A 57,671-nucleotide genomic window follows, 5' to 3' on the forward strand; every position below is an offset into this window, starting at 1 on the left:
GAACCCACCGCCACACCACCACGCGTGACCACCACAAGCGACGCACCCTCAAACCGCTCCCCCGCCAACCACTCCTGCACCACACCCAGAACCCGCTGCACGGTGGTGCGTACATCGGCGAGTACGTCGTCGGTCCCCGGGCCCGCACAGTCCAGGACAACGGCGGACGGCACCTCGGCAGCGTCCGCCACCCGCTCCCACGGCAGCCAGTCCGCGCCGGCGGCTGCGGTCCGTGGCGCGGGCTGCCAGCGGATGTGGAGCAGGGAGTCCCCGGCCCCGGAGCCCAGCTGTTCCGCCGACACCGGCCGGGAGAGCAACGACTCGACCGCCAGGACCGGGCGGCCCTGCTCGTCGGCCACGGTGAGCGAGAGCCCGTCCTGCTGGGCAACGGGGGTGATGCGCACCCGCAGCGCCTTGGCGCCCGACGAGTGCAGCGTGACCCCGTTCCACGCGAACGGCAGCAGGGTCCGGCCGCCGCCGTCCTCTCGGCCCGGCACCGCAAGCAGTCCGACGTGCATGGCGGCGTCGAGCAGCGCCGGGTGCAGCCCGAACTGCTCTGCCTCAGCGTGGGCCTGCTCGGGCAGGGCGACCTCGGCGAACAGGGCGTCGCCGAGCCGCCAGGCCGCCGTCAGGCCCTGGAATACGGGGCCGTAGTGATATCCGGCGGCCGCGAGGTCCGGGTAGGCGTCGGCGACGGGGATCGCTTCGGCTCCGGCAGGCGGCCAGTCCGTGAGCGCTTCCGCCACGGCGGCCGTGTCCGGCGGGGCGAGTACGCCGTCGGCGTGGCGGGTCCAGGGCAGGTCGGGCTGGTCGTCGGGCCGGGAGTGGATCGCGACCGTCCGGCGCCCGGCGTCGTCAGCCGGGCCGACCGCCACCTGAACGGCGATACCGCCCCGCTTCGGGAGAACGAGCGGCGCCTGGAGGGTGAGTTCCTCCAACAGCCCGCAGCCGAGCCGGTCTCCCGCCTGTACGGCGAGTTCCACGAAGCCCGTGCCCGGCAGCAGGACGCTCCCGAGCACGTCGTGGTCGGTGATCCAGCCGTGCGTACCGGCGGAGAGCCGCCCGGTGAGGACCGCGCCCCCGTCATCGGGCAGCTCGACCACCGCCCGCAGCACCGGGTGGTCGAGAGCGACCTGGCCGGTGTCGGCGGAGCCCCCGGAGGCCGAGGGGGCAGTCATCCAGAAGCGGGTGCGCTGGAAGGCGTACGTGGGCAGCTCCACGTTCCGGGCGCCGGATCCGGCGAAGAAGGCCTCCCAATCCAGGGGTACGCCGGTGGCGTGCAGCTGTCCGAGGGTGGCGATCAGGGTTTCGGGTTCGGGCCGGTTCTTGCGGAGGGCGGGTACCAGGACGGCCTGCTCGGAGTCCACGCCCTGCTGGGCGAGTCCGGTCAGGACGCCGTCCGGGCCGATCTCCAGGAAGCGGGTGACACCCTGCTCCTCCAGGGTCCGCACGGCGTCCGCGAAGCGGACGGCCTCGCGGACCTGGCCGACCCAGTACTCCGGCGACCGCCAGTCCTCTGACAACTCGCCCGTAACGGTGGAGACGACCGGGATGCGCGGCGCGGAGAACGTCAGCCGGGAAGCGACCGCGCGGAAGTCGTCCAGCATCGGATCCATCAGCGCCGAGTGGAAGGCGTGCGAGACCGCCAGCCGGCTGGTCTTACGGCCTTCGGTGGTGAAGTGCTCGCCCACGGCCAGCACGGCGGCCTCGACCCCGGACACGACGACCGAGTCCGGTCCGTTGACCGCAGCAATACTCACACCGTCGGTGAGAAGCGGCAGCACCTCATCCTCAGTGACCTGCACCGCGAGCATCGCACCACCGGTGGGCAGCTCCTGCATCAACCGGCCACGCGCCACCACCAACTCGGCCGCATCAGCCAGCGACAACACCCCCGCCACATGCGCGGCAGCCAGCTCACCGATCGAATGCCCGGCGACCACGTCAGGCGTGACACCCCACGCCTCCACCAACCGATAGAGAGAAACCTCCAACGCGAACAGGGCGGGCTGCGTCACCGCGGTCGCGTTCAACGCCTCCGCATCCTCACCCCACACCACCTCACGCAACGACCGCCCCAGGTGCCGGTCAACCTCCCCACACACCGCATCAAAGGCCTGCGCGAACACCGGGAACGCGTCATACAACTCACGCCCCATCCCCAACCGCTGAGCACCCTGACCCGTGAACAGGAACGCCGTCGACCCCTTGCCTGCCACGCCCCGCGCGACACTCGCATGCGGCTGTCCGGCGGCGAGGGCTGCAAGCCCGGCCTCACGGTCCCCCACGATCACCGCCCGGTGTTCCATCGCGCCGCGCGCGGTGGCCAGGGTGTATCCGACGTCCTCGGGGCGGTGGGCGCCGGCCACCGCGAGCAGGCGTTCCGCCTGGCCCGCCAGAGCAGCGGCGGACTTCGCCGACAGCAGCCACGGCACCACCGGCAGGCCGGCTTCCGGGCCTTCCCCGACCCCGGCCTCCTCCCGGGACGCCTGCTCCACGATCACGTGGGCGTTCGTCCCGCTCAGCCCGAACGAGGAGACCGCGGCCCGGCGGGGCCGCCCCTCGGCCGGCCACTCCCGGGCCTCGGTCAGGAGCTCCACGTCCCCCGCCGACCAGTCGATCTGGTCCGACCGCTCTTCCGCGTGCAGGGTGGGCGGCAGCACACCGTGCCGCATCGCCATCACCATCTTGATGATCCCCGCGACACCCGCAGCGGCCTGCGTGTGCCCCATGTTGGACTTGACGGAGCCCAGCCACAGCGGCTGTCCCTCGGGCCGTTCCTGGCCGTACGTGGCGAGCAGCGCCTGCGCCTCGATCGGGTCACCGAGCCGGGTGCCCGTGCCGTGCGCCTCGACCACGTCGACATCGGCCGCCGACAGGCCCGCATCGGCCAGCGCGTGCCGGATCACCCGCTGCTGCGCCGGCCCGTTCGGAGCCGTCAGACCATTGCTGGCACCGTCCTGGTTCAGCGCAGAGCCCTTCACCACCGCCAGCACCCGGTGCCCATTGCGCCGCGCGTCCGACAACCGCTCCAGCAACAGGACGCCCGCACCCTCACCCCACCCCGTACCGTCCGCCCCCGCACCGAACGACTTGCACCGCCCGTCCGGGGACAGGCCGCGCTGCTCGCTGAAGTACACGAGCATGTCGGGGGTCGACATGACGGTCACGCCGCCCGCGAGCGCGAGCGAGCATTCGCCGGAGCGCAGGGCCTGGGCGGCCATGTGCAAGGCCACCAAGGACGACGAGCACGCCGTGTCCACCGTGACCGCCGGACCCTCCAGGCCCAGCGTGTAGGCGACGCGGCCGGAGACCAGGCTGCCCGCCGTGCCGCCGGCGTAGTCGTGGTACATCACACCGGCGTACACACCCGTCCGGCTGCCCTTGAGCGCGGCCGGGTCCACGCCTGCGCGTTCGAGCGCCTCCCAGGAGATCTCCAGCAGCAGCCGCTGCTGGGGGTCCATGGTCAGCGCCTCGCGCGGGGAGATCCCGAAGAACGCCGGGTCGAACGCGCCCGCTTCGTAGAGGAAGCCGCCGTCGCGGGCGTAGGACTTGCCCGGCACGCCCGGCTCCGGGTCGTAGACGCCGGGGTCCCAGCCCCGGTCGTCGGGCAGTGGGGCGATGGCGTCCACGCCGTCGGCCACCAGCCGCCACAGGCCCTCGGGCGTGTCGACGCCACCCGGGTAGCGGCAGGCCATGCCGACTATGACGACCGGGTCGTCGTCCGTGGCTCGGGCGGTGGCAGCCGCCGGCGCCGGGGCCGCTTGCGCGCCGGCTCCGTCGAAGAGTTCCCCGATGTGCGCGGCGACGGCCGCGGCCGTCGGGTAGTCGAAGATCAGCGTGGCGGGCAGGCGGAGCCCGGTCGCCTTGTCGAGCCGGTTGCGCAGTTCCACGGCGGTCAGCGAGTCGAAGCCCAACTCGTCGAAGGCGCGGTGTGGTTCGACGGCGTCGTGCGAGGCGTGGCCGAGGACCGCGGCGACCTGCGTACGGACGAGGTCCTGGACGGCGGTGGCACGGGCGGCTCCGGTGAGCCCGGCGAGCCGCTCGCGCAGGGCGCCCGACCCCGGACGGGCGCCGGCCCGGCGCCCGGGGGCCCGTACGAGCCGGCGCAGTAGGGCGGGCGGCTCGTCGGTCTGGGCGCGCAGGACGGCGAGGTCCAGGCGGACCGGGACGGTCGCCGCTTCGCCCGAGGCGAGCGCGGCGTCGAAGAGGGCGAGGCCCGTGTCGGCGGGGATGGCGGGCGTTCCGGCCTGCCGCATCCGCTCCAGTTCGGCGTCACCGAGGTGCGTCGCCATGCCCCCGGCGGTGTCCCACAGGCCGAAGGCCAGGGCGCAGGCCGGTAGTCCGCCGGCCCGGCGGTGGGCGGCGAGGGCGTCGAGGAAGACGTTGGCGGCCGCGTAGTTGGCCTGGCCCGTCGAGCCGAGGGTGCCCGCGATGGAGGAGAGGAGCACGAACGCGGTGAGGTCCAGGCCCTCGGTCAGCTCGTGCAGGTGCCAGGAGGCGTCCGCCTTGGGGGCCAGGACGGCGCTGAACCGCTCGGGTGTGAGCGAGGTCAGCATCCCGTCGTCCAGTACGCCCGCCGCGTGCACGATCCCGCGCAGCGGGTGCGCGGGGTCGACGGTGTCCAGTACGGCGGCCAGTGCCGCGCGGTCCGCCACGTCGCAAGCCGCGACGGTGACCGAAGCCCCCGACGCGACGAGGTCCGAGCGGAGTTCGGCGACTCCGGGCGTGTCGGGACCGCGCCGCCCTACGAGGAGCAGGTGGCGCACCCCGTGCTCGGCCACGAGGTGGCGGGCGACCAGGGCGCCCAGCCCGCCGGTGCCGCCGGTGATCAGCACGGTGCCCGTACCGTCCCACACCGGTTCCGCGGCCGTGGCGGGCGCGGTCGAGCGCACCAGGCGCGGGACGGACGTGCGCCCCGCACGGACGGCCAGCTCCGGTTCGTCTTCGACCAGGACGTGGCCCAAGTCCTCGCTGCCGTCGGTGTCGAGCAGCACGAATCGGCCGGGGTTCTCCGCTTGCGCGGCTCGTACGAGACCCCATGCGGGGGCCTGCCTCACGTCGACCGGTTCACCGTCCTCGACGGCCACCGCGCCCCGGGTGACGAGGACGAGGGTGGCCCCGGAGAACCGCGGGTCCTCCAGCCACTGCCGCACCACGTCCAGGACGCGGTGGGAGACGGCGTGGGCGGCGGACACGACATCGGCCTCCGGGACCCGGCAGTCGAAGACCACCGCGCCTTCGACCGGGCCCTCGGCAGGCGCGTCCTCCCAGCGCAGCCACCGCCCGGGGGAACCGGCGCCGGCCGGCTGCCACGCCACGCGGTAGAGCGGGTCGTCGGCCCGCGCCCCGGCCCCGGCCGCGTCCACCGCCCGGCCGACGACCCCGCCGACCGCCGCGACCGGGGCTCCGGAGGCGTCGGCCACCTCCAGGGAGAGGCTGTCCGGTGTGGGCCGGGTGAGGCGCACGCGCACCGCCGAGGAGCCGACGGCGTACAGGCGTACGTCCTTCCACACGAACGGCAGCACCGTCGCGGAGCCGTCGCCGGAGCCGCCGGAGCCGTCACCCGAGTCCACCAGGGCGGGGTGCATCGCCGCGTCGAGCAGCGCCGGGTGCAGGCCGTACGCGTCCGCCGCCACCTCGGGCGGGAGCGAGACCTCCGCGTACAGCGCGTCCCCGAGCCGCCAGGCCGCCGTCAGGCCGCGGAAGGCCGGCCCGTAGGCGAGGCCACGGTCGCGCAGGGTCTCGTAGGCCCCGTCGACGGGCAGGGGTTCAGCCCCGGCCGGGGGCCACACCTCCAGGTCGAACGCGGGGGCCTCCGCCTCGTCGGCCAGCACGCCTTCGGCATGCAGGGTCCACTCCGGCTCGGGCGCGGACCCGGGAATGCCCTCCTCCCGGGCGTAGACGCCGACCGACCGGCGTCCCGACTCGTCGGCCGCCCCGACCACGATCTGTACGGCGACGGCACCGTCCTCGGGGAGGAGGAGCGGGGCGTGCAGAGCGAGCTCTTCCAGCACACCGCATCCGGCGTGGTCGCCGGCGCGGACGGCGAGCTCCACGAACCCGGAGCCGGGGAAGAGGACCGCGTCCCGCACCACGTGGTCGGCGAGCCACGGTTCGGCGGCCACGGCGAGCCTGCCGGTGAGGACCACCCCGCCCGAGTCGGCGAGGGAGACGACGGCGCCGAGCAGAGGGTGCTGGGGCGCGGACAGCCCGGCAGCGGGCGCGTGGCCCGCGGGACGGACGGCATCGACCCAGTAACGGGTGCGCTGGAAGGGATAGGTGGGGAGGTCAACGCGCCGGGCGCCGGTGCCGGCGTAGAAGGCCTCCCAGTCGACGCGCACGCCGTCCACGTGCAGGAGGGAGAGGGCCGAGACCAGGGTTTCGGGTTCGGGGCGGTTCTTGCGGAGGGCGGGTACGAGGACGGCCTGCTCGGAGTCCACGCCCTGCTGGGCCAGACCGGTCAGGACGCCGTCCGGGCCGATCTCCAGGAACCGGGTCACACCCAGCTCGCCCAACGCCTCCACCGCGTCGGTGAACCGGACGGCTTCACGGACCTGGCCGACCCAGTACTCCGGGGACTGCCACTGCGCCCCCGGCCATCCCGTCACGGTGGACACGGCCGAGACTCGCGGCTCGGAATAGGTCAACTGCGAGGCAACTGCACGGAACTCGTCCAGCATCGGGTCCATGAGCGCGGAGTGAAAGGCGTGGGATACAGCGAGCCGACTGGTCTTACGGCCTTCGGTGGTGAAGTGCTCACCGACAGCCAGTACAGCGGCCTCGACACCCGAAACCACCACCGACTGCGGCCCGTTCACCGCAGCAATACCCACACCCTCGGTCAGGAGCGGGAGCACCTCATCTTCCGCGGCCTGTACCGCGAGCATCGCACCGCCGGTGGGCAGCTCCTGCATCAACCGGCCACGCGCCACCACCAACTCGGCCGCATCAGCCAGCGAAAACACCCCCGCCACATGCGCGGCGGCCAGCTCACCGATCGAATGCCCGGCGACCACGTCAGGCGTGACACCCCACGCCTCCACCAACCGATAGAGAGAAACCTCCAACGCGAACAGGGCGGGCTGCGTCACCGCGGTCGCGTTCAACGCCTCCGCATCCTCACCCCACACCACCTCACGCAACGACCGCCCCAGGTGCCGGTCAACCTCCCCACACACCGCATCGAAAGCAGCCGCGAACACCGGGAACGCCTCGTACAGCTCACGCCCCATCCCCAACCGCTGGGCACCCTGGCCGGTGAAGAGGAACGCCGTCCGCCCCCCGGGCTGGACCCGGCCCGTCACCAGAGCAGGGTGCTCCTCCCCCGCCGCCAGCGCGGCGAGCGCCGCCAGCCGGCTCGCCCCGTCGCCCGTCACCACCGCACGGTGGTCGAACAGCGAGCGTGTCGTCGCCAGGGAGTGGCCGACGTCCCCGGCCCGGTGGTCGGAGCCTGCGACCGACTCCAGCAGCCCCCGGGCCCGGTCCGCCAGCGCCTGCGGGGTCTTCGCGGACACCGGCCACGGCATCACCGGCGGCAGCGCCCGCAGCGGCTCCGCCCCGGCCGCGGTCTCCGCCGTCGCCTGCGGCGCCTGTTCCACGATGACGTGCGCGTTCGTCCCGCTGAGGCCGAACGAGGAGATGCCCGCTCGGCGCGGCCGCTCCCCGGCCCGCCATTCCCGGGCCTCGGTCAGCAGTTCCACGTTCCCCGCCGACCAGTCCACCTGGTTCGAGGGTGCGTCGACGTGCAGGGTCCGGGGCAGTACCCCGTGCCGCATCGCCATCACCATCTTGATGACGCCCGCGACACCGGCGGCGGCCTGCGTGTGCCCGAAGTTGGACTTCACCGACCCCAGCCACAGCGGCCGGTCCTGGGGCCGCTTCCTCCCGTACGTGGCCAGCAGCGCCTGTGCCTCGATGGGGTCGCCCAGCCGGGTGCCCGTGCCGTGCGCCTCGACCGCGTCCACGTCCGCCGGCGTCAGGCCCGCGTCGGCGAGCGCCTGGCGTATCACCCGCTGCTGCGCCGGGCCGTTGGGGACGGTCATGGCACTGGACGCGCCGTCCTGGTTGACGGCGGAGCCGCTGACGAGGGCGAGGACCGGGTGGCCGTTGCGGCGGGCGTCGGAGAGCCGCTCCAGCAGCAGTACGCCCGCGCCCTCCCCCCACCCGGTGCCGTCGGCGGCCGCGGCGAACGGCTTGCACCGTCCGTCCGGGGCGAGTCCGCGCTGGCCGGAGAAGTACACGAGCATGTCGGGGGTGGACATGACGGTCACGCCACCCGCCAGGGCCAGGTCGCATTCGCCGGAGCGCAGGGCCTGGGCGGCCATGTGCAGGGCCACCAGGGACGAGGAGCACGCCGTGTCCACGGTGACGGCGGGGCCTTCGAGGCCCAGCGTGTAGGCCGTGCGGCCGGAGACGAAGCTGCCCGCGCTGCCGTCGGCGTAGTCGTGGTACATCACACCGGCGTACACACCCGTCCGGCTGCCCTTGAGCCGGGTCGGGTCGACGCCCGCGCGTTCGATCGCCTCCCAGGAGATCTCCAGCAGCAGCCGCTGCTGGGGGTCCATGGTCAGCGCCTCGCGCGGGGAGATCCCGAAGAACGCCGGGTCGAACGCGGCCGCGTCGTAGAGGAACGCGCCGTCCCGGGCGTAGGACTTGCCCGGCACGCCCGGCTCCGGGTCGTAGACGTCGGGGTCCCAGCCGCGATCGGCGGGGAAGCCGGACACGGCGTCGGTGCCGTCGGCCACCAGCCGCCACAGGCCCTCGGGCGTGCCGGCGCCGCCGGGGTAGCGGCAGGCCATGGCCACGATCGCGATGGGGTCGTTGCCCGCCGCGGTCAGCCGTGCGTTCTCTTCGCGCAGTCGCTCGTTGTCCGTGAGTGACTTGCGCAGTGCCGCTACGACCTGTTCCACCGATGTGCTCACGTCATCCTCGAATTCCGGTTCGGTCCGGTCGGTTTCAGCTGGGTTCGCCGCCGGCCATGGCGGCACGAATGAGGTCGTCCACGCCCATGTCCTCGATGGCGGCGCCCTGGTCGGGTGTCTCGGGATCCGTGAACGGGGCCGCCCCGGAGGCCGCTGCCGAGGCTCCGCCGGCGCCCGCCGCGTCGCCTTCCGCCAGTCCGAGCAGGGCGTCGAGCAACCCGGACTCGCGCAGTCGCGCGGCGGGGATGGACAGCAGGGCCCGCCTGATGCCTTCCTCGTCCAAGTGCGGTCCGGCGGCGGGGCCCTCGGGCTCCGTTTCGGGTTCCAGTTCCTCCAGCAGGAACCCGGCCAGGGCGCCCGAGTTGGGGTAGTCGAACATCAAGGTGGCGGGCAGGCGTAGCCCGGTCGCCTTCTGGAGCCGGTTGCGCAGCTCGATCGCGCCGAGCGAGTCCAGTCCGAGCTCGGTGAAGCCGCGGTCCGCCCCGACCCCAGCCGGGTCGCCGTGTCCGAGTACGGCCGCCGCGTGGCCCCGTACGAGTTCCTCCGCGTAGCGGACCCGCTCGGGCCCGGTCGGCAGCCCGGCGAGCTTGGCCCGGACGAGGGAGCCGGCGGTGTCGGCGGCGCCCGTCGCGGGCAGCGCCGTGGGCCGGGCGGTCTGGCGGGCGGCCGGCCCTGCGAGGGCGCGCAGCAGGGCCGGGATCTCGTCGGCGCGTCGTGCCAGCGCCGCGCGGTCGAGCCGGACGGGTGCCAGCAGGCCCTCGTCCAGGGCGAGCGCCGCGTCGAACAGGGCGACGCCGTCGGTGAAGGACAGCTCCAGCACGCCCGAGCGGCTCATGCGCCGCAGGTCGGCCTCGGTGAGTTCGGGGCCCTCGCCCACCGTGCCTTCCCACAGGCCCCAGGCGAGCGAAGTGGCCGCGAGTCCGGCGGCGCGGCGCTCGGCGGCCAGTGCGTCGAGGAAGACGTTCGCCGCGGCGTAGGTGGCCTGCCCGGCGGACAGGATCTGGCCGCCGGCCGAGGAGTACAGCACGAAGGCGGACAGGCCGAGGTCCTTCGTCAGTTCGTGCAGGTGCCAGGCGGCGTCGACCTTGGGCCGCAGCACCTTGCTGACCTGTTCCTTGGTGACGGCTCCGACCAGGGCGTTGTCCATGACTCCGGCGGCGTGCACGACGCCCGTGAGCGGGTGCCCGGCCGGGATCTCGTCCAGCAGCGCGGCCAAGGCGTAGCGGTCGGCCGCGTCGACGGCGACGATCCGTACGTCGGCTCCCGCCGCAGCCAGTTCCGCGCGCAGTTCGGCGGCCCCGGGGGCGTCCGCGCCGCGCCGGCTGGTCAGCACGAGGTGGCGTACGCCCTGCGCGGTGACCAGGTGCCTGGCCAGGACGGCGCCCAGCAGACCGGTGCCGCCGGTGATCAGGACGGTGCCGTCCGGGTCCCACGCCGAGGGTTCGGCGGCCCGGGCGGGCGCTGCGACGTAGCGCGGCACGAGGATCTCCCCGCGCCGGACGGCGACTTCCGGTTCGGCGGAGGCGACGGCGGCGGCCAGCGCGGCCACCGACTCGGGCGCCCCGTCGAGGTCGACGACGGTGAAGCGGCCCGGGTTCTCCGCCTGCGCGGCGCGCATGACACCCCACAGGGGTGCCTGTACGCAGTCCACGGGTTCCGCTTCCGGCCGGGCGGTGGGGACGGCGTCGCGGGTGACGAGGACCAGGCGGGAGTCGGCGAAGCGGGGGTCCGCGAGCCACTGCCCGAGTCCGTCGAGGAGCCGGCCGACGGAGGTGCGGACCTGCTCGGGCACCCCGGCGTTGGTGCCGAAGACGTCGGAGACGTCGGGTGCGGTCAGGACGACCACGTCGGGGACGCGCTGCTCGGAGGCGAGGTCGGCCAGGGCGGCGAGCGAGGCGACCGGGCGCAGACCCGGCAGTCCCGCCCCGACCACCACCCAGTCGTCGGTGGTCGCCGCCGGCCCGGCGGCCGGCTGGTGCGCCTGCCAGTCGACGCGGAACAGGGCACCTTCGCCGCCCGGCCCGTCGCCCGCCAGCTGCTGCGCGGACACCTCGCGCACGACGAGCGCGTCGACGGTGGCGACGGGCTCACCGGTGGGCGCGGTGATCCGCAGTGCGACGGCGTCGGGGCCCGGCTTGGTGAGGCGGACCCGCAGCGCGGATGCTCCGGTGGTGTGCAGGGTGACGCCGGTCCACACGAAGGGCAGGGCGGCCCGGACGGGGCCGTCGGCGTCCTCGTCGAAGATGCGCTCGGCGTGCAGGGCGGCGTCGAGGAGTGCCGGGTGGAGACCGAAGAGGGCGGCGTCGGTGCGGGCGTGCGCGGGGAGCGAGATCTCGGCGTACAGCTCGTCTCCGCGCCGCCAGGCCGCCGTGAGGCCCTGGAAGTGGGGGCCGTACCCGTAGCCGAGTCCGGCGAGGTCCTCGTACATCCCGCTGACGTCGACGGGCCTCGCCCCAGCCGGCGGCCAGGCCTCCAGGTCGGGGGCGGCCGCCGCCGGATCGGGGGCGAGGACGCCGCGGGCGTTGCGGGTCCAGGGCGCGTCGGCCGGAAGGTTCTCGGCCCGCGAGTACAGGGTCACGTCGCGACGGCCGGAGGCGTCCGCCTCGCCCACGACCACCTGCACCGCGATCCCCGTCTTGCCGGGCAGCAACAGCGGCGTCTCCTGCGTGAGTTCCTCCAGCTGGGCGCAGCCCACCTCGTGCCCGGCGCGGAGCGCCAGTTCCACGTACGCCGTGCCCGGGAGCAGCACGCTGCCGTGGACGGCGTGGTCGGCCAGCCAGGGGTGGGTGGCGGTGGAGATCCGGCCGGTGAGGACCGGGGCTCCGGTCTCCGGGGAGACGAGTACGGCGCTGAGCAGCGGGTGCCCGGCGGAGGCCTGCCCCATCCCGGCCGCGTCGCCGACCGCGGCGGGAGCGTCGAGCCAGTAGCGGGTCCTGAGGAAGGGGTAGGTGGGCAGGTCGACGCGCCGGGCGCCGGATCCGGCGAAGAACGCCTCCCAGTCGACGGGTACGCCGGTGGCATGCAGCTGCCCGAGGGCGGCGATCAGGGTTTCGGGTTCGGGCTGGTTCTTGCGGAGGGCGGGTACGAGGACGGCCTGCTCGGAGTCCACGCCCTGCTGGGCCAGACCGGTCAGGACGCCGTCCGGGCCGATCTCCAGGAAGCGGGTGACGCCCTGCGCCTCCAGCGCCGCTACGGCGTCGGCGAAGCGGACGGCCTCGCGGACCTGGCCGACCCAGTACTCAGGCGACCGCCAGCCCTCTGACAACTCGCCCGAGACGGTAGAGACGACCGGAATGCGCGGCGCCGAGAACGTCAGCCGCGAAGCGACCGCACGGAAGTCCTCCAGCATCGGATCCATCAACGCCGAGTGGAAAGCGTGCGAGACCGCAAGCCGACTCATCTTACGGCCTTCGGTGGTGAAGTGCTCACCGACAGCCAGCACAGCGCCTTCGACACCCGAAACCACCACCGACTGCGGCCCGTTCACCGCAGCAATACCCACACCCTCGATGAGAAGCGGGAGCACCTCATCCTCAGTGGCCTGCACCGCAAGCATCGCACCACCGGCGGGCAACGCCTGCATCAACCGGCCACGCGCCACCACCAACTCCGCCGCATCAGCCAGCGACAACACCCCCGCCACATGCGCGGCAGCCAACTCACCGATCGAATGCCCGGCCACCACGTCCGGCGTGACACCCCACGCCTCCACCAACCGATAGAGAGAAACCTCCAACGCGAACAGCGCGGGCTGCGTCACCGCGGTCGCGTTCAACGCCTCCGCATCCTCACCCCACACCACCTCACGCAACGACCGCCCCAGGTGCCGGTCAACCTCCCCACACACCGCATCAAAGGCCTCAGCGAACACCGGGAACGCCTCGTATAGCTCACGCCCCATCCCCAACCGCTGGGCACCCTGGCCGGTGAAGAGGAACGCCGTCCGCCCCCCGGCTCGTGCGGAGCCCCGGATGCCGTCCCCGGCGGCGACGTCGGCCAGGCCCCGCAGTGCGCTCTCGCGGTCCTGGCCGCCGGCCACGACCACCGCCCGGTGTTCCAGCGCCGCCCGGCCCGTCGCGAGGGTACGGGCGACGTCGGTGAGGTCCAGCTCCGGTTCGGCGAGGAGCCGCGCGTGCAGTTCCCCGGCCTGGCGGCCCGGTGCCTGCGGGTCGGCTCCGGACAGCAGCAGCGGCAGGGCCGGCAGGTCGGCCGATCCCGTCTCGGTCGGGACGGCTTCCGGTGCCTCCTCCACGACGAGGTGGGCATTGGTGCCGCTGAGACCGAAGGAGGAGACGGTGGCCCTGCGCGGCCGGTCCGCGCGGCGGGGCCACGGCCGCGCCTCCGTGAGCAGCCGGACGTTGCCGGCTTCCCAGTCGACCTCGGGCGAGGGCTGGTCCACGTGCAGGGTCTTGGGCATCAGGCCGTTGCGCAGGGCCATCACGGACTTGATGACGCCGCTGACACCGGCCGCGGCCTGGGCGTGTCCGATGTTGGACTTGATGGAGCCGAGCCATACCGGGTCGTCGGCGGGCCGCCCCTGCCCGTAGGTGGCGAGGAGGGCCTGTGCCTCGATGGGGTCGCCCAGCCGGGTGCCCGTGCCATGGCCTTCGACGAGGTCCACGTCGGCGGTGGTGAGGCCGCCGGCGGCGAGGGCGCGCTGGATGACGCGCTGCTGCGAGGGTCCGTTGGGGGCGGTCAGGCCGTTGCTGGCGCCGTCCTGGTTGATGGCGGAGCCGCGGATCACGGCGAGTACGTCGTGGCCGAGCCGCTGGGCGTCGGAGAGCCGCTCGACCAGGAGCAGGCCCACGCCCTCCGCCCAGCCGGTGCCGTCGGCGCCGCCCGCGAAGGCCTTGCAGCGGCCGTCGGCGGACAGGCCGCGCTGCTGGGCGAACTCGACGTAGATCTCGGGCGTCGACATGACGGTGACGCCTCCGGCCAGTGCCATGTCGACCTCGCCGCGACGCAGTGCCTGGCAGGCCATGTGCAGGGCGACGAGCGAGGAGGAGCACGCGGTGTCGACGCTGACGGCGGGGCCTTCGAGGCCGAGGGCGTAGGCGACGCGGCCGGTCAGGATGGAGGCCGCGGTGCCGTTGCCGAGGTAGCCGGCGACGTCGTCGGGGATGTGCTGGAGGCGGGATCCGTAGTCGTGGTACATCACGCCGGCGTAGACGCCGGTCTGGCTGCCGCGCATGGCGGACGGGTCGATGCCGGCGCGTTCGAACGCCTCCCAGGCGGCTTGCAGGAGCAGCCGCTGCTGGGGGTCCATCGCGATGGCCTCGCGGGGGCTGATGCCGAAGAACGCCGGGTCGAACTCGGCTGCGTCGTAGAGGAATCCGCCTTCGCGGGCGTACGTCTTGCCGTGCAGACCGGGTTCCGGATCGTAGATGGCGTCGGTGTCCCAGCCCCGGTCGGCGGGGAAGTCGGCGATCGCGTCGCGGCCCTCGGCGACGAGGTCCCACAGGTCCTCGGCGGAGCGTACGCCGCCGGGGAAGCGGCAGCTGATGCCGACGATCGCGATCGGTTCGTCGTCGGCGTACCCGGAGGGAGCGGCAGTCGGTACGGGGGTCCGCTCCGGGTCCGCCGTGCCGAATTCGCCGGCGAGGTGGTCGGCGACGGCGCGGGTGGTCGGGTAGTCGAAGACGAGGGTCACGGGCAGGCGGAGCCCGGTGGCGGCGTTCAGCGCGTTGCGCAGTTCGACGGCGGCCAGGGAGTCGAAGCCCAGTTCCTTGAACGCGCGGTCCGCTCCGACGGTGTCGGTGCTTTCGTGGCCGAGGACGGCCGCGACCTGGGTGGCGACCAGATCGAGCAGGGTCCGTTCGCGTTCCGCCGCGGTGAGGGCGGCCAGCTTTCGGGCCAGGCCGTCGCCGGCGGGGGCGGCCTGGGCGGCGGCGCGCCGGGTCGCGGGCCGGGTCGTGCCGCGCAGCAGCGGCGGGACGTCGGCGCCGCGGGCGTGCAGGGCCGCGGGGTCGACGGGCAGGGGGGCGAGCAGGGCGTGCCGGGTGCGCAGGGCTTCGTCGAACAGTGCCAGGCCGCGGTCGGCGGGCAGGGCGGGCAGGCCGAGCCGCTTCATCTTCTCGATGTCGGCGTCGGTGAGTTCTCCACCGAGGCCGGTGTTGACCGCCCACAGGCCGTACGCGAGTGCGGTGCCTGCTTGCCCTCGTGCTCGCCGGTGCGCGGCGAGCGCGTCCAGGAAGACGTTGGCGGCGGCGTAGTTGCCCTGTCCGGCGGGCAGGACGAGTCCGCCGGCGGAGGAGAACAGTACGAACGCCGTCAGGTCCATGCCCTGGGTCAGTTCGTGCAGGTGCCAAGCGGCATCGGCCTTGGGCCGCATGACGCTGTCCAGGCGCTCCGGGGTGAGCGTGGCGGTCAGGCCGGGGTCCACTACGCCCGCCGCGTGGACGACGCCGGTGAGCGGGTGCGCGTCGGGGACGGCGGCGAGGACGTCGGCGAGTGCGGCCCGGTCGGCGGCGTCGCAGCCCGCGATGCGGACGTCGTGGGCGCCGGCTTCGAGCAGCCGTTCCCGCAGTGCCCCGGCGCCGGGGGCTTCGGCGCCGCGGCGGCTGGTGAGGACCAGGTGCCGGACGCCGTGCCGGGTGACGAGGTGCTCGGCGACGCGGGCGCCGAGGCCTCCGGTGCCGCCGGTGACGAGGACGGTGCCTTCGCCGGTCCAGGGCGCCGGCGCTTCGGGGACGGCCGTCTTGACGAGCCGGGGGGTGAGGAAACGGCCTGCCCGCAGGGCGAGTTCGGGTTCGCCCTGTTCCAGGGCCTGTGCGATGAGGCCGGGGTCGGTGTCGGCCGGTGCGGTGGCGTCCTCGGGGTCGGTGTCGAGCAGCACGATCCGGCCCGGGTTCTCCGCCTGTGCGGCCCGGACCAGACCCCACACGGGTGCCTGGGTGAGGTCGGGGGCGGTTTCCGGATCGGTGGTGACCGCGCCGCGGGTGACGACGACGAGGGTGGAGGCCGCGAACCGGTCGTCTGCCAGCCACGACTGCAGCTGGCCCAGTACGTAGGCGGTGGCCGTACGGGCCGCGTCCGGCAGGGGCTGCCCGGCGGGGGCGGCGGGGCACGCGAGGACGACGGCGGGGGCGTCGGCGAGGATGGCCAGCCCGTATTCGTCCAGGACGACGGCGGAGGGGTCGCCGGGCACGGCGGGCGCCGGCAGGGTGCTCCACTCGATGTGGTGCAGGTCGTCGGAGACGGTGCCGTCGACGGGCTCCAGCTGGTCGGCGGACACGGGCCGGCAGATCAGGGAGGCGACGGTCATGACCGGGCTGCCGGTCTCGTCGGCGACGGTCATCGCCGACTCCTCGGCGCCGCGGATGCGGCGTACGTGGACGCGCAGTGCGGCGGCTCCGGTGGCGTGCAGGCCGACTCCGCTCCATGCGAAGGGCAGCAGCGCCTCGGTTCCGCCCTCGCCCTGGTCGACGAGGACGTCGACGTGCATGGCGGTGTCCAGGAGCGCCGGGTGCAGGCCGTACCGGCCGGCTTCGGCGCGGACCGTCTCGGGCAGTTCGACTTCGGCGAACAGCTCGTCGCCGCGCCGCCAGGCCGCCTTGAGGCCCTGGAAGGCGGGGCCGTAGCCGTAGCCGCGCTCGCGCAGCCGTTCGTACGCGCCCGCCACCTCGACGGGAGTGGCTCCGCGCGGCGGCCACTGGGTCAGGTCGGCCTCGGGCTGCGGGGGCGTCCCGGTGGTCAGGAAGCCGGTGGCGTGCCGGGTCCAGGCGTCCTGGGGAGCGCCGTCGAGGCGGGAGTGGATGTGCAGCGGCCGGCGGCCCGTCCCGTCGGGGGCGCCCGCGGCCACGCGCAGGGCGGCGCCGCCGGTCGCGGGCAGGACGAGGGGCGCCTCCAGCGTCAGTTCCTCCAGGAGGTCGCAGCCGACCTGGTCGCCGAGGCGTACGGCGAGTTCCACGAACCCGGTCCCGGGGAGCAGGACGGCTCCGTGTACGCCGTGGTCGGCGACCCAGGGCTGTCCGGCCGTCGACAGGCGGCCCGTGAGGACGACGGAGCCCGACTCGGGCGACACGACGGCGGCGCTGAGGAGCGGGTGGTCGAGGGGATCGAGGCCGGCGGATCCGACATCGCCCGTCGGGGCCGGTACGTCGAGCCAGTAGCGCTTGCGCTGGAAGGCGTACGTGGGCAGGTCCACGAGGGGGCCGGAGCGGCCCGGCCGGCCGAGGAGGGCGGCCCAGTCGACGGCGGTGCCGCGCGCCCAGGCCGCTCCGGTGCCGGTCAGGGTCTCCCGGGGCTCGTCGCGGTCGCGGCGCAGCAGGGGGATGAAGGCGGTGTCGTCACCGCTGACGCAGCCGGCGCCGAGCGCGGTCAGGACGGCGTCGGGGCCGATCTCCACGAAGGTGCGGACGCCGAGCTCTTCGGCGCGGCGTACGGCGTCCAGGAAGCGGACGGGCTCGCGGACCTGGCGGACCCAGTACTCGGGGTCCTGCCACTGGGCGGAGGCCTCACCGGTGACGGTGGAGACGACCAGCGGGATGCGCGGTGCGTGGAAGGCCAACTCGGAGGCCAGGGAGCGGTACTCATCCAGCATCGGGTCCATGAGGGCCGAGTGGAAGGCGTGGGAGACGGCCAGTCGGCTGGTCTTGCGTCCGGCGGCGGTGAAGTGCTCGCCGACGGCCAGCACTTCGGCCTCCATGCCGGACACGACGACCGACCGCGGCCCGTTGACCGCGGCGATGCCGACTCCTTCGCTCAGGATCGGCAGGACCTCGTCCTCGGTGGCCTGGACCGCGAGCATCGCACCGCCGGCGGGCAGCGCTTGCATCAACCGGCCGCGGACGACGACGAGTCGGGCCGCGTCGGCGAGCGACAGCACGCCCGCGACGTGCGCGGCGGCGAGCTCACCGATGGAGTGGCCGGCGACGGCGTCGGGCTTCATGCCCCACGCCTCCACCAGCCGGTACAGGGCCACTTCGAGGGCGAACAGGGCGGGCTGGGTCAGCGCGGTCGCGTTGAGGGCGTCCGCGTCCTCACCCCACACCACGTCCCGCAGCGACTGCCCTAGGTGCCGGTCGGCTTCGGTGCACACGGCGTCGAAGGCGGCGGCGAACACGGGGAAGGCCTCGTACAGTTCGCGGCCCATGCCGAGGCGCTGCGCGCCCTGGCCCGTGAAGAGGAAGGCGGTCTTGCCGTCCTGGGCCGCCCCGGCTCCGACGCCGGTGCCTGCTGCGACGCCTGCTCCGGCGTCGGCGAGGAGTTCCAGCGAGCGGGCGAGTTCGGCGCGGTCGGCGCCGAGTGCGACGGCCCGGTGCTCCAGTGCGGCGCGGCCGGTGGCCAGGGTCGCGGCGGCGGGGGCGAGTGCCTCGTCCGGGAGGTCGGCGAGGCGCTCGCGCAGCCGCTCGGCCTGGGCCCGCAGGGCCTCGGGGGTGGCCCCGGAGACGGGCCAGGGGATGGCGGGCAGGGACGGGGCGGGCTCGGCGGCGGTGACGGTGGCTTCCTGCCGCGGAGCCTGCTCGATGATGACGTGGGCGTTGGTTCCGCTGATCCCGAAGGAGGACACACCGGCCCGCCGTACTCCGCCGGGTGCGGTCCATTCGCGGGCCTCGGTGAGCAGTGCGACGTCTCCGGCCGACCAGTCGACCTGGTCGGAGGGCGTCTGCGCGTGGAGGGTGCGCGGTAGGACGCCGTGGTCCATGGCCATGACCATCTTGATGATGCCGGCGACACCCGCCGCGGCCTGGGTGTGGCCCATGTTGGACTTGATGGAGCCCAGCCACAGCGGCTGTCCCTCGGGCCGTTCCTGCCCGTAGGTCTCCAGCAGCGCCTGTGCCTCGATCGGGTCACCGAGCCGGGTGCCCGTGCCGTGCGCCTCGACCACGTCGACATCGGCCGCCGACAGGCCTGCATCGGCCAGCGCCTGACGGATCACCCGCTGCTGCGCCGGCCCGTTCGGAGCCGTCAGACCGTTGCTGGCACCGTCCTGGTTCAGCGCAGAGCCCTTCACCACCGCCAGCACCCGGTGCCCGTTGCGCCGCGCGTCCGACAACCGCTCCAGCAACAGGACGCCCGCACCCTCACCCCACCCCGTACCGTCCGCCCCCGCACCGAACGACTTGCACCGCCCGTCCGGGGACAGGCCGCGCTGGCGGCTCATGTCGAGGAAGGTGTCGGGGGTGGACATGATGGTGACACCGCCGGCCAGGGCCAGCGAGCACTCACCGGAGCGCAGGGAACGCGCGGCCATGTGCAGGGCCACCAGGGACGAGGAGCAGGCCGTGTCGACGCTCACCGCGGGCCCTTCCAGGCCCAGCGCGTAGGCGACGCGTCCGGAGACGACGCTGGCGAGGCTGCCGTTGCCGTGGTAGCCGGCCACGTCCTCGGGCAGCGGACCCAGCCGCAGGCCCCAGTCGTGGTACATCACGCCGGCGAAGACACCGGTGCTGCTGCCCTTGACGGAGCGGGGGTCGATGCCGGCGCGCTCGAAGGTCTCCCAGGCGACTTCGAGGAGGAGCCGCTGCTGCGGGTCCATGGCCTGGGCCTCGCGCGGGCTGATCCCGAAGAAGGCGGGGTCGAAACGGGCGGCGTCGTAGAGGAATCCGCCGTCGGTGGAGTACGTCCTGCCGGGCTTGCCGATCTCCGGGTCGTAGAGGTCGGCCGCCCAGCCGCGGTCGGTCGGGAAGGGCCCGATGGCGTCGGCTCCTTCGGCGACGAGCTGCCACAGCTCCTCGGGCGAGGTGACGCCGCCCGGGTAGCGGCAGGCCATGCCGACGATGACGACCGGATCGTCGTCGCCGGAGGCAGCGCGGCGGGGCTCGGGCGCCGCGGTGACGGCGGGGGCGGCGGCCGCGCCGAGGAGCTTGGTGACGAGGTGCTCGGCCAGGGCGGTGGCGGTCGGGTAGTCGAAGGTCAGGGTGGCGCTGAGCCGCAACCCGGTCGCGGTCGAGAGGCGGTTGCGCAGTTCCACGGCCGCCAGGGAGTCGAACCCGGTCTCGGTGAAGGCGCGGGTGGCGGTGACCTCTTCGGCGCTCTGGTAGCCGAGGACGGCCGCGGCTTCGGTGCGGACCAGCAGCAGGACGGTGGCGAGGCGGTCGGCGGCGCCGAGTCCGGCGAGCTGGGCGGCGAGGGGTGCCGGTCCGGTCGCCGGGCCGGTGGCGGCCGGTCCGGCCGCGACGGCCGGGCGGCGCACGGCGGTGCGCACGAGGGCCCGCAGCAGGGTCGGGACGCCGTCGCCGCGCGCGCGCACGGCGCGGTGGTCGACCCGTACGGGGACCACGGCCGGCTCGTTCCCGGCGAGCGCCTCGTCGAGCCGGGCGAGGTTCTCCTCGAAGGTCAGGGAGTCCAGGCCGAGGCGTTCGATACGGGTGAGGGCTGCCGCGTCGAGGGTGGCGCCCATGCCGGCGTCGCCGGCCCACAGGCCCCAGGCGAGGGAGGTGACGACCTGCCCGGCGGCGGCGCGGCGGGCGGCGAGCGCGTCGAGGAAGAGGTTCGCGGCGGCGTAGTTGCCCTGGCCGGCGCCGTCGAGGACGGTGGAGGCGGAGGAGAACAGGACGAACGCGGTGAGGTCGAGGCCCGCGGTCAGCTCGTGCAGGTTCAAGGCTGCATCGGCCTTGGGGCGCAGCACGGTGTCGAGCCTGGCGGGGGTGAGGGAGCCGACGAGGCCGTCGTCGATGACTCCGGCCGCGTGCACGACGGCGGTGAGCGGGTGCCGCTCGGGGATGCGGGCGAGCAGCGCCGCGAGGGCGTCCCGGTCCGCGGCGTCGGTGGCGCTGATGTCGGCGTCGGCGCCCAGGTCGGTGAGCTCGGCCAGCAGTTCGCGGGCGCCGGGGGCGTCGGGGCCGCGCCGGCTGGTGAGCAGCAGGTGGCGTACGCCGTGGTGGCGGACGAGGTGGCGGGCGAGTGCGGCGCCGATGCCCCCGGTGCCACCGGTGATCAGTACGGTGCCGTCGCCGTCCCACGGGGAGGGCCGGTCCTCACCGGAGGAGCCGGAGCCGGGGGCGGGGACGGGGGCGGGGACGGGAGCCAGTCGGGGAACGTACGACCGGGCTCCGCGCAGGGCGAGTTCGGGTTCCCGTGCGGCGGCGGCCAGGGCCCGCCCGAGGTGCTCTTCGCCCGCCGGGTCGGTGTCCACGAGGACGAAGCGGCCGGGGTTCTCCGCCTCGGCGGAGCGTACGAGTCCCCAGACGGGCGCCTGCGCGAGGTCGACGTCGGTGCCGGGTACGGCGGCGCCCCGGCGGGTGACGACGACGAGCCGGGAGTCGGCGTACCGGTCGTCGGCGAGCCAGTCCTGTACGGCGGCCAGCGCGTCGGCGGTGACGGCCCGGACGGCGGCGGGCAGGTCCCCGGCGGGGGTCGGGAGGGCGCGGTGGACGACGTACGGCGCCGGGATGCCTTCGTCGAGGGTCGTGAACGCCACTGCGTCGCCGGGGATTTCGAGCGGGTTCCACTGCACGCGCAGCAGCGGGTCGGGGCGGTCGCCCGCGAGCTGGTCCGCCGTGACGGCGCGCAGCAGCAGGGATTCGACCCGGGCGACGGGCGCGCCGTCGGGACCGGTGACGTCCACCGCGAGTTCCTCGCGGCCGCGCGCGGTGATCCGTACGCGTACGGAGGCCGCGCCGGAGGCGTGGAGGGTGACGCCGTTCCAGGAGAACGGGATCCAGGTCCCCTCGGGCCGGTTCCCCTGGGCGGCCAGGGCGTGGTCGGCGGGGTGCAGGGCGGCGTCCAGCAGGGCCGGGTGCAGGCCGAAGGCGGCGGCTTCGGCGCGGGCGGGCTGCGGGAGTTCGACGTCCGCGAACACTTCGCCGTCGAGGATCCAGGCGGCGCGCACTCCGTGGAACGACGGCCCGTAGCCGTATCCTTCGGCGGCCATGTCGGCGTACAGGCCGGAGACGTCCAGCGGCTCGGCGCCCGCCGGGGGCCACGCTCCCGCCGGGGATGCGGCGGCGGGGGCCGCGGGGGCCAGGACGCCGGTCGCGTGGCGGACCCAGCCGTCCTCGGCGGCGTCGGCGCTGTCGGTGCGGGAATGGCATGCGATGGTCCGGCGGCCCGCCGCGTCGGGGGCGGCGATCAGCACCTGGAGGGCGACTGCGCCCGTCTCCGGCAGGACCAGCGGCGCGTGCAGGGTCAGTTCCTCGACCAGCGCGCAGCCGGTCTCCGCGCCGGCGCGCAGGGCGAGTTCCACGAAGGCGGTACCCGGCAGCAGGGTGGTGCCGGCGATGGTGTGGTCCGCGATCCACGGGTGGGTGCGCAGCGAGAGCCGGCCGGTGAGTACGGTGCTGCCGGCGCCGGCGAGGTCGACCACCGAGCCGAGCAGCGGGTGCCGCACGGCGAGCTGCCCCAGTCCCGAGGGGTCCCCCGTGCTCTTGTCCGGGGTCAGCCAGTACCGCTTGGGGCGGAAGGCGTAGGTGGGCAGGCCTTCCACGCGGCGGGTGGGGCGGCCCGCGTACAGGGCGTCCCAGTCCAGCCGGGCGCCCCGCGCGTGGGCGAGGGCGGCGGCGCCGAGGGCCTCGCGGACCTCGTCCCTGCCCGCGCGCAGCAGCGGCGCGAAGACGGTGTCCGCCTCCCGCTCCTCGGGCAGGCAGTCGCGGCCGAGGGCGCTGAGGACGGCGTCGGGACCCAGCTCCAGGAAGGTGCGGGCGCCGCCGTCGGCGGCCAGCCAGGTGAGGGCGTCGGCGAAGCGGACGGCCTCGCGGACGTGGCCGGTCCAGTAGTCGGGGGAGCAGAGTTCCTCGGAGGTGGCGAGCCGGCCGGTGACGGTGGAGACGAGGGGGATGGCGGGCGGGGCGTAGGCGAGGATTCCCGCGATGCGCCGGAATTCGGCGAGCATCGGTTCCATGAGCGGCGAGTGGAAGGCGTGGCTCACGCGCAGCCGCTTGGTCTTGCGTCCCAGGGCGGCGAAGCGGTCGGCGAGGGCGACGGCGGCGTTCTCCTCGCCGGAGATCACCAGGGCGTCGGGGCCGTTGACGGCGGCGATCGCGACGTGGGGGTGTTCGCCGAGGAGGGGCAGGAGTTCCGCCTCGGTGGCCTGGACGGCGATCATGGCCCCGCCCGGGGGCAGTTCCTGCATCAGCCGGCCGCGGGCGGCGACGAGGGTGGCGGCGTCCTCCAGGTTGAGGACGCCCGCGACGTGCGCGGCGGCGATCTCGCCGATCGAGTGGCCGGCCACGAAGTCGGGGCGCACGCCCCAGGACTCGACGAGCCGGAACAGGGCGACCTCGACGGCGAACAGGGCGGTCTGCGCGTAGCGGGTCTCGTCCAGCAGCGCGGCGGCGTCGGAGCCGGGGGCGGCGAACAGGACGTCCCACAGGGAGGTGTCGAGCTGGAGGTCGAGCCAGCCGATGGCGTCGGCCAGGGTGTCCGCGAACACCGGGTGGGTGTCGTACAACTGCCGGCCCATGGCGAGGCGCTGGCTGCCCTGGCCGGTGAAGAGGAACGCGAGGCGTCCGGCGGGCAGGGTGCCGGTGCGGGTGGCGGGGGTGGTCCCGCCGGCGGCGAGGGTGCGCAGCCCGTCGAGGAGTTCGGCGCGGTCGGCGGCGACGAGGGCGGCGCGGTGTTCGAGGGCGGCGCGACCGGTACCGAGGGCGTGGCCGAGGTCGTCCGGGGTGAGGTCGGGGCGGTCGGCGAAGAAGGCGGCCAGGCGTTCGGCCTGGGCGCGCAGGCCTTCGTCGGAGCGGGCGCTGACGGGTACGAGGGCGGGCCGTGCGGGGGCCTGCGGGGCCGCTCCGGCGTCGGGGTCCGGGCCGGCGGCCCGCTCGGACGAGGCTGCTGCGGCGGCGCCGCGGTCCGGTCCTGCGGCGGCGCGGTCCGCGTCGGCCGCCTCGGCGCCCCGCTCGGCTCCGCGCGGCGCTTCCTCCACGATCACGTGCGCGTTCGTCCCGCTGATGCCGAAGCCGGAGACGCCTGCCCGGCGGGGTCTGCCGCCGTCCTCGGGCCACGGCACCGGCTCGGTGAGCAGGCGAACGGTGCCCGCGGACCAGTCGACGTTCCCGGTGGGCTCGTCGACGTTCAGCGTCTTCGGCAGTACGCCGTGCCGCATCGCCATGATCATCTTCATCAGTCCGGCCACACCGGCCGCGGCCTGCGTGTGCCCCAGGTTGGACTTGACCGAGCCCAGCCACAGCGGCCGGTCCTCCGGCCGCTCCCGCCCGTACGTCTCGATCAGCGCCCGGGCCTCGATGGGGTCGCCGAGCGTGGTGCCGGTGCCGTGCGCCTCCACCGCGTCCACCTCGGCGGCGGACAGCCCGGCGTCCGCGAGGGCCTGCACGATCACGCGCTGCTGCGCGGCGCCGCTGGGGGCGGTGAGGCCGTTGCTGGCGCCGTCCTGGTTGACGGCCGTGCCCCGGATGACGGCGAGGACCTGGTGGCCGTTGCGCCGGGCGTCGCTGAGGCGTTCCACGACGAGCAGGCCGACCCCCTCCGCGAAGGAGGTCCCGTCGGCGCCCGCCGCGAAGGCCTTGATCTGCCCGTCGGGGGCGAGGCCGCGCTGCCGGCTGAACTCGGTGAACAGGCCGGGGGTGCTCAGTACGGTGACGCCGCCGGCCAGGGCCAGGGAGCATTCGCCGCGGCGCAGCGACTGCACGGCCAGGTGCAGGGAGACCAGCGATCCGGAGCAGGCGGTGTCGACGGTCAGCGCCGGGCCCTCCAGGCCGAGCGCGTACGCGACCCGGCCGGAGGTGACGCTGAGGGCGCCGCCGGTGACGAGGTAGCCGGTCAGGGAGTCGGGGGCGTCCTGCACGCGGGGCCCGTACTCGGAGGGGCCGGCGCCGATGAAGACGCCGGTGGGGGTGCCGCGCAGGGAGGTGGGGTCGAGCCCGGTCCGCTCCAGCGCCTCCCAGGCCGTCTCCAGCAGCAGCCGCTGCTGCGGGTCCATGGCGAGCGCCTCGCGCGGGCCTATCCCGAAGAACTCGGCGTCGAAGTCGGGGGCGTCGTGGAGGAACCCGCCGGTGCGGGTGTAGCAGGTGCCGGGGGTCGCGGGGTCGTCGTCGAAGAGGGCGTCGAGGTCCCAGCCGCGGTTGTCGGGGAAGGGGCCTACGGCGCTCTCGCCCCGGGAGACGAGCTCCCACAGTTCCTCGGCGGAGCGCACACCGCCGGGGAAGCGGCCGCTGATGCCGACGACGGCGATGGGTTCGCCGTCGTGGCGCGACGCGCCCTGGGCTTCGGCGGCGCGCGGCGCGGGTGGCCCGGCGGGTGCGCCGAGCAGTTCCGTGCGTACGTACCCGGCCAGCAGTTCGGGGCTCGGGTGGTCGAACGCGGCGGTCACGGGCAGGGCCAGGCCCGTCGCGGCGTTGATCCGGGCGTGCAGGTCGACCATGCCGATGGAGTCCAGGCCCAGTTCCTTGAAGGAGGTCCCGGTCGTGACCACGGGCTCGGTGTCGGGCCTGGCCTTGCGGAGGATCTCGGCGGTCTGCGCGCAGACGAGGTCGAGCAGCAGCCTGGTCTGCTCGCTCTGCGGGAGTCCGGCCAGCCGGCCGGCCGGCTCGGCCCCCGGGCGGACGTCCGCGCCGGACGGTTCATCAGCGACAGGATCGAAGCCCGCGGACATCTGCACGCTCCCAGCTCGGTATCGATTGCCCCGGGCGCGGTTCCGGCCACGGGGTGATCGCACGCTAGGTGGGCCCCGAACGGGCGCGACACCCCTATCCCCCCAGGTGTTGACCCTGCCCGCGGCCGCCCCTCGCCGCGCCCGGCGCCCGCGCCCGCAGGCCGGCCGGGACGACGTGCCTGCTGGGCGGGGGTGCGGGGCGCTACGGGCGTGGTCAGGGGGGTGGTCGGTGTTCTCGGCGCGCTCCCCGGGCGCCTTCAATGGCACGCACTGCCCAGGGCGCCGCCTCCCGCGGGCCCCCGAGGCGAGAAGAGACGGGTGGAGCATGACAGTTGCCGATGTGAACGTCCGAGTGGCCGAACTGGGAGCGATCAAGGAGTCGGCCGAGCTGGGCCCGTCGCCGAGCGCGTCGCAGGCGCAGCACGCCCGGGGCAAGCTGACGGTGCGCGAGCGGCTGGACCTGCTGTTCGATCCGGGCACGTTCCGGGAGATCGAGCAGCTGCGCCGCCACCGGGCTTCCGGTTTCGGCCTGGAGGACCGCCGGCCGCACACCGACGGCGTGGTGACGGGCTGGGGCAAGGTCGACGGCCGCCGGGTGTTCGTGTACGCGCACGACTTCCGGATCTTCGGCGGCTCGCTCGGCGAGGCCCACGCGCAGAAGATCCACAAGGTGATGGACCTCGCGGTCGCGGCGGGCGCCCCGCTCGTCTCGCTGAGCGACGGCGCGGGGGCCCGTATCCAGGAGGGTGTGACCGCGCTCGCCGGTTACGGCGGCATCTTCCGCCGTAATGTCGCCGCTTCCGGTGTGATCCCGCAGATCAGCGTGATGCTCGGGCCGTGCGCGGGCGGAGCGACGTACTCCCCCGCCCTGACGGACTACGTGTTCATGGTCCGTGACATCTCCCAGATGTACATCACCGGCCCCGACGTGGTGCAGGCCGTGACGGGCGAGCGGATCAGTCACAACGACCTCGGCGGCGCGCACGTGCACTCCTCGGTCTCCGGTGCCAGCGCATTCCTGTACGACACGGAGGAGGAGTGCCTGGAGGAGGTGCGCCACCTGGTGTCCCTGCTGCCCTCGAACAACCGGGAGCTGCCGCCGTCGGTGGTGGCGGACGATCCGGCCGACCGGCGGTGCGGATCGCTGGCGGAGCTGGTCCCGGCCGACCCGGGCCGCTCGTACGACATGCGCGCCGTGATCGAGGAGATCGTCGACGACGGGGACCTGTTCGAGGTCCACGCCAACTGGGCGACCAACATCATCTGCGGGCTGGCCCGGCTGGACGGGCACGTGGTCGGCATCGTCGCCAACCAGCCCGCCTCCCTCGCCGGCGTGCTGGACATCCACGCCTCGGAGAAGGCCGCGCGGTTCGTGCAGACCTGCGACGCGTTCAGCATCCCGCTGGTGACCCTGGTGGACGTGCCGGGCTTCCTGCCGGGCAGCGACCAGGAGCACAACGGGGTCATCCGGCACGGGGCGAAGCTGCTGTACGCGTACTGCGCGGCCACGGTGCCGCGGGTGCAGGTGATCCTGCGCAAGGCGTACGGCGGCGCGTACATCGTCATGGACTCGCGTTCGATCGGCGCGGACCTGTCGTTCGCGTGGCCGACCAACGAGATCGCCGTGATGGGCGCGGAGGGCGCCGCCAACGTCGTCTTCCGCCGGGAGATCGCCGCCGCGGACGACCCGGAGACGGCCCGCGCGCAGCGCGTCAAGCAGTACCGCCAGGAGCTGATGCACCCCTACTACGCGGCCGAACGCGGCCTCGTCGACGACGTCATCGACCCGGCCACGACCCGGCAGGTGCTGGTGGACGCCCTGGAGGCGCTGCGGGCCAAGCACGTGCCGCTGCCCGAACGCAAGCACGGCAACCCGCCGTTCTGACCGCCGTGCGCGAGAGCGAGGAGTACGCCCCATGACCGAGCGGGCCGAACCACTGATGAGGATCGAGCGCGGGGCCCCGGACAGCACCGAACTCGCCGCGCTCCTCCTGGTGTTGCTCGCCGCCGGGCGAGAACGGGAACACCCCGGCGCGCACGCCGCGCACGAATCCCGCGCCGCCGCCTGGGGGCCGGCGCGCGGCTGGCGCCCGCCCGGCACCTGGACCGCCCGGTGAGCCGGGCGGCCCCTTCCCACCGCCACCTTCACCGCACCACACCTCACGAAACGGGACGTAGAACGACATGACCGCGACCACGACCGCCGGCGCCTGGCTGCGCCGCTTCCACCCCGCCGAGGACGCACCCGTACGGCTGGTCTGCCTGCCGCACGCGGGCGGCTCGGCCAGCTACTACTTCCCGGTCTCCCGGGCCCTGTCCCCCCAGGCCGACGTAGTGGCCGTGCAGTACCCGGGCCGCCAGGACCGCCGCCACGAGCCGTGCCTGGACGACGTACGGGAGCTCGCCGACCGGGTGGTGGCGCAGCTGCTGCCGTGGTGCGACCGGCCGGTGGCACTGTTCGGGCACAGCCTGGGCGCGACCCTCGGCTTCGAGGTGGCGCTGCGGCTGGAGGAGGCCGGGCACGGGCCGGTGGCGCTGTTCGCCTCGGGCCGCCGGGCGCCGTCCCGGCACCGGGAGAACGAACGCATCCACCTGGCACCGGACGAGCGGCTGCTGGCCACCATCAAGGCGATGAGCGGTACGGACCCGGCGGTGCTGGCCGACGACGAACTGCTGCGGGCGGTGCTGCCGGCGATCCGCGGCGACTACAAGGCTGCGGAAACCTACCGGTACCGGCCGGGACCGGTGCTGGAGTGCCCGGTGGTGGTACTGAACGGGGACGCCGACCCGGAGGTGACCGCCCTGGAGGCCGAGGGCTGGACCGACCACACGAGGGGTCCGGTGTCCTTCCACTGGTTCACCGGCGGGCACTTCTACCTGAACGAGCACGCCGCGGAGGTGATCGGCCTGGTCCGGCGGCGCCTCGCGGGGTCCTGAACGAGCGGGGTCCTGAACGAGCGGGGTCCTGAACGAGCAGGGTCCTGAACGAGCGGGGTCCGGCTGCCGTCGGGGCAGCCGGACCCTCTCGCCCGCGGGTGCTCAGAGTTCGAGGCGCGTCCCGTCCGCAGGGATCTCCGCTCCGGCCCCGCAGACCTCCAGGTGCTCCTTGGAGCCGGGATCGGCCATCGGGTTGGTGTTGTTGAGGTGTGTGTACGCCCACCGGGTGCCCGGCCGCGTGGCGCGCAGCCGCCGGACGTGCTCCAGGCTGCCGCCCTCCCCCGCCACCGGCAGGTGACCCATCGCCGCCTGCGGGGCCGTCGTCCCGGCGGCGCCCGTCGCACCGCCGAATTCCCGCGCCGTGTGGAACGTACCGTCGAGCAGGACGTAGCCGGCGCCCGCGGTGAAGGCGTCGAAGCCGTCGGGCCAGCGGGCCAGGCAGGGCGCGTACACGAAGGCGCCGCCCGTGGCCGGGTCCTCGAAGCGGTAGGCGACCACCCACGGGCCGGCCCCGGCCGAGCCGCGCGCGTATTTGGGGCGCTTGTCGCCGACCGCGAAGGCGATGACCCGCAGGCCCCCGATGTCCCGCGCCCCGCCCGCCGTCAGCTCGGACCACTCCCAGCCGCTGTAGCCGCCGAGGATCCCCCGCACCGGGAAGCCCTCGTCCAGCGCCCCGAGCACGGCCCTGCCCGCCCACACGCGCAGCCCGCCGCCCTCGCGGAGCATCATCAGGCCCAGCGTGTGGTCGAGCTCGGCGTCCGTCAGCAGCACCCCGCGCACCGGGGTCTGGCGGGGGCCGGGGCCGGCCGCGAGCTCCGGGGTCGCGAGGATCTGCGCACGGATGTCGGGCGAGGCGTTGACGAGGTACCAGTCGCGGCCGTCCGCGCTGACGGCGACGCCGTCCTGGCTGCGGGCGGGCGCGCCCGAAGTGCACACCGGGCAGGCGCAGTTCCACTGCGGGCAGCCGCCGCCGGCCGCCGTGCCGAGCAGGACGACCTTCATCGGCGCACCGCCGCGACCGGTCGGGGTCCGCGCATGACCATCTCCGGCGGCGCCGCGCCGGGCGTCGCCAGCAGCAGGTCGACGACGCCGCGCCGGTCCGACTTGGAGCAGACGGGGTCGGTCGCGGCGGCGTCCCCGGTGAACAGGAACGCCTGGCAGCGGCAGCCGCCGTGGTCGACGGAGCGCCGGTCGCAGCTGCGGCACAGGTCCGGCATCCATTCCTCGCCGCGGTAGGCGTTGAAGGAACCGGACTTGTACCAGATGTCGCCGAGGGGGGTGTCCTTGACGTTGTCGAGGCTGAGGGTGGTGATCGCACTCGCCGCCGGGCAGGGCAGCACGGTCCCGTCGGGGGCGACCGTGAGCTGGAGGGCGCCCCAGCCGTGCATGCACGGTTTGGGGTAGGGCTCGTAGTAGTCCGCGAGGACGTACACGATCTCCATGGTGCCTTTGAGTCGCTCGATGGCGGCCCGCACGACCGGCTCGGCCGCTGCCAGCTGCTCGGGGGTGGGCATCAGGGCCGCCCGGTTGCGCAGCGCCCAGCCGTAGTACTGGGTGTTGGCGAGCTCCAGGCGGTCGGCGCCCATGGCCTCGGCGAGTTCGATGAGGCCGGCGAGCTGGTCGTGGTTCCCGCGGTGCAGGACGGCGTTGACGGTGAGCGGCAGTCCGCGTGCGCGGACCAGCGCCGCGGCGGTGATCTTGTGGTGGTGGGCCCTGGCGCCGGCGAGCAGGTCGGCCCGTTCGGCGGTCGCGCCCTGCACCGACAGCTGGACGTGGTCCAGTCCGCGGTCGGCCAGGTCCGCGAGGCGCGCTTCGGTCAGTCCGAGGCCGCTCGTCACGAGGTTGACGTACGCGCCGAGGCCGCTCACGTGCGAGACGAGCTCCGGCAGGTCGGGGCGGGCCAGCGGCTCTCCGCCGGACAGGTGCACCTGGAGGACGCCGATGTCGCGGGCCTGGGTGAACACCTCCGTCCACTGCCCGGTGCTCAGCTCCTTCTCGCGCTCGATCAGTTCCAGCGGGTTGGAGCAGTAGCCGCAGTGCAGGGGGCAGCGGTGGGTGAGTTCGGCGAGCAGCCCCAGCGGCGGGGCGGCCGCCGGTGTCGCCGGTGCGGGGGTCAGGTCCATCGGACGACTCCGTTCTCGGCGAGCCGCGTCAGCACCGCGCCCACCTCTTCCTCGCGCACCCCGGCGTAGGTGGCCCCCAGCGCCTCGGCGATCCCCGGGACGGTCGTCGCCCCGTCGCACAGTTCGAGTACGGAGACGGCCGTGCGGTTGGGCACGAGCACGCCCTCGGGGTGGAGGACGACGTGGGTCTGCCGGGTCTTGTCGTAGATGAGCCGCACACCGCGGCCGAGTACGGGCCGGTCCACGGCCACTCCTTCTCGCAGGTCTCGCAGGTTCGGTTCCCCGTCACCCGTGCACGGGGACGGCGGCGCGTTCGATGGCGTCGAGCATCAGCCACAGCACCTCGCACTTGAAGCGGAGCGCGGCGACGGCCGCGTCCTGCTGCTCGCGGGTGGTGGCGTACCGGACGACGATGTCGAGGGTGCCCTTGCCCTCGCCGGAGACCGCTTCGATCCGGTCGGTGAAGTAGGCGAGGTCCTCGGCGCGGATCCAGTCGTAGTGGGCGAGCATGTCGGTGACCCTGCGGGTCATCAGGTGCCCGGCGAACATCTCCGTCAGACCCGAGGCGACCGCCTCGGTCCACGGCCGGGTGCGGGCGAAGGTGACGTACGCGTCGACCGCGAACCGCACCCCGGGCAGCAGGTGGCGTTCGTCCAGCACCTCTTCGCGGGTCAGGCCCACGGCCTCGCACAAGCGCATCCACCGCTCGATGCCGCCCTCGTCGCCGGGGGTGCCGTCGTGGTAGGCGAGGCGGTCGACCCAGGCGCGCCTGACCTCCGGCAGCGGGCAGTTGCTGATGATCGCCGCGTCCTTCTGCGGCAGCATGCGCTGGTAGTACCAGCGGTTCGCGGCCCACAGCCGCAGCTCGCGCCGGTCCAGGCCGCCGCTGTGCAGGCGCTGGTGGAAGGGGTGGGCGCCCCAGTACGAGGAGGACAGCCCGCGCAGGGCGCCGACGAACTCGGACTCCCCCAGAAGTGTGGTCATATCAGTTTCCCGCCCGTGGTCCATTGTCCTGTGCCCGTGGCGGGAGCCGTGTCCGCCGGCTCCCGCCGTCCCGAGGACCGGTTCACTTCTCCAGGCGCGCGGCGTACGCGGTGACCTCGAAAGCCGTCTCGAAGGCGACGAAGTCGGGGGTCGTCCACACCTCGGTGGTCCACGCCTCGGGGGTCTCGGTAATCTCAGCCATGGTGTGCTCCTTCGCTCGGTGCCGTGCCGATTCCGGCAGAAACCTACGGCCGCCGGCGGGCGCCGCCGATCCCCTAAACACCCCTGACCGCTGTCCGGCACCCCTGCCACGGGCGTCACCCGGCCGGCTGACCCCGTTGGCCGTCGGGCGCCGGGCCCGGCTTGCTGGACGGATGAGACAGCGATCACCGGGCGCGTCCCGGACACAGAACCTGGAGACGCCCCGGGCGGCGGGGGTGGCGGGCATCGTCTTCGCGGTCCTGCTGGCCGCGGCGATCGTGCTCGCCCGTCTCGGGCTGCCCGAAGGGACCGCCGACTCCGCGGTGCGGCCCGACGCCGGGCAGCGCAACGAGCTGAGCACGGCCGTGGAGCTCGTCCCCTTCGCCGGCATCGCCTTCCTGTGGTTCATGGGCGCCGTGCGCGCGCACACCGGGGAGGCCGAGGACCGGTTCGTCGCCACCGTCTTCCTGGGCAGCGGACTGGTCTTCGTCGCCTCCCTCTTCGGCGCCGCCGCGGCCGCCGGGACCGTGCTCTCCGCCCACCAGCCCCAGGACTTCGGCCGGCATTTCGCGTACGAGCTGCTCACGACGTACGGCATGCGGATGGCCGCCGTCTTCGTCTTCGCGACGTCCACCATCGGACGCAAGCTCGGCGTCTTCCCGCGCGCCCTGAGCGCGGCCGGGCTCGTGGCCGGCCTGGTGCTCCTGGTGGTGGGCTCCTCCGTGCCGTGGTCCGAGCTGGTGTTCCCCGCGTGGGCGCTCCTGATCAGCCTGTACATCCTGCGGGCCGCCACGCCCACACCGTGACGGCGCGGGAGCGGACGACCGTCACCTGGATGGTCCGGCCGGACGGGCCGGAACGGCCCGCGCACGGCACGCTGGTCCGGGGAGCCGAGGGGGTCACCGAAAGGACCGCACGTTGCTGAGGCTTGTCGTCGATCTCAACCGGTGCCAGGGATACGCGCAGTGCGCGTTCCTCGCGCCCGACGTCTTCGCGATGCACGGGGACGAGGGGCTCCTCTACGATCCGCAGGCCGAGGAGGCCCAGCGCGAGCGGCTGGCGCAGGCGGCCGCCGCCTGCCCCGTACAGGCCATCCTCGTGGACGACCTGGACCGCGACCGCGACCTGGCGGGCGCCGCGGAGGCCCGCGATGCATGAAGTGACCCTGGACCACCTCAAGCGCGAGGGCCGGATCGTCGTGGTGGGAGCCTCGCTGGCCGGGCTGCGCGCCGCCGAGACGATCCGCGACAAGGGCTTCACCGGATCCCTGACCATGATCGGTGACGAGCCGTACGAACCGTACGACCGCCCGCCGCTCTCCAAGGGCGTCCTGCTCGGCAAGTCCACCGCCGAACGCACCGCACTGCCCCGCCGCCGCGCCATCGACGCCGAGTGGCGCCTCGGCACCGCGGCCACCGGCCTCGACATGGCGGCCCGGCGCGTCAAGCTCGCCGACGGCGACGAGGTCCCGTACGACCGGCTGCTGATCGCCACCGGCGTACGGGCGCGACCCTGGCCGAACCCGGCCGAGGCCGAGCTCGACGGGGTGTTCGTGCTGCGCACCCGCGACGACGGCGCGGCGCTGGCGCGGCGGCTGGACGCCGGACCCCGCCGGGTCCTGGTGATCGGCGCCGGATTCACCGGCTCGGAGATCGCCTCGGCGTGCCGGGAGCGCGGGCTGCAGGTCACCGTCGCCGAACGCGGCGACGCGCCCCTCGTCGGCGCGCTGGGCGGGGTGATCGGGGCGGTGGCCGCCGAACTCCAGCGGGAGCACGGCGTCGACCTGCGCACCGGCGTCATGGTCACCGCACTGGAGGGCGACTCCACCGGCCGGGTGCGGGCCGCGCACCTGTCCGACGGCACCACGCTGGAGTGCGACGTGGTCGTCGTCTCGCTGGGCGCCCAGCGCAACACCGAGTGGCTCGCCGGGTCCGGGCTCGGCGCGGGCCCGCGCGGCATCGCCTGCGACGCGGGCTGCCGGGCCTTCGATATCCGGGGCATCGTCACCGACGACATCTACGTGGCGGGCGACGTGGCCCGCTCCCCGCACCCCCTGTTCGGATACCAGTTCCTGTCGCTGGAGCACTGGGGCAACGCGGTCTCCCAGGCGGAGACCGCCGCGCACAACATGCTGAGCGTGAGCACCGACCGGCGGCCGCACATCTGGGTGCCGGCCTTCTGGTCCTCGCAGTTCGGGGTGAACATCAAGTCCGTCGGCGTACCGTCGATGGGCACCGAGATCATGATCACCCAGGGCTCGCGGGCGGAACGCCGCTTCACCGGCGTGTACGGGTACCAGGGCCGCGTCATCGGGGCCGTCACCTTCGACAACTCCCGGTGGCTGCAGTTCTACCAGCAGCAGATCGAGACGACGGCGCCGTTCCCGGTGCCGTTCCCCACGGTCGACCGGCGTCCCGACGGCCACCGGCCCGTCCCGGCCGACTTCCCCGACCCGTCCGTGCCCACGCACGGGCCGACCATCACCCTCAGCGGATATTCGCCGGCCGACCGGCGGATGACGTTCACCCCCGCCGGGCACTGACCCGCAGGCCCCCGGAGGACCCGCAATGACCCACGGCATCCTGAGCGACATCCTGGACTACGCCAACCGCGCGAACCCGTACCCGCTGTACGAGGAACTGCGCAAGACTCCCGTGTTCCACGACGGGAGCGGGCCGTACGTCATCAGCACCTACTACGAGATCCAGAGCCTGCTGCACGACCCGAGGCTCAGCTCCGACGCCCGCAACCTGGCCGCGACGGCCGGGGACCCGCTCGCCGGGGAGTCCGAGGAGGAGGCGGCGGCCCTGCCGCCCAGCTTCCTCAAGCTGGACCCGCCCGAACACGACCGGCTCCGCCGGATGACCAACCGGCCCTTCGGGCCGCCCCACTCCCCGCACCGCGTGGACGGGATGCGCGGCGACCTGCGCGCCATCGTCACGGGGCTCATCGACGACCTCGGCGACCCCGGACAGATCGACCTGGTCGACCAGTTCGCCTACCCCTTCCCCGTCACCATGATCTGCCGGCTGCTCGGGGTGCCGCGTGAGGACGAGCCCCGCTTCCACGTCTGGGCGGACACCCTCGCCGCGAGCCTGGACCCCGATCCGGACGCGGACCCCGCCGAGCGGCAGCGCAAGACCCACGACTCCCGCATGGAACTGGGCATGTACCTGGCCGGGCTGATCGAGGAGCGGCGCAAGCAGCCCGGTGACGACATGCTGTCCCAACTGGCCGCCGGGCACGGGCAGGACGAGTCCATGTCCACCATGGAGCTGCTCAGCACCGCCGCCCTGCTGCTGATCGCGGGGCACGAGACGACGGTCAACCTGATCACGAACGGGATGCTCACGCTGCTGCGCAACCCCGACGTACTGGAGCGGCTGCGCCGGGAGCCGGAGCTGGCGGCGCCGCTGGTGGAGGAGCTGCTGCGGTTCGAACCGCCGGTACAGCTGCTGCCGCAGCGCACCCCGCTCGTCGACATCGAGGTGCGCGGGGTCACCATCCCCAAGGGCTCCTCGATGTGGCTGATCCTCGCCTCGGGCAACCGGGACCCCCAGCGCTTCGAGAACCCCGACCGCTTCGATCCGGACCGCCGGGACGTCCAGCACCTGGGCCTCGGCAGCGGCATCCACAGCTGCTTCGGCGCGCCCCTGGCCCGCCTGGAGGCGCAGCTCGCCCTCACCGAACTGGCCCGCCGCCTCCACAACCCCCGGCTCTTGGAGGACCCGCCCCCGTACCGTCAGAACGCCGTCCTGCGCGGCCCCCGCCACCTCCGCATCGCCTGCGACGAGGTCCGCTCCTAGGAACGGGCTCCACGACGGCCGGCCGCCTGCGCCTTCGCTCAGGCGGTCAGCAGTCGTTCCCGGAGGCGCTGGACGGTGGCCGGGGTGACGCCGACGCGGTCGATGAGGTAGGCGGAGGGGGAGCCGTAGCGGGCGGTCAGGTCGTCCAGGACGAGGGCCAGGACCGTCGCGGGGGCGCGGCCGTACGAGGGCCAGCGCATCGTGCGGCCCGGGTTGGCGGTGTGCCAGTCGGCGAGGAGGCGGGCCGTGGCCAGCTCGGTGAGGGCGAAGTCGGCCAGGACGTCCTCGCGGGAGACGCCGAGCAGCGTCAGTACGAAGGCGGCGATCAGCCCCGTGCGGTCCTTGCCGGAAGTGCAGTGGAACACCGTGGCCCCCGGCTCGGCCCCGGCGATCAGTTCCAGGGCCCGGCGGATCTCCTCGGCCCCGTCCTCGGTGACCTCGGCGGCGCGGTCCGCGAGGTAGCGCCAGGGGTCGATGGCGGGGTCGATGTCGGCCTGGTCGTAGGGCCGGTGCTCGATGCTGAGGTTGGCGTACACGAACCGGTGCGGTTCGGGCACCCTCCCCTTCGCGTCGGCCTCCCAGGGGTAGCGCAGGTCGATGACGGTCCGTATCCCGAGGTCCAGGAACCGCTGCCAGTCGGCGCCCCGGAGTTTGCCGAGGGAGTCGGCGCGGTAGAGCGCGCCCCAGGCGACCCGGCGGCCGTCGGCACCGCGGTAGCCGCCCATGTCGCGGAAGTTGTGCAGGCGTTCGAACGGGATGTGGCGGCGCGTCACGGGCGGGGCTCCTGTCGGGGGAGGTGGTCTTCCGCTCAGGATGATGCCTCAGCCGCACGCGCTCAGCCTTGCGGTCCACCGTCGTCGCCGCCGACGCCGCCGGCGCTCAGCGCTTGCGCGCCACCGTGAGGCCGTCCGCGATCGGCAGCGTCACCGACTCGACCCGCTCGTCGGCCCGCACGTGCGCGTTGAACTCCCGGATGGCCAGGGCGTTGCCCGTGGCGTCGGGGCGGACCGCCTCGCCGCCGTACAGGACGTTGTCGGCGAGCAGCAGGCCGCCCGGGCGCACGCGGGGCACGAGTTCGTCCCAGTAGGCGCGGTAACCGGTCTTGTCGGCGTCGAGGAACACCAGGTCGATCACCGGCTCGGGCGGCAGGTCGCGCAGGGTCTCCAGGGCGGGGGCGATCCTCAGGTCGATGCGGTCGGCGACCCCGGCTGCCTTCCACGCCTCCTGGGCGATGCTCGTCCACTCCTCGGAGACGTCGCAGGTGAGCACCTTGCCGCCGGGGAGCAGGCCCTGGGCGAGGGCGAGCGTGGAGTAGCCGGTGAAGGTGCCGACTTCGACGATGCGCAGGGCGCCGGCGAGCTTCGCCAGCAGGGTGAGGAGGACGCCCTGCTCGTGCGGGACCTGCATCTCGGACGGGCCGCCGAGGGCGTGCGTGCGCTCGATCAGCTGCAGTTGGACGGGGGTGGCGGGTTCGGCCTGCTCGACGAGGTAGGCGTACACCTCGGGGGTGAGGTGGACGGTCTTCGCTTCGCGGGGGGTACGGGTCATGGAGGTGCGTGGTCCTTTCGCAGGGGGTCGCGCGGAGTGCGCGGTGGCCATCATGTCCGGCCGCTCCGCACCCGCGCACCTGGATATCCGGTAGGGCAACGACGGCGCGGGTGCCTCGGAAACGGCGCCTCCACCCATCTATCCATGCCCTGTCACATGTGAAATATTACCTGCGCTCCCTGGCCGACCCTCTGGCCGCCTCCCTGGCCGACTGCCGGCCAACTCCTCGGAAGGACGACCGCGTTGCGCAGACTTGCCGTGGCCGGAGCGGCGATATCACTCGCCCTCCTCGCCGCCACCCCCGCACTCGCCGCCTCACCCCCGCCTCCCCCGCCCCCGGCGGCCGCACAGCAGGCCCAGCAGGCCCCGGAGGCCGACCGGCAGGCTCCCGCCCCACCGCCCGCGCCGCTCGAACTCCAGCGCCAGGCCCTGCGCCGCCAGGCCCTCGAAGGCATCGCGGCCGGCGGCGGCAGCGGCCCCGGCGCCCTGCGCGCCGAGTCCGACCGCACCCTCCCCCGCCAGGCCAAGGTCGGCGACCGGTACGTCGAACTCGCCCAGGAACGCAAGGACAAGGTCTTCGTGATCCTCGCCGAGTTCGGCGACCAGGTGGACACGACGACCGAGTACGAGGGCAAGCCGCGGTTCGGCGGCACGCCCGGCCCCCGCCACAACACCATCGGCAAGCCGGCCGCCGACGACAACCACACGCTGTGGCGCAAGGACTTCGACCGGTCCTACTACCAGCGGCAGTTCTTCTCCGACGCACCGGAGTCGGCGAGCATGCGCGCCTACTACCAGCTGCAGTCCTCGGGCCGCTACGACATGGACGGCACCGTCACCGACTGGGTCAGGCTCCCCTGGAACGAGGCGCGTTACGGCACGGACAACTGCTCCGAGCCCGGCCAGTGCCGCACCAACTGGGACCTCGTCCGCGACGCCACCACCGCCTGGTACGACTCCGAGCGCGCGAAGGGCCGTTCGGCCGCCGACATCAAGGCGCAGCTGGCCGAGTACGACCAGTGGGACCGCTACGACGCCGACCACGACGGGAACTTCAACGAGCCCGACGGCTACCTCGACCACCTCGTCATCGTCCACGCCGGCAAGGACCAGACGTGGGGCGGGGGCGCCCAGGGCAAGGACGCCGTCTGGGCGCACCGCTGGTTCGCCTACTGGGACCAGGCCGGAAGCACGGGTCCCGCGGGCAACAAGGCGGGCGGCACCCCCGTCGGTGACACCGGCATCTGGGCGGGCGACTACCTCACGGGCGGCGAGAACAGCGGAGCAGGCCTGTTCTCCCACGAGTTCGGCCACGACCTCGGGCTGCCGGACCTCTACAGCTCGGACGGGGACAACAGCGTCAACTTCTGGTCGCTGATGTCGTCGGCCTCCTACCTCGGCAAACGCCCCGGCACCACCGGGGAGTTCCCCGGCGACCTCGATCCGTGGAGCAAGCTCCAGCTGGGCTGGCTGGAGTACACCGAGGCGGACGCCGGCCGCAAGACCCGCGCGACCCTCGGCGTGTCCGGGTACAACACCGAGGACCCGCAGGCGCTGCTGGTCCACCTGCCGCCCTCACGGACCACGACCGAGCTGACCGACCCGTACGAGGGCGCGAGCCAGTGGTGGAGCGGCACCGGCGACTTCATGGACAACACGCTCGGCCGGACCGTCGACCTCACCGGCACGACCGGGTCCGCCCTGCTGGACGCCCGCGTCTGGTACGACATCGAGAAGGACTTCGACTTCCTGACGGTGGAGGCCTCCACCGACGGCGGCGTCGCCTGGACCCCGCTCCCGGGAACCGTCGACGGCACACCGATCCCGGCCAAGGGCGTCTCCGGCACCTCCGCCGGCTGGATGCGGCTGTCCGTGCCGCTGGACGCCTTCGCGGGCCGCGAGGTCCGGCTCCGGCTGCGCGTCACCTCCGACGGCAACACCCACGGGCGGGGCGTCACCTTCGACGACATCCACATCACCGCGGGCGGCCGTGAACTGCTGCACGACGGCGCCGAGCAGGGCGCGAACGGCTGGACGGCGCTCAAGTGGTCCCGTACGGAGGGCCGCAACGGCAGCGAGGAGCACCCGCGCGCCTACTTCGTCGAGAACCGGCGCTACACGGGCTACGGCAGCCTGCTCAAGACGGGCCCGTACAACTTCGGCTTCACGGGCGACCGGGTCGAGTTCTTCCCCTACCAGGAGGGCGTCCTCGTCTGGCTCTGGGACACCGCGTTCAGCGACAACACCACCAAGGCACACCCCGGCGGCGGCCTGCTGCTGCCGGTGGACGCCCGGCCGGAGCCGCTGAGGTTCACCGACGGCAGCCTGCTGAACGCCCGGGCGCAGACCTTCGACGCCCCCTTCTCGCTCCGCGCGAGCGGGCGGGTCGTGCTGCACAAGGCGGGGACCCCGCTGGTGATCGCGTCGAGGCCGGGGGTCGCGGTCTTCGACGACCGCCACGGCTCCTACTGGAACGCGGAACTGCCGCAGCTCGGGGTCAAGGTCCCGGACACCGGCACCCGGATCGCGGTGGTGAAGGAGGCCGCGGGCGGCGCGCTGACGACGGTCCAGGTGAGCCCTTCCCCCTGAGCCCGCTCCCGGGCGCCTTCCCCGGGTCCGGGCCCGGGGCCCTCGCCGGGGCCCGGGCCCGGACCCGGGGCCGGCCCTGGGTGTTTCCCGTGGGCCTCCCCCTGAGCCGGACGGCGGTCCGGCTCAGGGGGCGCCGGCGCGCCCGGGCGGGGTCTATCCGCGGGGCACCACCGTCGCCAGGACCTTCGGCAGCGGGTACCAGTCCGCCGATGCTATGGAGGCGTGGTGCCCCGCCATCAGCGCGAGCCGGTCCAGCGCCTGGGCCTCGGTCGGGTGGACTCCGTCGATGGCGGGAGCCACGCCCTGCGCGTCGGTGGCGACCAGGAGGTAGTGGTTGCGGTCGTACCAGCCGGTGTCGATGGAGCCGTCCGCGTAGGCGCTCGCGTCACCGTCGAAGACCACGAACCAGGGCCGCAGCGAGGCGTCCGCGTAGCGGGCCCGCGGATCGCCCGCCTCGGCGCGGTGCACCGCAGGGAAGGCGGCGGCGGTGCCGAGCCGGCCCGTGGAGGCGAGGGTGCGCAGGTGCGTGGCGTACTCCCGGTCCGTCCACAGCGTGTCGGCGCCGTTGCCCTCCTCCACGGTGCCGGGGATCAGCTCCACGAGGAACTTCCCGGCCATGGCGGCGCGGCTCGGCCAGGCCCCGGCGCGGGCCGCGGTGTCCAGGTCGGGGTAGCCGGCGGCCAGCTGCGCGGGCCGGTAGACGGCCTCGCCCAGCTTGGCGGTGAGCAGCGCGTCGAGGTCGGCGGGACCGCGCCCGAGGTTGGCGGCGAAGCCGTCCTTGAGCTCCAGTTTGAGCACGACCGGGCGGTGGCCGGGGTGCGCGTCGTGCCAGCTGCGGATGTCGGACAGGCAGCCCGCGAGGTTCTGGTCCCGGGACTTGGTGCGCAGCTGGGCGGGGCTGGTGGCGTTCTCGCAGTTGCTGTTGTTGCCGAAGGGGTTGTCGTGCGAGACCCGCCAGGAGCTGCCGAAGAAGTTGGTCCACACGTCGAGTTCGAGCATGGCCGCGCCGGAGTCCAGGGCGTCCGCGAAGTACGGGTACTTGGCTTTCTCGTAGGCGTTGTGCACGCCGACGCCGGTGGATCCGATGTAGGACAGGCCGCCCTCGGCCCCGGCGGGGGCCGCCGGGCCCAGGGCGAGGCCCAGGCCGAGCGCCGCCGCGACCAGACCGGCCGAGACCGTGTCCCTCCACCTGTTGCGCAGTCTCATCCGTTCGGCTCCCCTCGCGTCCGTCTCACTCAAGTCGCGTGGAGGCTAGGGGAGTTCGGTGTCGTACGGAAGGACGCAGGATGTCGGGAGAGGGGCGCGGGCGTCCGGCTGTGAGCACCGACACACCGGAATCCGGAACTCCCGCCGTCCGCGCACCGTCGGACGGGACGTCGGGAGAACGTCAGGGGGCGGGGAGCGCCACATGGTCGGCAAGGTGAGGGATCGCGCGGTACGGGTCTGCGTGCTGCTCGGAATCTGCCTCGCCCTGGTAACCGCCGGAGCCCTGGTGTGGGGGGAGCTGCGCGCGGTCGCCTCGAACCGCGCCGACGGCGACCCGGAGCAGGGCAGCTACCTCCAGGACCCGGAGCGCGCCGACCGCACGGCCGGTGACGTCCTGGACGGGATCGTCGCGGAGGGCGAGGAGCCGCCGGCCGATGCCGCGGCCTTCGCGGGGACGGCGTCCGGCTCCGAGGCGTCGGGAGCCCCGGACCCGGTGCGGTGGACGGAGGGCGGCTGGCAGCCCTCCTCGCCGCTGCGGGCCCGCACCGCCCCCTCCGAGCCCGCGATCGGGGCGCTGTTCTCCCCCGGCAACGACTGGGACGCCGACCACCACTGCTCGGCCAGCGTGGTCCACTCGCCCGAGGGCGACCTCATCGCCACCGCCGCGCACTGCGTGTACCAGGACGGCTTCCGCACCAATCTGGCCTTCGTCCCCGGCTACCGCGACGGGAAGGCCCCGTACGGCGTGTGGGTCCCCACCCGCATCGACGTGGACCCCCGCTGGACGAGCGACGGGGACCCGGACCACGACGTGGCCTTCCTGAGGCTGCGCCGGCCCGGGCACCCCGGTGAGCGGCTGGAGGACGTCACCGGCGCGCTCACGATCCGCTTCCGGCCCCGACTGCCGCTGCCCGCCCGGCTGGTCGGCTACCCGAACGACAGCGAGCAGCCGCTGGACTGCTACAACACCGCCCGCGCCGAGGGGCCCACGCAGCTGCGGCTGGACTGCGCGGACGTACCGAACGGCACCAGCGGCGGCCCGGTGCTGACCGACGGGCACACGCTGATCGGGGTCATCGGCGGCCGCGACGGGGGCGGCGACGAGACGACCTCCTACAGCAGCTGGTTCGACGACTCCGTCCGCGGCCTCTACACGAGGGCGACCTCGGGACGCTGAGCCCGGGCGCCGGGGCGGCGGGGCGGCGGGGCGGCAGGCGGCTGGGTGATTGTCCGGAGCGTCGTCGTCCATGCCGCAGAGTCTGCGTCGCATCCCGGCGCCGGAGCAGGGCCCACCCGGGGCGCCCAGGAGCGCGACGGGGGCGGACGGGTTTCACCCAAGGGCGCCCGACACCCCGGAACGCCCCCCCGGAAGCCACCCGACCGCGCGCCGGCGCCGGCCCGGCCTTCGAGGGCGACCCCGGGTTGCGGGGGCAACGGCCCGGGTTCCCGCTGGGCGGCGGCCCGGGCGGGCTGCGCGGGGCCGGCTTCCGGGAGGCGCGCGGCATCAGCCTCAAGAGGGCGGCCGGCACGGGTCGGCGGGGTTGCGCGGCACCCGGTGCCACCCTGGTCCCGGGCCACGCGAGCCCGACCAGTAGGCTGCGGGTCCACCCGCTCCCCGTCCCCGAGGTTCCGCGCAGTGAGCTCCGCCGCACCCCCCAGCCCCGTCACGGTCGTCGGCCTCGGCGCCGACGGCTGGGCCGGGCTCACCGCCGCCGCGCGCTCCGCGCTGGCCACCGCCGAGGTGCTGATCGGCGGCCCCCGGCAGCTGGACCTGCTGCCGGCCGGGGAGTGCCCCGGTGAGCGCGTCGCGTGGCCGAGCCCGCTGCGCCCCGCCGTGCCGAAGCTGATGGCCGAGCACACCGGCCGCAGGATCGCCGTACTGGCCAGCGGCGACCCCATGTTCTACGGGATCGGCCGCGCCCTCGCGCAGGAGCTCGGCCCGCACGCCCTGCTGGTCCACCCGCATCCCTCGTCCGTGTCGTACGCGTGCGCCCGCCTCGGCTGGCCGGTGGAGGACACCGAGGTCGTCACGGTCGTCGGCCGCCCGGTGGCACGGGTCTCGGCCGCGCTGTACGAGGGCCGGCGGCTGCTGGTGCTGAGCGCCGGAGCGGCCTCCCCGGGCGAGATCGCCGCCCTGCTGCGGGAGCGGGGCTTCGGCCCCAGCCGTATGCGGGTGCTGGAACAGCTCGGCTCCGAGGACGAGACCGCGTACGAGGGCCATGCCGACACCTGGGACCGCGCGCCCGGCGACCCCCTGAACGTGGTCGCCGTGGAGTGCCGGCGCGACCCCCGCGCGGACACCCCGCGCCTCGGCGCCACCCCCGGCCTGCCCGACACCGCGTACGAACACGACGGCCAGCTCACCAAGCGGCACGTCCGCGCCGCGACCCTGTGCGCACTCGCCCCGGCCCCCGGCGAACTGCTGTGGGACATCGGCGGCGGCTCGGGGTCGATCGGCATCGAGTGGATGCGCACGCACCCCTCCTGCCGCGCCGTGACCGTGGAACGGGTACCGGAGCGCGCCGAGCGGATCGCCCGCAACGCGGCGGCGCTCGGGGTGCCGGGCCTGCGGGTGGTCACCGGCGCCGCCCCCGCCGCGCTGGTCGCACTGCCCGCCCCCGACGCGGTGTTCATCGGCGGGGGCCTGACCGCGCCGGGCCTGCTGGACGCGGCCTGGGCGGCGCTGGCCCCCGGCGGCCGGCTGGTGGTCAACACGGTCACCTTGGAGTCGGAGGCCGTACTGGCCGACCGCTACCGCCGGCACGGCGGTGAACTGGTGAAGCTGGCCGTCGCGCACGCCGTGCCGGTCGGCGGCTTCACGGGTTGGCGGCAGGCGATGCCCGTCACCCAGTGGACCGTGACCAAGCCGTGGCCGGAGCCGGCATCACCGGCGACAGAGACGAAGGACCAGACATGACCGTGTACTTCATCGGAGCCGGCCCCGGCGCCGCCGACCTGATCACCGTGCGCGGCGCCCGGACCCTGGCGGCCGCCCCCGTCTGCCTGTACGCGGGCAGCCTCGTCCCGCGCGAGCTGCTGGCCGAATGCCCGCCCGGCGCCCGCCTGGTGGACACCTCGCAGCTCAACCTGGACGAGATCGTCGCCGAGTTCGTCCGGGCCCACGCCGCCGGTCAGGACGTGGCGCGCCTGCACTCCGGGGACCCGTCCGTCTTCTCCGCCGTCGCCGAGCAGATGCGCCGTCTCGACGCGGCCGGCATCCCGTACGAGGTCGTGCCGGGCGTACCGGCCTTCGCCGCGGCCGCGGCCGCGCTCAAGCGGGAGCTGACCGTCCCGACCGTGGGCCAGACCGTGATCCTGACCCGGATCGCCCAGCAGGCCACGCCGATGCCGCCCGGCGAGGACCTGGCCACGCTCGGCCGCAGCGGCGCGCTGCTCGTCCTGCACCTGGCCACCCGCTACGCGGAGCGCGTCGTCGCCGAACTGCTGCCGTACTACGGGGCCGACTGCCCGGCGGCGGTCGTCGCGATGGCCAGCCGCCCCGACGAGCTGATCCTGCGCGGCACCCTGGCCGACATCGCGGACCAGGTGAAGGCGGCCGGCCTGGTGCGCACCGCGGTGATCCTGGTCGGGCGCACCCTCGGCGCCGAGCAGTTCCGCGACAGCCACCTGTACTCCGCCGAGCGGGACCGGCATGCCTGCTGAACCCGGCCCCGTACGTCACGTCCTCGTCCTGGGCGGGACGACGGAGGCCCGCCGCCTCGCGGAGGCCCTGGAGGCGGCCCCGTACCGGGTGACGACCTCACTGGCGGGCCGGGTCGGCGCGCCGGTGCTGCCGCCGGGCGAGACGCGGATCGGCGGCTTCGGCGGCCCGGACGGCCTGGCGGCCTGGATCCGCGCCCACGGGGTCAGCCACCTGGTCGACGCCACGCACCCCTTCGCGGAGCGCATGAGCTTCAACGCGGCCCGGGCCGCGGCCCTTTCGGGGATCCCGCTGCTGGCGCTGCGCCGTCCCGGCTGGGCGGCGGCGCCTGGCGACGACTGGCACTTCACGGACTCCCTCGCCGGGGCGGCGGCGCTGCTGCCCGGCCTCGGTGAGCGGGTCTTCCTCACCACCGGCCGGATGGGCCTGCACCACTTCGCGCACCTCACCGAGCCCTGGTTCCTGGTGCGTTCGGTGGACGCCCCGGGCCCGCCCGCTCCGCCGCGTCTCGAAGTGCTGCTGGCTCGGGGCCCGTTCACCCTGGACGACGAGCGGCAACTGCTGGCCCGGCACCGGATCGACGTCCTGGTGACCAAGGACAGCGGCGGCTGTGCCACCGCCCCCAAGCTGACCGCGGCCCGCGAGGCGGGCATCCCGGTGGTCGTCGTACGCCGGCCACCGGTGCCGGCGGGCGTGGCGGAGGCCGCCTCCGTGGAGGCGGCCCGCGACTGGCTGGCGACCCACCCGACCTGATCCGCCCCCGCGGCAAGGGCCCCGACCTCTCGGCGAAGCCGTCGGGCGGCCGCACACCGCCGGGACGCGCCTGCTCGCCGCCGAACGGCCCAGATCGCGGCGGGCCGGGCGCAGGACCTGGGCCTGCTCGCCCTCGTCGGCGGCGCCGGGCGCGCTGTCGCGGCGCGGCCTGCTCGGCGCCGGACGCCGGCGCGGGGCGCGGAAGGCCGCCGCCCCCTGCCCGGCTCGCGGAGCGTGAGAAGGCCCCGGACGCGCCGACCGCGAGTCGGCGCGCCCGGGGCCTCGGTGGCGGCCCCTTACCCGTAACGGCGCGGGGTCCAGGTCAGGCGGGTCCCGTCGGCCCGCTCCGTGACCTGGGTCTGCGAGGAGCCGACCAGCAGGATCGTGCGCATGTCCACCTCTTCCGGGACCAGTGCGTCCAGCGTGACGATCCGGACGGACTGCTCGGGGCCGCCCACGTCACGTGCGACGACCACCGGGGTCTGCGGCGAGCGCAGTTCGAGCAGCAGCTCGCGGGCCTGCGCCACCTGCCAGGTCCGGCTGCGCGAACCCGGGTTGTACAGGGCGAGCACCAGATCGGCCTGCGCGGCGGACCGCAGCCGCTCGGCGATGACCTCCCAGGGCTTGAGCCGGTCGGACAGCGAGATGGTGGCGTAGTCGTGGCCCAGCGGGGCCCCCGCCGCCGCGGCGGCCGCGTTGGCCGCGGTCACCCCCGGCAGGACCCGTACGGGCACGTCCTTGTACTCCGGCTGCCCCGCGACCTCCAGGACCGCCGTGGCCATGGCGAAGACCCCGGGGTCGCCGCCGGAGACCACCGCCACCCGCTTGCCGCGCCGGGCGAGGTCCAGGGCGAACTCGGCGCGCTCGGACTCCACCTTGTTGTCGGAGCCGTGCCGGACCTGGCCCGGCTTCACCGGCACCCGGTCCAGGTACGTCGTGTACCCGACGAGCACCTCGGCGTCCGCGAGCGCCCGCCGGGTCTGCGGGGTCAGCCACAGCGGCCCGGCCGGCCCGGTCCCGACGACCACGACCCCGCCCGGCCCGGACGGCACGCTGCCCGGGTTGCCGACGCGGCTGGGCACGACGGCGACGGCGAAGTACGGCACGCTGTCCGGGTCGGTGTCGGCGAGGGCTCCGGTGCGCTCCCCGGCCATCGTGGCGCGCTCGACGTAGCGGGCCTCGGCGAGCCGGCCGCTGTCCTCCATGGCCCGCCGCACGGCGGGGAAGGTGCGCCCGAGCTTCATGACGACCGCCGAGTCGGTGGCGGCGAGCCGGGCGGTGAGCTCCTCCTCGGGCAGGGTGCCGGGCAGGATGGTCAGCACCTCCTCGCCCTCCACGAGCGGGGTGCCGAGCCGCGCGGCGGCGGCGCTCACCGAGGTCACCCCGGGGATCACCTCGGCCTCGTAGCGGTCGGCGAGCCGCTTGTGCATGTGCATGTAAGAGCCGTAGAAGAGCGGGTCGCCCTCCGCGAGCACGGCCACGGTCCGGCCGGCGTCGAGGTGCGCGGCGAGGCGGGCGGCGGAGGCCTCGTAGAATTCCTCCATGGCGCCCTGGTACCCGCCGGGGTGGTCGGTGGTCTCGGTGGTGACCGGGTAGACCAGCGGCTCCTCGATGTGGTCGGCGCGCAGGTGCTTCGCGGCGATCGAGCGGGCGATGGACCGGCCGTGGCGCGCGGAGTGGTACGCGACGACGTCGGCCTCGGCGATCACCTCGACGGCCCGCAGGGTCATCAGGGAGGGGTCGCCGGGCCCGAGCCCCACGCCGTAGAGCTTCCCGGGGCCGGTGCTGTTCGCGGTGCTCATTCTTCCTCGCTCGCGATCGCGTTGACGGCGGCGGCCGCGATGGCGCTGCCGCCGCGCCGGCCGCGCACGATCAAGTGGTCCAGTGCGCAGGGGTGTTCGGCGAGCGCGTCCTTCGACTCGGCGGCGCCGATGAAGCCGACCGGGACGCCGATCACGGCGGCGGGGCGCGGTGCACCCTCCTCGATCATCTCCAGCAGCCGGAACAGCGCGGTCGGCGCGTTGCCGACGGCGATCACGGAACCCTCCAACAGGCCCCGGTCCCGCCAGACTTCGAGGGCCGCTGCGCTGCGGGTGGTGCCCATCTTCGCGGCGAGCGCCGGGACGGCCGGGTCGGAGAGGGTGCAGATGACGTCGTTGTCCGCGGGCAGCCGCTTGCGGGTGACACCGCTCGCCACCATCTGTACGTCGCACAGGATCGGCGCGCCGGCGTTCAGGGCGGCCCGCGCCCGCAGCACGACGTCGGGCGTGTAGCCCAGGTCCTGCGGCAGGTCGGTCATCCCGCAGGCGTGGATCATGCGCACCGCGACCTGGGCGACCGAGGCGGGCAGCCCGGAGAGGTCCGCCTCGGCGCGGATCGTGGCAAAGGACTGGCGGTAGATCGCCGCGCCGTCCTTCTCGTACTCGAACACTGTGTACTCGCTCATTTCTTCGCTGCGTCGTGGGAGGTGGTGCGGCGTGCGTCCCTGAGGGCCGCGGGAAGGTCGGTGGGCCGTACGCCGTGGCAGGGGGCGTGGCCGGGGGCGCGGAGGTCGTATCCGTCGGGGGTGGCCAGCACGTCCGCCCAGGCGGTGCCGCGCGGATGTCCGCAGCGCCGTTCGCATCCCGACCAGTGCACGGGCAGCGCTCCGCCCGCGAGGGCGGTGACGGCCCGCGCGTCGGCGCGCACGTCGCTGTGGGACCGGGCGCACCCGGGGCGCCCCGTACAGGCCGTCACGGACCGCCAGGGGTCGGCGGGGGTGGTGATCAGCCCGGCGTCGGCGAGGACGGCGAGGGCGTCCGCCGCGGTGGCGGTGGTCAGGCCGGGAACGACGACGCCGCGCCAGGGGGTCAGGCGCAGCCGCCCGGTGAGGCCGGCCAGCAGGTTCCACTGGGCGGTGGTGAGGCGTCCCAGGGGCGCGAGCACGGAAAGCGCCGCGCTCCGCCCGGGCCCTTCGACCACGCCGGGTTCGGGCGCGGCGCCCCGCGGCGCGGCGGCATCGGCCATGACGGTCGACCCGACTGCGGCGCCGGTCAGCCGTTGCCCCAACTCCGTGACGGTGAGGGCCTGTTCGGCGGGCAGTTCGGCGACCCGCCAGGCCCGCGTCCCGGCGTCCCGGGCGGCGTCGAGGAAGTACCGGGCGGCGACCAGGGCGGCCCGCGGGGCGTCCGTGGCGGACACGAGCAGTCCGTCGCGGGCTCCGGCCGTGGTGAGCAGGGCGTGCCCGGGCCCCTGCGCGAGCAGGTTCACGTCGGCGTCGAGGGAGCTCACGTCGCCGCGCCCGTCGTCGAGGGCGAACAGGAAACGCCCGGACAGCGCGACGGCCTCTTCGTCCGCGCAGAGCAGCCGGTCCAGCTCCGCGACCCAGGGCGCCACGTCGGGCAGGCCGCTGCGGTCGAGCCCGGTGAGCGGCGAGGCCACGATGTTGCGCACCCGTTCGTGGGAAGCCACGGGCAGCAGTCCGGATGCAGCCAGTACGGAGGCGAGCTCTCCTCCGCAGGAGGCGCCCAGCCCGCGCAACTGCGCGTTGCCGCGCGAGGTGAGGTCGATGTGCCCGTCGCCGAGCCGGTCCGCCGCATCGGCGAGCAGCCCGGCCGCGCGCGCCCCGAGCATCCCCCCGGGTATCCGGACCCGCGCGAGGTACCCGTCGTCCGCCGAGTGCAGCCGCAACGCGCCGGGACATGCGTCACCGCGCTCCCGTATGACGGGTTCGTCCCGCGATGCGGCGGAAGGCGGCTGTGGCATGGCCGCGAGCATACCCACGTTTCCCCACCCCCGGCCTGTGTCCACCGCCACCCTGATCTGCGTCCCCCCACCCGGAGCCCCAACTCCACCTCCACCCCCACCCCCCGACCCAGCCCACCGCCGTTCGAGGCGCCGGAGGGGCTGGGACTCAGCGCCCCCGCCCGACACATCCAACCCCGCCGCCCGAATCCAGCCCCGCCGGCGTTTGAGGCGCGGGGGCCCGGGGGCAGAGCCCCCACAACGCCCCGCACCCACACCCGCACCCACACCCGCACCCCCGCCGCCCCGCCCCGCCCGCACCCACCTAAGATGACCACCGGCGGAGCCACACGGCCCGCCATCGCCGAGGACGGCGACATGGGAGGAAGCCCGGTGCGATTCCGGCGCGGTCCCGCCACTGTGAACCCCGCGGAGCAACCGGCAGGGTGAGTCAGGAACTCCCGCCGTCCACACTGCCCGGGGCGCGGAAACCCCGAGGAAGGCCTGCCGCCGCATGATCCTGCTGCTGTCGACGTCCGACACCGATCTGCTCAGCGCCCGCGCAGCCGACGGGCCCGTCCCGTACCGGTTCGCGAACCCCTCCCGCCTTCCCCTCGACGACCTCCCCGCCCTCCTCGACGGGGTCGACCTGGTCGTCGTACGCCTCCTCGGCGGCCTCCGCGCCTGGCAGGACGGCCTCGACCTGCTCCTGGCCCCCGGCCAGCACCGCTCGGTCGTGGTCCTGACCGGCGAACAGGCCCCGGACGCCCAGCTGATGGAGGCCTCCACCGTCCCCATCGGCATCGCCGCCGAAGCGCACGCCTACCTCGCCCACGGCGGCCCCGCCAACCTGGACCAGCTGGCCCGCTTCCTCTCCGACACCGTGCTCCTCACCGGCCACGGCTTCGAGCCCCCCGCGGCCGCCCCCACCTGGGGTCCCCTGGAGCGCACCCCGGCCGGTACCACCGGCCCCCGGGTCGCCGTTCTCTACTACCGCGCCCACCAGATGAGCGGCAACACCGCCTTCGTGCACGCCCTGTGCGAGGCCATCGAGGCCCACGGCGCCCAGCCGCTGCCCCTCTACGTCTCCTCCCTCCGCACCCCGGAGCCGGAGCTGCTCACCGCCCTGGAGTCGGCGGACGCCATCGTCACCACCGTCCTCGCGGCGGGCGGCACCAAGCCGGCCACCGCCTCGGCCGGCGGCGACGACGAGTCGTGGGACGCCGGTGCCCTGGCCGCGCTCGGCGTGCCGATCCTCCAGGCCCTGTGCCTGACCGGCTCCCGCAGCGCGTGGGAGGAGAACGACGAGGGCCTCTCCCCGCTGGACGCCGCCACCCAGGTCGCCGTCCCGGAGTTCGACGGCCGCCTGATCACCGTCCCGTTCTCCTTCAAGGAGCTCGACGACGACGGCCTGCCCGCCTACGTGGCCGACCCCGAGCGGGCCGCCCGCGTCGCGGGCATCGCCGTACGCCACGCCCGGCTGCGCCACATCGAGCGCCGCGACAAGAAGGTGGCGCTGGTCCTCTCCGCGTACCCGACCAAGCACTCCCGCATCGGCAACGCGGTCGGCCTGGACACTCCGGCCAGCGCGGTCGAACTGCTGCGCACCCTCATCGCCGCGGGCTACGACTTCGGTCCGACCGCCGACATCCCCGGCCTGGTCTCCGGCGACGGAGACGAGCTGATCCGCGCCCTGATCGAGGCCGGCGGCCACGACCAGGACTGGCTCACCGAGGAGCAGCTGGCCCGCAACCCCGTCCGCATCCCCGCCGCCGACTACAAGCGGTGGTTCGCCGAGCTCCCGGCGGAACTGCGCGACAGCGTCAACGCGCACTGGGGCGAGGCCCCGGGCAGCATGTTCGTCGACACGTCCGCCAACCCCGAGGGCGACATCGTCCTGGCGGCCCTGCGCCGCGGGAACCTCCTGATCCTCATCCAGCCGCCGCGCGGCTTCGGCGAGAACCCGATCGCGATCTACCACGACCCGGACCTGCCGCCGTCGCACCACTACCTGGCCGCGTACCGCTGGATCCAGGCCCGCGAGGAAGACGGCGGTTTCGGCGCGGACGCGATGATCCACCTGGGCAAGCACGGCAACCTGGAGTGGCTGCCCGGCAAGAACGCCGGCCTCTCCGCCTCCTGCGCCCCGGACGCCGCCCTCGGCGACCTCCCCCTGATCTACCCCTTCCTCGTCAACGACCCGGGCGAGGGCACGCAGGCCAAGCGCCGCGTCCACGCCACCCTGGTCGACCACCTGGTGCCGCCGATGGCGCGCGCGGAGTCGTACGGCGACATCGCCCGCCTCGAACAGCACCTGGACGAGTACGCGCAGATCAGCGCCATGGACCCGGCGAAGCTGCCCGCCATCCGGGCGCAGATCTGGACCCTGATCCAGGCGGCGAAGCTCCACCACGACCTGGGCCTCGAAGAGCGCCCCGACGACGAGGGCTTCGACGACTTCCTCCTGCACGTCGACGGCTGGCTCTGCGAGGTCAAGGACGCCCAGATCCGCGACGGGCTCCACGTCCTCGGCGGCGCCCCGACCGGTGAGGCCAGGGTCAACCTGGTCCTGGCGATCCTGCGCGCCCGCCAGATCTGGGGCGGTACGACGGCCCTGCCGGGCCTGCGCGAGGCCCTCGGCCTGGACGAGTCCGCGCCGACCCGCACCTCGGCGGACGCGGTGGAGGAGACGGCCCGCGCCCTGGTCCAGGCGATGGAGGACGCGAACTGGTCTCCGGACGCGGTCGCATCGGTCGCGGCGGACCACGCCCCGGAGGTTTCGGCGGTCCTCACCTTCGCCGCACGGGAGGTCGTCCCCCGCCTGGCCGGCACCACGGACGAGATCGCCCACGTCGTGGCCGCCCTCGACGGCCGGTTCATCCCTGCGGGCCCCTCGGGCTCGCCCCTGCGCGGCCTGGTCAACGTCCTGCCGACCGGCCGCAACTTCTACTCGGTGGACCCCAAGGCCGTCCCCTCCCGCCTCGCGTGGGAGACGGGCCAGGCCCTGGCCGACTCGCTCCTGACCCGCTACCGCACGGACAACGGCGAATGGCCCGCCTCCGTCGGCCTCTCCCTCTGGGGCACGAGCGCGATGCGCACGGCGGGCGACGACGTCGCCGAAGCCCTGGCCCTGCTCGGCATCCGCCCCGTCTGGGACGAGGCCTCGCGCCGCGTCACGGGCATCGAGCCCATCCCCCTCCCGGAACTCGGCCGCCCCCGCATCGACGTCACCCTGCGCATCTCGGGCTTCTTCCGCGACGCGTTCCCGCACGTGATCGGCCTCCTGGACGACGCGGTCCGGCTGGCGGCCTCCCTGGACGAACCGCACACCGAGAACTTCATCCGCGCCCACGCCCAGGCCGACCTCGCCGCCCACGGCGACGAACGTAAGGCCACCACCCGCATCTTCGGCTCGCGCCCCGGCACGTACGGCGCCGGCATCCTCCAGCTGATCGACTCCCGCGACTGGCGCACCGACGCCGACCTCGCGGAGGTCTACACGGTCTGGGGCGGCTACGCGTACGGCCGCGGCCTGGAGGGACGTCCGGCCCGCGCCGAAATGGAGACCGCCTACAAGCGGATCACCGTCGCGGCGAAGAACACGGACACCCGCGAGCACGACATCGCCGACTCCGACGACTACTTCCAGTACCACGGCGGCATGGTCGCCACGGTCCGCGCCCTTCGCGGCACGGCCCCCGAGGCGTACATCGGCGACTCCACCCGCCCGGAAACGGTCAAGACCCGCACCCTGGTCGAAGAGACCTCGCGCGTCTTCCGCGCTCGCGTCGTCAACCCCAAGTGGATCGAGGCGATGCGCCGCCACGGCTACAAGGGCGCCTTCGAACTCGCGGCGACGGTCGACTACCTGTTCGGCTACGACGCCACCACCGGCGTGATCGCCGACTGGATGTACGACAAGCTGACGGAAACCTACGTCCTGGACCCCGAGAACCGCGCCTTCCTCGAACAGGCCAACCCCTGGGCCCTCCACGGCATCGCGGAACGCCTCCTGGAGGCCGAATCCCGCGGCATGTGGGAAAAGCCGGACCCCCAGATCCTCGAATCCCTCCGCGAGGTCTACCTCGCCACGGAGGGCACCCTGGAGTCCGAGTCCGAATAACCCCGCACCGCAGGACGCTCTCCCCGACCGATCGCCCGGTCGAGGAGAGCGCCCTACCCCGACACGGCGACGCCCTCATCGACGTCCCAACTGCTACCTCAGGCCGCGCGCCCGCCGCACCTCCCGTCGCCGCCGACGGGAGGTTTCCCAAGCCTCCGAGTGCACAACTGTGCGCGCGTTTCCTCGCTCTCGGCACCCGGCTGCCGCACGACCGGATCAACAAGGCCCGCAGTCCCGGCATGCGGGTCCCCTGAACCACACAGAAGAGCGACGCTGCGCGTCGAGATCCGGTCACTGGGAAGCCCCCGTCCAGTCCAGCGGGGCCGAGGCACCACCTACATGGAAGCTTTGGCCGCGCCCCGCGAGAAGCTCGAAAAAACCGTCCAAAGCAGGTCCCCACTAGACGCCACCAGCTCCACGGCGCGCTCCGCGACGCCCGCCGCGCCTGGCACACCGAACAGGCCCGCGCCAAGGCCGGCCGTCCCGACCTCGACCGACGACAACCTCGTCCTCGGCCACTGGACCTACCACGGTTCGGGTAACAGCCCCGGCGCCGGGCTCCTCACTGCTGGCGTATGGCACCTCAGAGAACCGGAACGGCAGTTCCTAGCGGAAGGGGGCTGCTGATGACCTCGCATCAGCCCACCGTGCCCCACCAGGCACCGAGTAAGCTGCAGGAACTGCTGACCGTGCCTCAGGTCATGGCACGCGTCCAACTCGCAGGGCAACATCAGCGAGTACCTGACGTACTGGCTGGAGGCCGTCGCAATCCACCAGCTCCGCGAGAACCCCCACACCCGCTACACCGCCTGCGTCCACCAGCGCCTCATCCCCGGCCTGGGCAAGAGGAAGCTGGCCAAGCTCACCGCCAAGGACGTCCGCACTTGGCTCAACCAGCTCCGCACCACCTGCCAGTGCTGCACACGCAACGTTGACGCCCGCCGTGATCAGGCCCGCTGCTGCGCAGCCGGAGTGTGCTGCTCCAAGCGACTCTCGCCGCTGACGCTGGCGTACATCCACTCCGTCCTTAAGTGGGCCTTGGAGCACGCCGTCCGCGAGGAGGAGACCACACGCAACGTGGCCCGCAACGTCCGCACCGGTACACCACGTCCTCGTTGGTTCGAACCACTCACGGGAGATGAAGCCCGTCAGTTCCTCGCTCCGCCCGCGATGACCGCCTGTTCGCGCTGTACGAATTCGCCCTCCGCACCGGACTCCGCAAGGGCGAACTCCTCGGCCTCCAGTGGGAAGACCTCGACCTCCAGAACGGCATTGCCAGCATTCGCCGCACCCTCTAGCGCACCCAGAACGGCGGGTTGACCGCCCTGCCCACCAAGACCCGCGCATCCGAACGGCGCATCGCCCTCCCCAGCGAGTGCATCCACTCATTCAAGGGACACCGTGAGGTACGGAAGGAGAACGAGAGGCAGCAGCGGAGGACTGGAGGGACAACGGCCTCGTCTTCAGCACGCCAGCAGGAGGGCCGATCGATCCAGCGAACCTCAATCGCAGCTACCGTGCCCTCCTCGATCGGGCAGAGCTCCGCCGGATTCGCTTCCACGACCTACGGCACCCCACCGCCACCCTGCTCCTGGAGCAAGGCATCGAACTCGTCGTGATCAAAGAACTCCTCGGCCACGCCCACATCGGCGTCACCGCCACCGTCTACGCCCACGTCCGAGTCCGGCTCCAACGCGACGCCATCGACCTCCTGTGACGCACGCTCCGCAACTCCACCGAGACCACCGTTCCAGACGCCATTGCCGACCCACCTCCTTGCGGACCGGCCGTCCGCTGACGTTACCGTCAGCTACTGCCGTCAAGCGCGCAGAAGCCCCGCCGGAATCGGAATCCGGCGGGGCTTCAAAACTTCCCCTGCGACCAGAATCAGGGGAAATTTGCGGCGATTTATCGGCTATGCATGCGCCCTGCCCTCAGGGCTTATTGACTGCCATCGCCGGAGGCGCTGCGGCGTCGATCCTTGGAAAATTCGCCAGCCAAACGCGCTTCGAATTCTTCCTTTTGGTTCTCATTCCAATACTTGACGGAACGCCATCGCTCTTGATCGTACTCCTCATGCCACTGCCATGGAGAGGCCAGCGCCCACAAGGCATTCCATGACACATCGACCTGCAGGCGGATCAATGGCTGCGCCTCATTGCCTCCGTCCGCGAAAGGTAGGGAATGCTGAAGCGTGACCACGAGATGATGCAGGGTGGTTCTGACGGCACGCACCATTTGCCGCTCGTCAGTTCCGCGCTCCGCCTGGGCCAGTCGCGCAGTTCGGGCCATGAGGAACGATTCCAGGCGTGTGACATCGTCGATGGTGAGGTCACACCCGTAGCGCAGCGACCCTCTTTGGCCCTTTGGAACTTCCATGTTCTTCCCCGATCGACTGGGATGGACCGCTACCTCTGCCAAATTGGCTCATCGTAGTCGAAGTCAATCTCACCCCACTCGTCCTTCTTCCAGACTCGGGTCACATGCTCCCACGAGATTCCACCATCGAAGGCTATCTCCGCCTCGTGGGCATTTGGGTTCATGCCGCCCATTCTCGCGTTAACATCAATTCCGCCCGGTGCCCCACTAATCTCGTATACGTACCCATGCCTGGCAGTGGGGAAAGTGGCAGCAGTCTGTGCATGCCTGGACGTCGATACGAAGCTACCGTGAGTATTGTTTTCTACGTACTCGCCAAGGGTTGTGCCCGCATCCGGATTGCGGGGCATAAATCCGCCGGCCTCTTCGATCTCAATGGGCGACCTCGTATCACCGCGATAAACCGTACCGCAGTTGTGAACCAGGACCGGCGTAGCGCCAGCCAGCACATAGTACGTGTGCTCGCTGGACAGTCTTCCCCTGCATTTTCGCTGGTCAGCGAATTCTGGCCCGTCCGTGGAAGCACGTGGAAGTCCCCTGCTGTTCGCCCCTGTTGCCGTCAGCGTTGCCGTCAGACGGCTACGTGCGTGAGGGCGGTGGAGTGGGCTTTGGCCGGTGTCCTGCCCGGGTTGGGGTCGGGCATGGTCAGGGGGCCGTACGCTGGCCCGGCAACTCGGGCAGGCTTTGGACCTGCCCGGAATTTGAACGAGTGGCCCCCTGGTCTTGCCCTACGCGGGCCCCGACCCGGGGAGGTGGGTAAAGCCCACGGAGCCGACCGGCCCCACCTCCGGGCCTCCGCCCCGGCCAACTCCCCTCCGTCGCCTCGCCGTCGGCCTGGCGATCGCCGCGCGGGCGCGTCCGGTCTTCTTCGCGCTTCCGGTAGCCGCTGCGCTGCCTCTGCGCGGCCTGGTCGCTGGCCGGCCCGCGGTGGCGGAGCCGAGAGCGGGCCGGGTGGGCGGCCGTGCCGCGCGCGACCCGCGTCAGCGGGTCGCCTTGAAGACGTAGAGAAAGTTTGGACGCATCCCGCTTCGGCGGTACGCCGTGGTCGGTGGCCGAGCGTCCGGCTGGGCCGCTGGCCTGGCGCGATGGCCTCCGGCGTGTGGGTGCTGTTCCGGTTTGCGGTGGTGGTTCTACTCGGCTCGGGTGACCTTGGCGTGGTCGGTGAAGACGCGTCTGAAGAGCTCGTGGCCGGTGTGTCCGGTGTGACGGAGCGCCCAGTCCTGTGCGGCTTCCTGCTCGGCGTGGGGTCCGGATTCGGCTCCGCAGTTGGCAGTGGCACAGAACGTCTTGTAGGTGATGCCGCCTTCGGGTGCGTGGCGGATGGTGTGGGGGATGTGCCGGTATACGGCGCGGGGGCTCACTGGTGGCCCTCCGGGTGGCGTCGCATGTAGACGTTGCAGTCGCTGACGGTGGTCATATCGCCCACCAGGCGGGCCCGGTCACGCACGTTGGCCAGCTCGGCACAGCCCGCGCAGCCCTCGACCGGTGCCGGCTCCGGGTCCAGGCGCAAGGGGAGTTCGACCGGCGGGGTCGAGTACCTGGTCGGCTCCGTCACTGCACATCGCCACCTCTCGAACGTGACATGGCCGACCTCTTGACAGGTCGGTGCTCTAGTTCAGTATTCGAGTGGCCGAAGCACTCCCGCTACGGTTCGTAGTGCACTAGTGTGCTCTCACTGACATTACGTCAACTCAACGGAGGGGCAAGCCTTATGCCCAGTTCCAAGACGTTCACGAAGATCGCGGATCACTTCCGGGAGCGCATCCTGTCGGGAGAGCTTGAGCCGGGCGCCAAGCTGCCGACGAACCGGGAGATCGCCGGCCAGTGGCAGGCTGCGGCCGCCACCGTCTCCCGCGCCTTGCAGGCCCTCCAGGTGGAGAACTTCATCCGCACCACCCCGCGCGGCACCTATGTCGCCGATGACCCGCGCTGGACGCTGTCGGCGCGGGACCGGCTGGCCCGGGTCCAGCGGGTGAAGTCGTTCCTGGCCGAGGGTGAGACGAGCCGGGTGACGGCGGCCGAGCTGATCATTCCGCCGCTGTATGTGGCGGAGATCTTCGACCTGGAGGCCGGGGACCAGGTGGTGCGGCGCGAGTGGCTGGCTGGGCGGGGCAAGACCCGGACCGTGTTCGCGGTGACCTGGTACCCGGCCCCGTTCGCCGCCCTCGTACCGGACCTGCTGAACACCGCCCCGGGCCGCAATCACGGACTGTCCGCCCGAGTCC

The 57,671-nt window shown here is 73.6% G+C and carries 30 protein-coding genes, 2 pseudogenes and 1 riboswitch (1 of these 33 running past the window's edge); of the genes and pseudogenes, 15 read left to right on the forward strand and 17 right to left on the reverse strand.

The features are described 5' to 3' along the window. Positions 1-8,909 (reverse strand): annotated as a pseudogene (locus ACIA6C_RS26645) (SDR family NAD(P)-dependent oxidoreductase); the annotation flags it as partial. Positions 8,910-8,958: 49 nt separating this feature from the next. Then, positions 8,959-25,413, reverse strand: a complete 16,455-nt coding sequence (locus ACIA6C_RS26650; protein ID WP_399279546.1) for a type I polyketide synthase — start codon at positions 25,411-25,413, stop codon at positions 8,959-8,961. Between the two features lie 325 nt (positions 25,414-25,738). Here ACIA6C_RS26650 and ACIA6C_RS26655 point away from each other — a divergent pair, with 325 nt between their 5' ends. The 3 genes from ACIA6C_RS26655 (at position 25,739) to ACIA6C_RS26665 (ending at position 28,350) form a co-directional block, all read left to right on the forward strand. Beyond that, positions 25,739-27,298 (forward strand): acyl-CoA carboxylase subunit beta, encoded by a 1,560-nt coding sequence (locus ACIA6C_RS26655; RefSeq protein WP_399279548.1) that lies wholly within the window; start codon positions 25,739-25,741, stop codon positions 27,296-27,298. A gap of 31 nt (positions 27,299-27,329) precedes the next feature. Then, positions 27,330-27,530 carry an acyl-CoA carboxylase epsilon subunit gene (locus ACIA6C_RS26660; RefSeq protein ID WP_399279550.1) on the forward strand — a complete coding sequence of 67 codons (201 nt, stop codon included), beginning with the start codon at positions 27,330-27,332 and terminating at the stop codon, positions 27,528-27,530. A 67-nt stretch (positions 27,531-27,597) separates the two neighbouring features. Beyond that, entirely contained in the window at positions 27,598-28,350 is a 753-nt protein-coding gene (locus ACIA6C_RS26665; RefSeq protein ID WP_399279552.1) for a thioesterase II family protein, read from the forward strand. A 102-nt stretch (positions 28,351-28,452) separates the two neighbouring features. Here ACIA6C_RS26665 and pqqB read toward each other — a convergent pair whose 3' ends face one another. From pqqB to pqqA, 5 genes are all read right to left on the reverse strand, one after another. Continuing rightward, complete coding sequence (pqqB, locus tag ACIA6C_RS26670; RefSeq protein ID WP_399279554.1) at positions 28,453-29,352, reverse strand: pyrroloquinoline quinone biosynthesis protein PqqB; 900 nt, start codon at positions 29,350-29,352, stop codon at positions 28,453-28,455. Beyond that, positions 29,349-30,473: a pyrroloquinoline quinone biosynthesis protein PqqE gene (gene pqqE, locus ACIA6C_RS26675; protein WP_399279556.1), complete on the reverse strand. Its 1,125-nt coding sequence runs from the start codon at positions 30,471-30,473 to the stop codon at positions 29,349-29,351. The genes pqqB and pqqE overlap by 4 nt, the downstream gene beginning before the upstream one ends. Continuing rightward, the gene (gene pqqD / locus ACIA6C_RS26680) at positions 30,464-30,718 is read right to left on the reverse strand and encodes a pyrroloquinoline quinone biosynthesis peptide chaperone PqqD (RefSeq protein ID WP_361140314.1); all 255 of its coding nucleotides are present in this window, start codon (positions 30,716-30,718) and stop codon (positions 30,464-30,466) included. Before pqqD ends, pqqE begins: the two co-directional genes overlap by 10 nt. A 40-nt stretch (positions 30,719-30,758) precedes the next feature. After that, positions 30,759-31,457, reverse strand: coding sequence for a pyrroloquinoline-quinone synthase PqqC (gene pqqC, locus ACIA6C_RS26685; protein ID WP_361140317.1), 699 nt, complete (start codon positions 31,455-31,457; stop codon positions 30,759-30,761). An 82-nt stretch (positions 31,458-31,539) separates the two neighbouring features. Then, positions 31,540-31,659 carry a pyrroloquinoline quinone precursor peptide PqqA gene (gene pqqA / locus ACIA6C_RS26690; protein WP_190187566.1) on the reverse strand — a complete coding sequence of 40 codons (120 nt, stop codon included), beginning with the start codon at positions 31,657-31,659 and terminating at the stop codon, positions 31,540-31,542. A 172-nt stretch (positions 31,660-31,831) separates the two neighbouring features. On the opposite strand from pqqA, the gene ACIA6C_RS26695 reads away from it, so the two are divergent. From ACIA6C_RS26695 to ACIA6C_RS26710, 4 genes are all read left to right on the forward strand, one after another. After that, positions 31,832-32,464: a hypothetical protein gene (locus tag ACIA6C_RS26695; RefSeq protein ID WP_399279559.1), complete on the forward strand. Its 633-nt coding sequence runs from the start codon at positions 31,832-31,834 to the stop codon at positions 32,462-32,464. Positions 32,465-32,579: 115 nt separating this feature from the next. Continuing rightward, positions 32,580-32,816, forward strand: coding sequence for a ferredoxin (locus ACIA6C_RS26700; RefSeq protein ID WP_361140330.1), 237 nt, complete (start codon positions 32,580-32,582; stop codon positions 32,814-32,816). Next, the gene (locus ACIA6C_RS26705; RefSeq protein ID WP_399279561.1) at positions 32,809-34,200 is read left to right on the forward strand and encodes an NAD(P)/FAD-dependent oxidoreductase; all 1,392 of its coding nucleotides are present in this window, start codon (positions 32,809-32,811) and stop codon (positions 34,198-34,200) included. Before ACIA6C_RS26700 ends, ACIA6C_RS26705 begins: the two co-directional genes overlap by 8 nt. A 25-nt stretch (positions 34,201-34,225) precedes the next feature. Then, positions 34,226-35,464 carry a cytochrome P450 gene (locus ACIA6C_RS26710; RefSeq protein WP_361140328.1) on the forward strand — a complete coding sequence of 413 codons (1,239 nt, stop codon included), beginning with the start codon at positions 34,226-34,228 and terminating at the stop codon, positions 35,462-35,464. A gap of 38 nt (positions 35,465-35,502) precedes the next feature. Here the strand turns inward: ACIA6C_RS26710 and ACIA6C_RS26715 are convergent, their stop codons facing one another. Together ACIA6C_RS26715 and ACIA6C_RS26720 are read right to left on the reverse strand one after the other, a co-directional pair. Further along, the gene (locus ACIA6C_RS26715; protein WP_399279563.1) at positions 35,503-36,237 is read right to left on the reverse strand and encodes a tyrosine-protein phosphatase; all 735 of its coding nucleotides are present in this window, start codon (positions 36,235-36,237) and stop codon (positions 35,503-35,505) included. Between the two features lie 106 nt (positions 36,238-36,343). Then, the gene (locus tag ACIA6C_RS26720; protein WP_399279565.1) at positions 36,344-37,012 is read right to left on the reverse strand and encodes an O-methyltransferase; all 669 of its coding nucleotides are present in this window, start codon (positions 37,010-37,012) and stop codon (positions 36,344-36,346) included. 243 nt (positions 37,013-37,255) lie between these two features. On the opposite strand from ACIA6C_RS26720, the gene ACIA6C_RS26725 reads away from it, so the two are divergent. Continuing rightward, a complete protein-coding gene (locus tag ACIA6C_RS26725) occupies positions 37,256-39,601 on the forward strand; it encodes an immune inhibitor A domain-containing protein (protein ID WP_399279567.1) in 2,346 nt (781 codons plus the stop codon). A gap of 153 nt (positions 39,602-39,754) precedes the next feature. Here ACIA6C_RS26725 and ACIA6C_RS26730 read toward each other — a convergent pair whose 3' ends face one another. Then, positions 39,755-40,807, reverse strand: a complete 1,053-nt coding sequence (locus tag ACIA6C_RS26730) for a phosphatidylinositol-specific phospholipase C domain-containing protein (protein ID WP_399279569.1) — start codon at positions 40,805-40,807, stop codon at positions 39,755-39,757. A gap of 202 nt (positions 40,808-41,009) precedes the next feature. Between ACIA6C_RS26730 and ACIA6C_RS26735 the strand changes: the two genes are divergently transcribed. From ACIA6C_RS26735 to ACIA6C_RS26750, 4 genes are all read left to right on the forward strand, one after another. Then, positions 41,010-41,984: a trypsin-like serine peptidase gene (locus ACIA6C_RS26735; protein ID WP_399279571.1), complete on the forward strand. Its 975-nt coding sequence runs from the start codon at positions 41,010-41,012 to the stop codon at positions 41,982-41,984. A gap of 459 nt (positions 41,985-42,443) precedes the next feature. Then, positions 42,444-43,724, forward strand: coding sequence for a precorrin-6y C5,15-methyltransferase (decarboxylating) subunit CbiE (cbiE, locus tag ACIA6C_RS26740; protein ID WP_399279573.1), 1,281 nt, complete (start codon positions 42,444-42,446; stop codon positions 43,722-43,724). Next, entirely contained in the window at positions 43,721-44,470 is a 750-nt protein-coding gene (cobM, locus tag ACIA6C_RS26745) for a precorrin-4 C(11)-methyltransferase (protein ID WP_366079837.1), read from the forward strand. Before cbiE ends, cobM begins: the two co-directional genes overlap by 4 nt. Further along, a complete protein-coding gene (locus ACIA6C_RS26750) occupies positions 44,460-45,221 on the forward strand; it encodes a cobalt-precorrin-6A reductase (protein ID WP_399279575.1) in 762 nt (253 codons plus the stop codon). The genes cobM and ACIA6C_RS26750 overlap by 11 nt, the downstream gene beginning before the upstream one ends. Before the next feature lie 296 nt (positions 45,222-45,517). Here ACIA6C_RS26750 and ACIA6C_RS26755 read toward each other — a convergent pair whose 3' ends face one another. Genes ACIA6C_RS26755 through cobG form a run of 3 tightly spaced genes read right to left on the reverse strand, consistent with a single transcriptional unit; the run spans position 45,518 to position 48,965 of the window. Continuing rightward, positions 45,518-47,023, reverse strand: a complete 1,506-nt coding sequence (locus tag ACIA6C_RS26755) for a precorrin-2 C(20)-methyltransferase (protein ID WP_399279577.1) — start codon at positions 47,021-47,023, stop codon at positions 45,518-45,520. Next, complete coding sequence (locus ACIA6C_RS26760) at positions 47,020-47,667, reverse strand: precorrin-8X methylmutase (protein WP_366079843.1); 648 nt, start codon at positions 47,665-47,667, stop codon at positions 47,020-47,022. The genes ACIA6C_RS26755 and ACIA6C_RS26760 overlap by 4 nt, the downstream gene beginning before the upstream one ends. Next, the gene (gene cobG / locus ACIA6C_RS26765) at positions 47,664-48,965 is read right to left on the reverse strand and encodes a precorrin-3B synthase (protein ID WP_399279579.1); all 1,302 of its coding nucleotides are present in this window, start codon (positions 48,963-48,965) and stop codon (positions 47,664-47,666) included. The genes ACIA6C_RS26760 and cobG overlap by 4 nt, the downstream gene beginning before the upstream one ends. Positions 48,966-49,326: 361 nt before the next feature. Beyond that, a riboswitch (cobalamin riboswitch) is annotated at positions 49,327-49,405 on the forward strand. Positions 49,406-49,458: 53 nt separating this feature from the next. Here cobG and cobN point away from each other — a divergent pair. Together cobN and ACIA6C_RS26775 are read left to right on the forward strand one after the other, a co-directional pair. Next, positions 49,459-53,067, forward strand: a complete 3,609-nt coding sequence (cobN, locus tag ACIA6C_RS26770) for a cobaltochelatase subunit CobN (protein ID WP_399279581.1) — start codon at positions 49,459-49,461, stop codon at positions 53,065-53,067. Positions 53,068-53,784: 717 nt separating this feature from the next. Further along, positions 53,785-54,865, forward strand: a pseudogene (locus ACIA6C_RS26775) (tyrosine-type recombinase/integrase); the annotation flags it as partial. Between the two features lie 143 nt (positions 54,866-55,008). On the opposite strand, the gene ACIA6C_RS26780 reads toward ACIA6C_RS26775, so the two are convergent. From ACIA6C_RS26780 to ACIA6C_RS26795, 4 genes are all read right to left on the reverse strand, one after another. Further along, a complete protein-coding gene (locus ACIA6C_RS26780) occupies positions 55,009-55,446 on the reverse strand; it encodes a hypothetical protein (RefSeq protein ID WP_399279583.1) in 438 nt (145 codons plus the stop codon). Between the two features lie 29 nt (positions 55,447-55,475). Further along, complete coding sequence (locus ACIA6C_RS26785; protein WP_399279585.1) at positions 55,476-55,895, reverse strand: enterotoxin A family protein; 420 nt, start codon at positions 55,893-55,895, stop codon at positions 55,476-55,478. 681 nt (positions 55,896-56,576) lie between these two features. Continuing rightward, positions 56,577-56,807, reverse strand: a complete 231-nt coding sequence (locus ACIA6C_RS26790) for a hypothetical protein (protein ID WP_399279587.1) — start codon at positions 56,805-56,807, stop codon at positions 56,577-56,579. Further along, on the reverse strand, positions 56,804-57,001 hold the full coding sequence (locus ACIA6C_RS26795) for a hypothetical protein (protein ID WP_399279589.1): 198 nt from the start codon (positions 56,999-57,001) through the stop codon (positions 56,804-56,806). Before ACIA6C_RS26795 ends, ACIA6C_RS26790 begins: the two co-directional genes overlap by 4 nt. A gap of 156 nt (positions 57,002-57,157) precedes the next feature. Here ACIA6C_RS26795 and ACIA6C_RS26800 point away from each other — a divergent pair, with 156 nt between their 5' ends. Continuing rightward, positions 57,158-57,671 carry the 5' portion of a GntR family transcriptional regulator gene (locus tag ACIA6C_RS26800; protein WP_399279591.1) on the forward strand. 209 nt of this gene lie beyond the right edge of the window, so the window shows 514 of its 723 coding nt (coding positions 1-514); its start codon is at positions 57,158-57,160; its stop codon lies off the right edge, out of view.

Source organism: Streptomyces sp. NPDC051578, assembly GCF_044454045.1.
Lineage (GTDB): Bacteria > Actinomycetota > Actinomycetes > Streptomycetales > Streptomycetaceae > Streptomyces.

Bases quoted from the DNA above. Each gene is read 5' to 3' on its own strand.
- cobG (WP_399279579.1), bottom strand. From the start codon at position 48,965: ATGCCACAGCCGCCTTCCGCCGCATCGCGGGACGAACCCGTCATACGG.
- ACIA6C_RS26755 (WP_399279577.1), bottom strand. From the start codon at position 47,023: ATGAGCACCGCGAACAGCACCGGCCCCGGGAAGCTCTACGGCGTGGGG.
- ACIA6C_RS26710 (WP_361140328.1), top strand. From the start codon at position 34,226: ATGACCCACGGCATCCTGAGCGACATCCTGGACTACGCCAACCGCGCG.
- ACIA6C_RS26650 (WP_399279546.1), bottom strand. From the start codon at position 25,413: ATGTCCGCGGGCTTCGATCCTGTCGCTGATGAACCGTCCGGCGCGGAC.
- ACIA6C_RS26720 (WP_399279565.1), bottom strand. From the start codon at position 37,012: ATGACCCGTACCCCCCGCGAAGCGAAGACCGTCCACCTCACCCCCGAG.
- ACIA6C_RS26760 (WP_366079843.1), bottom strand. From the start codon at position 47,667: ATGAGCGAGTACACAGTGTTCGAGTACGAGAAGGACGGCGCGGCGATC.
- pqqB (WP_399279554.1), bottom strand. From the start codon at position 29,352: ATGAAGGTCGTCCTGCTCGGCACGGCGGCCGGCGGCGGCTGCCCGCAG.
- ACIA6C_RS26695 (WP_399279559.1), top strand. From the start codon at position 31,832: ATGAGACAGCGATCACCGGGCGCGTCCCGGACACAGAACCTGGAGACG.
- pqqA (WP_190187566.1), bottom strand. From the start codon at position 31,659: ATGGCTGAGATTACCGAGACCCCCGAGGCGTGGACCACCGAGGTGTGG.
- ACIA6C_RS26705 (WP_399279561.1), top strand. From the start codon at position 32,809: ATGCATGAAGTGACCCTGGACCACCTCAAGCGCGAGGGCCGGATCGTC.
- pqqE (WP_399279556.1), bottom strand. From the start codon at position 30,473: ATGGACCTGACCCCCGCACCGGCGACACCGGCGGCCGCCCCGCCGCTG.
- ACIA6C_RS26730 (WP_399279569.1), bottom strand. From the start codon at position 40,807: ATGAGACTGCGCAACAGGTGGAGGGACACGGTCTCGGCCGGTCTGGTC.
- cobN (WP_399279581.1), top strand. From the start codon at position 49,459: ATGATCCTGCTGCTGTCGACGTCCGACACCGATCTGCTCAGCGCCCGC.
- ACIA6C_RS26750 (WP_399279575.1), top strand. From the start codon at position 44,460: ATGCCTGCTGAACCCGGCCCCGTACGTCACGTCCTCGTCCTGGGCGGG.
- cobM (WP_366079837.1), top strand. From the start codon at position 43,721: ATGACCGTGTACTTCATCGGAGCCGGCCCCGGCGCCGCCGACCTGATC.
- ACIA6C_RS26660 (WP_399279550.1), top strand. From the start codon at position 27,330: ATGACCGAGCGGGCCGAACCACTGATGAGGATCGAGCGCGGGGCCCCG.
- ACIA6C_RS26735 (WP_399279571.1), top strand. From the start codon at position 41,010: ATGGTCGGCAAGGTGAGGGATCGCGCGGTACGGGTCTGCGTGCTGCTC.
- ACIA6C_RS26780 (WP_399279583.1), bottom strand. From the start codon at position 55,446: ATGGAAGTTCCAAAGGGCCAAAGAGGGTCGCTGCGCTACGGGTGTGAC.
- ACIA6C_RS26665 (WP_399279552.1), top strand. From the start codon at position 27,598: ATGACCGCGACCACGACCGCCGGCGCCTGGCTGCGCCGCTTCCACCCC.
- pqqC (WP_361140317.1), bottom strand. From the start codon at position 31,457: ATGACCACACTTCTGGGGGAGTCCGAGTTCGTCGGCGCCCTGCGCGGG.
- ACIA6C_RS26655 (WP_399279548.1), top strand. From the start codon at position 25,739: ATGACAGTTGCCGATGTGAACGTCCGAGTGGCCGAACTGGGAGCGATC.